General features: G+C 38.2%; 69 protein-coding genes, 1 rRNA gene and 2 other annotated features (1 of these 72 only partly in view). All 70 genes read left to right on the forward strand.

Features of this window, described 5'->3' with window-relative positions; genetic code table 11:
* The first annotated feature begins 19 nt into the window (after positions 1-19).
* Positions 20-135, forward strand: a 5S ribosomal RNA gene (gene rrf, locus C1A05_RS16705).
* Between the two features lie 243 nt (positions 136-378).
* Entirely contained in the window at positions 379-1,077 is a 699-nt protein-coding gene (locus C1A05_RS16710; RefSeq protein WP_102029378.1) for an MgtC/SapB family protein, read from the forward strand.
* Positions 1,078-1,272: 195 nt separating this feature from the next.
* Complete coding sequence (locus C1A05_RS16715) at positions 1,273-1,734, forward strand: CtsR family transcriptional regulator (protein WP_102029379.1); 462 nt, start codon at positions 1,273-1,275, stop codon at positions 1,732-1,734.
* Between the two features lie 14 nt (positions 1,735-1,748).
* Entirely contained in the window at positions 1,749-2,300 is a 552-nt protein-coding gene (locus C1A05_RS16720; protein WP_102029380.1) for a UvrB/UvrC motif-containing protein, read from the forward strand.
* On the forward strand, positions 2,300-3,367 hold the full coding sequence (locus C1A05_RS16725) for a protein arginine kinase (protein ID WP_102029381.1): 1,068 nt from the start codon (positions 2,300-2,302) through the stop codon (positions 3,365-3,367). Before C1A05_RS16720 ends, C1A05_RS16725 begins: the two co-directional genes overlap by 1 nt.
* Positions 3,368-3,381: 14 nt before the next feature.
* Positions 3,382-5,805: an ATP-dependent protease ATP-binding subunit ClpC gene (gene clpC / locus C1A05_RS16730; RefSeq protein WP_102029382.1), complete on the forward strand. Its 2,424-nt coding sequence runs from the start codon at positions 3,382-3,384 to the stop codon at positions 5,803-5,805.
* Positions 5,806-6,096: 291 nt separating this feature from the next.
* Positions 6,097-7,470 (forward strand): DNA repair protein RadA, encoded by a 1,374-nt coding sequence (gene radA / locus C1A05_RS16735; protein WP_102029383.1) that lies wholly within the window; start codon positions 6,097-6,099, stop codon positions 7,468-7,470.
* Positions 7,471-7,726: 256 nt separating this feature from the next.
* Positions 7,727-8,824 carry a PIN/TRAM domain-containing protein gene (locus C1A05_RS16740; RefSeq protein ID WP_102029384.1) on the forward strand — a complete coding sequence of 366 codons (1,098 nt, stop codon included), beginning with the start codon at positions 7,727-7,729 and terminating at the stop codon, positions 8,822-8,824.
* Between the two features lie 114 nt (positions 8,825-8,938).
* Positions 8,939-10,111, forward strand: a complete 1,173-nt coding sequence (locus tag C1A05_RS16745; protein WP_102029385.1) for a bifunctional 2-C-methyl-D-erythritol 4-phosphate cytidylyltransferase/2-C-methyl-D-erythritol 2,4-cyclodiphosphate synthase — start codon at positions 8,939-8,941, stop codon at positions 10,109-10,111.
* Positions 10,112-10,177: 66 nt separating this feature from the next.
* Positions 10,178-11,644 carry a glutamate--tRNA ligase gene (gltX, locus tag C1A05_RS16750; RefSeq protein WP_102029386.1) on the forward strand — a complete coding sequence of 489 codons (1,467 nt, stop codon included), beginning with the start codon at positions 10,178-10,180 and terminating at the stop codon, positions 11,642-11,644.
* A gap of 63 nt (positions 11,645-11,707) precedes the next feature.
* Positions 11,708-11,919, forward strand: a binding site (T-box leader).
* A gap of 68 nt (positions 11,920-11,987) precedes the next feature.
* A complete protein-coding gene (gene cysE, locus C1A05_RS16755) occupies positions 11,988-12,659 on the forward strand; it encodes a serine O-acetyltransferase (RefSeq protein ID WP_102029387.1) in 672 nt (223 codons plus the stop codon).
* Complete coding sequence (cysS, locus tag C1A05_RS16760) at positions 12,640-14,043, forward strand: cysteine--tRNA ligase (RefSeq protein ID WP_200816520.1); 1,404 nt, start codon at positions 12,640-12,642, stop codon at positions 14,041-14,043. Before cysE ends, cysS begins: the two co-directional genes overlap by 20 nt.
* On the forward strand, positions 14,043-14,447 hold the full coding sequence (locus tag C1A05_RS16765) for a Mini-ribonuclease 3 (protein ID WP_102029389.1): 405 nt from the start codon (positions 14,043-14,045) through the stop codon (positions 14,445-14,447). The genes cysS and C1A05_RS16765 overlap by 1 nt, the downstream gene beginning before the upstream one ends.
* 4 nt (positions 14,448-14,451) lie before the next feature.
* The gene (rlmB, locus tag C1A05_RS16770; protein WP_102029390.1) at positions 14,452-15,192 is read left to right on the forward strand and encodes a 23S rRNA (guanosine(2251)-2'-O)-methyltransferase RlmB; all 741 of its coding nucleotides are present in this window, start codon (positions 14,452-14,454) and stop codon (positions 15,190-15,192) included.
* 2 nt (positions 15,193-15,194) lie between these two features.
* On the forward strand, positions 15,195-15,704 hold the full coding sequence (locus C1A05_RS16775; protein ID WP_102029391.1) for an NYN domain-containing protein: 510 nt from the start codon (positions 15,195-15,197) through the stop codon (positions 15,702-15,704).
* 90 nt (positions 15,705-15,794) lie between these two features.
* A complete protein-coding gene (sigH, locus tag C1A05_RS16780) occupies positions 15,795-16,445 on the forward strand; it encodes an RNA polymerase sporulation sigma factor SigH (RefSeq protein WP_200816524.1) in 651 nt (216 codons plus the stop codon).
* A gap of 82 nt (positions 16,446-16,527) precedes the next feature.
* Complete coding sequence (gene rpmG, locus C1A05_RS16785; protein ID WP_102029393.1) at positions 16,528-16,671, forward strand: 50S ribosomal protein L33; 144 nt, start codon at positions 16,528-16,530, stop codon at positions 16,669-16,671.
* A gap of 29 nt (positions 16,672-16,700) precedes the next feature.
* Complete coding sequence (gene secE / locus C1A05_RS16790) at positions 16,701-16,865, forward strand: preprotein translocase subunit SecE (RefSeq protein WP_102029394.1); 165 nt, start codon at positions 16,701-16,703, stop codon at positions 16,863-16,865.
* 283 nt (positions 16,866-17,148) lie between these two features.
* Positions 17,149-17,682, forward strand: a complete 534-nt coding sequence (gene nusG, locus C1A05_RS16795; RefSeq protein ID WP_102029395.1) for a transcription termination/antitermination protein NusG — start codon at positions 17,149-17,151, stop codon at positions 17,680-17,682.
* Positions 17,683-17,831: 149 nt separating this feature from the next.
* Positions 17,832-18,257, forward strand: a complete 426-nt coding sequence (rplK, locus tag C1A05_RS16800) for a 50S ribosomal protein L11 (protein ID WP_145997328.1) — start codon at positions 17,832-17,834, stop codon at positions 18,255-18,257.
* Positions 18,258-18,477: 220 nt separating this feature from the next.
* On the forward strand, positions 18,478-19,173 hold the full coding sequence (gene rplA / locus C1A05_RS16805; RefSeq protein ID WP_102029397.1) for a 50S ribosomal protein L1: 696 nt from the start codon (positions 18,478-18,480) through the stop codon (positions 19,171-19,173).
* Positions 19,174-19,247: 74 nt separating this feature from the next.
* Positions 19,248-19,405 (forward strand) — a sequence feature (ribosomal protein L10 leader region).
* 65 nt (positions 19,406-19,470) lie between these two features.
* Positions 19,471-19,971, forward strand: coding sequence for a 50S ribosomal protein L10 (rplJ, locus tag C1A05_RS16810; protein ID WP_102029398.1), 501 nt, complete (start codon positions 19,471-19,473; stop codon positions 19,969-19,971).
* A 101-nt stretch (positions 19,972-20,072) separates the two neighbouring features.
* Positions 20,073-20,438 (forward strand): 50S ribosomal protein L7/L12, encoded by a 366-nt coding sequence (gene rplL, locus C1A05_RS16815; protein WP_102029399.1) that lies wholly within the window; start codon positions 20,073-20,075, stop codon positions 20,436-20,438.
* Between the two features lie 130 nt (positions 20,439-20,568).
* Positions 20,569-21,171 (forward strand): class I SAM-dependent methyltransferase, encoded by a 603-nt coding sequence (locus C1A05_RS16820; protein ID WP_102029400.1) that lies wholly within the window; start codon positions 20,569-20,571, stop codon positions 21,169-21,171.
* Between the two features lie 449 nt (positions 21,172-21,620).
* Positions 21,621-25,178, forward strand: coding sequence for a DNA-directed RNA polymerase subunit beta (rpoB, locus tag C1A05_RS16825; RefSeq protein WP_200816521.1), 3,558 nt, complete (start codon positions 21,621-21,623; stop codon positions 25,176-25,178).
* Positions 25,179-25,299: 121 nt separating this feature from the next.
* On the forward strand, positions 25,300-28,914 hold the full coding sequence (gene rpoC, locus C1A05_RS16830; RefSeq protein WP_102029402.1) for a DNA-directed RNA polymerase subunit beta': 3,615 nt from the start codon (positions 25,300-25,302) through the stop codon (positions 28,912-28,914).
* Between the two features lie 121 nt (positions 28,915-29,035).
* Complete coding sequence (locus tag C1A05_RS16835; RefSeq protein ID WP_102029403.1) at positions 29,036-29,287, forward strand: 50S ribosomal protein L7ae-like protein; 252 nt, start codon at positions 29,036-29,038, stop codon at positions 29,285-29,287.
* 102 nt (positions 29,288-29,389) lie between these two features.
* The gene (gene rpsL, locus C1A05_RS16840; RefSeq protein ID WP_102029404.1) at positions 29,390-29,803 is read left to right on the forward strand and encodes a 30S ribosomal protein S12; all 414 of its coding nucleotides are present in this window, start codon (positions 29,390-29,392) and stop codon (positions 29,801-29,803) included.
* 47 nt (positions 29,804-29,850) lie between these two features.
* The gene (rpsG, locus tag C1A05_RS16845) at positions 29,851-30,321 is read left to right on the forward strand and encodes a 30S ribosomal protein S7 (RefSeq protein WP_102029405.1); all 471 of its coding nucleotides are present in this window, start codon (positions 29,851-29,853) and stop codon (positions 30,319-30,321) included.
* 45 nt (positions 30,322-30,366) lie between these two features.
* The gene (fusA, locus tag C1A05_RS16850) at positions 30,367-32,445 is read left to right on the forward strand and encodes an elongation factor G (protein ID WP_102029406.1); all 2,079 of its coding nucleotides are present in this window, start codon (positions 30,367-30,369) and stop codon (positions 32,443-32,445) included.
* A 132-nt stretch (positions 32,446-32,577) separates the two neighbouring features.
* Positions 32,578-33,765 (forward strand): elongation factor Tu, encoded by a 1,188-nt coding sequence (gene tuf, locus C1A05_RS16855; RefSeq protein ID WP_102029407.1) that lies wholly within the window; start codon positions 32,578-32,580, stop codon positions 33,763-33,765.
* A 392-nt stretch (positions 33,766-34,157) separates the two neighbouring features.
* Complete coding sequence (rpsJ, locus tag C1A05_RS16860; RefSeq protein ID WP_003397656.1) at positions 34,158-34,466, forward strand: 30S ribosomal protein S10; 309 nt, start codon at positions 34,158-34,160, stop codon at positions 34,464-34,466.
* A 31-nt stretch (positions 34,467-34,497) separates the two neighbouring features.
* Positions 34,498-35,124, forward strand: a complete 627-nt coding sequence (gene rplC / locus C1A05_RS16865; RefSeq protein ID WP_102029408.1) for a 50S ribosomal protein L3 — start codon at positions 34,498-34,500, stop codon at positions 35,122-35,124.
* A gap of 28 nt (positions 35,125-35,152) precedes the next feature.
* Positions 35,153-35,776, forward strand: coding sequence for a 50S ribosomal protein L4 (gene rplD, locus C1A05_RS16870; RefSeq protein ID WP_102029409.1), 624 nt, complete (start codon positions 35,153-35,155; stop codon positions 35,774-35,776).
* Positions 35,776-36,066, forward strand: coding sequence for a 50S ribosomal protein L23 (rplW, locus tag C1A05_RS16875; protein ID WP_102029410.1), 291 nt, complete (start codon positions 35,776-35,778; stop codon positions 36,064-36,066). Before rplD ends, rplW begins: the two co-directional genes overlap by 1 nt.
* A 37-nt stretch (positions 36,067-36,103) precedes the next feature.
* The gene (rplB, locus tag C1A05_RS16880; RefSeq protein ID WP_102029411.1) at positions 36,104-36,934 is read left to right on the forward strand and encodes a 50S ribosomal protein L2; all 831 of its coding nucleotides are present in this window, start codon (positions 36,104-36,106) and stop codon (positions 36,932-36,934) included.
* A 51-nt stretch (positions 36,935-36,985) separates the two neighbouring features.
* Entirely contained in the window at positions 36,986-37,264 is a 279-nt protein-coding gene (gene rpsS / locus C1A05_RS16885; RefSeq protein ID WP_102029412.1) for a 30S ribosomal protein S19, read from the forward strand.
* Positions 37,265-37,283: 19 nt separating this feature from the next.
* Positions 37,284-37,625 carry a 50S ribosomal protein L22 gene (rplV, locus tag C1A05_RS16890; protein WP_102029413.1) on the forward strand — a complete coding sequence of 114 codons (342 nt, stop codon included), beginning with the start codon at positions 37,284-37,286 and terminating at the stop codon, positions 37,623-37,625.
* A gap of 3 nt (positions 37,626-37,628) precedes the next feature.
* Positions 37,629-38,270: a 30S ribosomal protein S3 gene (rpsC, locus tag C1A05_RS16895; RefSeq protein WP_102029414.1), complete on the forward strand. Its 642-nt coding sequence runs from the start codon at positions 37,629-37,631 to the stop codon at positions 38,268-38,270.
* An 18-nt stretch (positions 38,271-38,288) separates the two neighbouring features.
* Entirely contained in the window at positions 38,289-38,723 is a 435-nt protein-coding gene (gene rplP, locus C1A05_RS16900) for a 50S ribosomal protein L16 (protein WP_102029415.1), read from the forward strand.
* Positions 38,713-38,913 (forward strand): 50S ribosomal protein L29, encoded by a 201-nt coding sequence (gene rpmC, locus C1A05_RS16905; protein WP_102029416.1) that lies wholly within the window; start codon positions 38,713-38,715, stop codon positions 38,911-38,913. The genes rplP and rpmC overlap by 11 nt, the downstream gene beginning before the upstream one ends.
* A 22-nt stretch (positions 38,914-38,935) precedes the next feature.
* Complete coding sequence (gene rpsQ / locus C1A05_RS16910; RefSeq protein ID WP_102029417.1) at positions 38,936-39,199, forward strand: 30S ribosomal protein S17; 264 nt, start codon at positions 38,936-38,938, stop codon at positions 39,197-39,199.
* A gap of 43 nt (positions 39,200-39,242) precedes the next feature.
* On the forward strand, positions 39,243-39,611 hold the full coding sequence (gene rplN / locus C1A05_RS16915) for a 50S ribosomal protein L14 (protein ID WP_102029418.1): 369 nt from the start codon (positions 39,243-39,245) through the stop codon (positions 39,609-39,611).
* A gap of 40 nt (positions 39,612-39,651) precedes the next feature.
* Positions 39,652-39,963 (forward strand): 50S ribosomal protein L24, encoded by a 312-nt coding sequence (gene rplX / locus C1A05_RS16920; RefSeq protein WP_102029419.1) that lies wholly within the window; start codon positions 39,652-39,654, stop codon positions 39,961-39,963.
* Between the two features lie 26 nt (positions 39,964-39,989).
* Positions 39,990-40,529, forward strand: a complete 540-nt coding sequence (rplE, locus tag C1A05_RS16925; RefSeq protein WP_102029450.1) for a 50S ribosomal protein L5 — start codon at positions 39,990-39,992, stop codon at positions 40,527-40,529.
* Between the two features lie 26 nt (positions 40,530-40,555).
* On the forward strand, positions 40,556-40,741 hold the full coding sequence (locus C1A05_RS16930) for a type Z 30S ribosomal protein S14 (RefSeq protein WP_102029420.1): 186 nt from the start codon (positions 40,556-40,558) through the stop codon (positions 40,739-40,741).
* A 29-nt stretch (positions 40,742-40,770) separates the two neighbouring features.
* Positions 40,771-41,169 (forward strand): 30S ribosomal protein S8, encoded by a 399-nt coding sequence (gene rpsH, locus C1A05_RS16935; protein ID WP_102029421.1) that lies wholly within the window; start codon positions 40,771-40,773, stop codon positions 41,167-41,169.
* A 30-nt stretch (positions 41,170-41,199) separates the two neighbouring features.
* Positions 41,200-41,736, forward strand: coding sequence for a 50S ribosomal protein L6 (gene rplF / locus C1A05_RS16940; protein WP_102029422.1), 537 nt, complete (start codon positions 41,200-41,202; stop codon positions 41,734-41,736).
* A gap of 34 nt (positions 41,737-41,770) precedes the next feature.
* Positions 41,771-42,133 carry a 50S ribosomal protein L18 gene (gene rplR, locus C1A05_RS16945; protein ID WP_102029423.1) on the forward strand — a complete coding sequence of 121 codons (363 nt, stop codon included), beginning with the start codon at positions 41,771-41,773 and terminating at the stop codon, positions 42,131-42,133.
* 22 nt (positions 42,134-42,155) lie between these two features.
* Positions 42,156-42,659, forward strand: a complete 504-nt coding sequence (gene rpsE, locus C1A05_RS16950) for a 30S ribosomal protein S5 (protein WP_102029424.1) — start codon at positions 42,156-42,158, stop codon at positions 42,657-42,659.
* A 13-nt stretch (positions 42,660-42,672) separates the two neighbouring features.
* The gene (rpmD, locus tag C1A05_RS16955) at positions 42,673-42,855 is read left to right on the forward strand and encodes a 50S ribosomal protein L30 (RefSeq protein ID WP_102029425.1); all 183 of its coding nucleotides are present in this window, start codon (positions 42,673-42,675) and stop codon (positions 42,853-42,855) included.
* 30 nt (positions 42,856-42,885) lie between these two features.
* Positions 42,886-43,326: a 50S ribosomal protein L15 gene (gene rplO, locus C1A05_RS16960; RefSeq protein WP_102029426.1), complete on the forward strand. Its 441-nt coding sequence runs from the start codon at positions 42,886-42,888 to the stop codon at positions 43,324-43,326.
* Positions 43,326-44,621 (forward strand): preprotein translocase subunit SecY, encoded by a 1,296-nt coding sequence (secY, locus tag C1A05_RS16965; protein ID WP_102029427.1) that lies wholly within the window; start codon positions 43,326-43,328, stop codon positions 44,619-44,621. The genes rplO and secY overlap by 1 nt, the downstream gene beginning before the upstream one ends.
* A gap of 40 nt (positions 44,622-44,661) precedes the next feature.
* The gene (locus C1A05_RS16970) at positions 44,662-45,309 is read left to right on the forward strand and encodes an adenylate kinase (RefSeq protein ID WP_102029428.1); all 648 of its coding nucleotides are present in this window, start codon (positions 44,662-44,664) and stop codon (positions 45,307-45,309) included.
* A 62-nt stretch (positions 45,310-45,371) separates the two neighbouring features.
* A complete protein-coding gene (locus C1A05_RS16975) occupies positions 45,372-45,680 on the forward strand; it encodes a KOW domain-containing RNA-binding protein (protein WP_102029429.1) in 309 nt (102 codons plus the stop codon).
* Positions 45,681-45,685: 5 nt separating this feature from the next.
* Positions 45,686-45,904, forward strand: a complete 219-nt coding sequence (infA, locus tag C1A05_RS16980; RefSeq protein ID WP_102029430.1) for a translation initiation factor IF-1 — start codon at positions 45,686-45,688, stop codon at positions 45,902-45,904.
* Between the two features lie 34 nt (positions 45,905-45,938).
* Entirely contained in the window at positions 45,939-46,052 is a 114-nt protein-coding gene (gene rpmJ, locus C1A05_RS16985) for a 50S ribosomal protein L36 (protein ID WP_003156543.1), read from the forward strand.
* A gap of 16 nt (positions 46,053-46,068) precedes the next feature.
* On the forward strand, positions 46,069-46,434 hold the full coding sequence (gene rpsM / locus C1A05_RS16990; RefSeq protein ID WP_102029431.1) for a 30S ribosomal protein S13: 366 nt from the start codon (positions 46,069-46,071) through the stop codon (positions 46,432-46,434).
* A 23-nt stretch (positions 46,435-46,457) separates the two neighbouring features.
* Positions 46,458-46,850, forward strand: a complete 393-nt coding sequence (gene rpsK / locus C1A05_RS16995; RefSeq protein WP_102029432.1) for a 30S ribosomal protein S11 — start codon at positions 46,458-46,460, stop codon at positions 46,848-46,850.
* Between the two features lie 183 nt (positions 46,851-47,033).
* Positions 47,034-47,978, forward strand: a complete 945-nt coding sequence (locus C1A05_RS17000; protein WP_102029433.1) for a DNA-directed RNA polymerase subunit alpha — start codon at positions 47,034-47,036, stop codon at positions 47,976-47,978.
* Between the two features lie 72 nt (positions 47,979-48,050).
* A complete protein-coding gene (rplQ, locus tag C1A05_RS17005) occupies positions 48,051-48,413 on the forward strand; it encodes a 50S ribosomal protein L17 (RefSeq protein ID WP_102029434.1) in 363 nt (120 codons plus the stop codon).
* A gap of 466 nt (positions 48,414-48,879) precedes the next feature.
* Entirely contained in the window at positions 48,880-49,722 is an 843-nt protein-coding gene (locus C1A05_RS17010; RefSeq protein ID WP_102029435.1) for an energy-coupling factor ABC transporter ATP-binding protein, read from the forward strand.
* Positions 49,698-50,570, forward strand: coding sequence for an energy-coupling factor ABC transporter ATP-binding protein (locus C1A05_RS17015; protein ID WP_102029436.1), 873 nt, complete (start codon positions 49,698-49,700; stop codon positions 50,568-50,570). Before C1A05_RS17010 ends, C1A05_RS17015 begins: the two co-directional genes overlap by 25 nt.
* Entirely contained in the window at positions 50,563-51,360 is a 798-nt protein-coding gene (locus C1A05_RS17020) for an energy-coupling factor transporter transmembrane component T family protein (RefSeq protein WP_102029437.1), read from the forward strand. Before C1A05_RS17015 ends, C1A05_RS17020 begins: the two co-directional genes overlap by 8 nt.
* Positions 51,361-51,373: 13 nt before the next feature.
* Entirely contained in the window at positions 51,374-52,114 is a 741-nt protein-coding gene (gene truA / locus C1A05_RS17025) for a tRNA pseudouridine(38-40) synthase TruA (protein ID WP_102029438.1), read from the forward strand.
* A 400-nt stretch (positions 52,115-52,514) separates the two neighbouring features.
* Positions 52,515-53,810 carry an adenylosuccinate lyase gene (purB, locus tag C1A05_RS17030; protein WP_102029439.1) on the forward strand — a complete coding sequence of 432 codons (1,296 nt, stop codon included), beginning with the start codon at positions 52,515-52,517 and terminating at the stop codon, positions 53,808-53,810.
* Positions 53,811-53,952: 142 nt separating this feature from the next.
* The gene (gene purH / locus C1A05_RS17035) at positions 53,953-55,491 is read left to right on the forward strand and encodes a bifunctional phosphoribosylaminoimidazolecarboxamide formyltransferase/IMP cyclohydrolase (protein WP_102029440.1); all 1,539 of its coding nucleotides are present in this window, start codon (positions 53,953-53,955) and stop codon (positions 55,489-55,491) included.
* A 204-nt stretch (positions 55,492-55,695) separates the two neighbouring features.
* Positions 55,696-56,538 (forward strand): bifunctional 5,10-methylenetetrahydrofolate dehydrogenase/5,10-methenyltetrahydrofolate cyclohydrolase, encoded by an 843-nt coding sequence (locus C1A05_RS17040; protein ID WP_102029441.1) that lies wholly within the window; start codon positions 55,696-55,698, stop codon positions 56,536-56,538.
* Positions 56,539-56,766: 228 nt separating this feature from the next.
* Complete coding sequence (gene rplM / locus C1A05_RS17045; RefSeq protein WP_102029442.1) at positions 56,767-57,204, forward strand: 50S ribosomal protein L13; 438 nt, start codon at positions 56,767-56,769, stop codon at positions 57,202-57,204.
* 20 nt (positions 57,205-57,224) lie between these two features.
* Positions 57,225-57,276, forward strand: the start of a protein-coding gene (gene rpsI, locus C1A05_RS17050; RefSeq protein WP_102029443.1) for a 30S ribosomal protein S9. 341 nt of this gene lie beyond the right edge of the window; the window shows 52 of its 393 coding nt (coding positions 1-52); it begins with the start codon at positions 57,225-57,227; its stop codon lies off the right edge, out of view.

The following is a 57,276-nucleotide window of genomic DNA, read 5'->3' on the forward strand; positions in this document are numbered from 1 at the left end:
ACGACTTACATCCTGTAAGTCTAGTGGTGATGGCGAAGAGGTCACACCTGTTCCCATTCCGAACACAGAAGTTAAGCTCTTCAGCGCCGATGGTAGTTGGGGTGTTTCCCCTGCGAGAGTAGGACATTGCTAGGCAAGAAGTCAAGGAGATATTCTCCTTGGCTTTTTTTGTGTTTAAAAAAGATAAAATTTGAAAAGCAATACGAGGATATTGCTCTTAAAGAAATAAAAGGAAATAGTAATCATAAAATAGAAGTAGAACATAAACGCTATGATTATAAACATCAAAGAAAAAGTATCTAGTTTTGACAATCTTTTTAATCGAAGCATGCTATAATACGGAAATCATAAAAATTCGTCATACGAGGGGAAATAGCTATGGAGGAAATAACTAAATGGTTAGGTAATGATTTTGACACGATGACATTTCGAATTATTTTTGCAGTAATGCTATGTGGAATTATTGGTTTTGAGCGGGAATTAAAAAACCACTCCGCAGGGTTTCGTACCCATATATTAGTTGGTGTTGGCTCTTGTTTAATGATGCTGTTATCCTTATATGGTTTCGATCAGTACTTAGAAAAGTTTGATATTATTCGTTTTGATCCCGCACGAATACCTTCCTATGTAATTAGTGGAATAGGGTTTTTAGGTGCTGGAACCATCATGGTACATAGAATGACAATAAAAGGTTTAACGACAGCTGCATCTATATGGGTAGTGGCTGGTCTTGGACTCGTAATAGGAGCAGGGTTATATTCCATTGCAGTCTTAACGACTATCGTTGTGTTATTAAGTTTAATTTTTCTAAACCATATAGAAGATAAACTATTTTCAAGAGGTAAGGGAGAACGATATATTGAATTGAAATTGAAGAAAAATGCACAGCTTATTGAAATATTAAATGTATTTGAAGAAATGCAATTAAATATAAGAAGATTAGAAATAGAGAATGAGAAAGAAGACGATCGTCATCTTTTTATTGAACTAGATAGTGGACAACATATTAATCAAAAGGATTTATTGCACTATTTATCACAACTAGAGCATGTAAATTACGTTTTTGAAAAAAAATAAATATATAATGCTACCCTTTTGTCAATGATGATAAGGCAATAGGGTTTTTTTAAATAACTGTAACGGTAAAATTTTTAATAAAGTAAAAGGCAAAATGTTTGCAACAAGAGATATTGTGAGTATAATAAGTAACAAAGTCAAAGATAGTCAAAGTCAAAGACATTCACATACTTAATAAAAAGGAGGAGGGACGGTATGAAAAATATATCTGACATTATTGAAACGTATCTAAAAGAAGTGATGAAAACAAGTAACCAAAATGCTATCGAAATAAAGCGCAGTGAAATTGCTGATCGTTTTCAATGTGTCCCCTCGCAAATTAATTATGTGATCAATACACGTTTTACAGTTGAAAAAGGATATATCGTTGAAAGTAAACGTGGTGGTGGAGGTTATATACGTATTATTCAAGTAAAACCCCAAACAAAAATGGAGTTAATTGATCACATTATCACGTTAATCAAACATGAAATTTCTCAGCAGGCAAGTCTTCACATAATTGAACGTCTATTGGAAGAAGAAATTATCACGAATCGTGAAGCGAAATTAATGGTAAGTGTTATGGACCGTAACGTAATCTCGATTCCTTTACCTGCTAGAGATGAACTAAGAGCAAAGCTGATGAAGGCGATGCTAGAAGTATTAAAGTATAAATAAAGGAGGGATATTTTATGGAATGTCAAGAATGCCATAATAGACCTGCGACGGTTCATTTTACTCAAATTATTAATGGGAATAAAACCGAAGTTCATCTTTGTGAACAATGTGCGCAGGATAAAGGATATATGGACCATAATAAGCAGAGCTTTACCTTCCATAACTTGTTATCCGGTCTTTTTAACTTTGATTCTACGCACCCGTTAGGTGGGACTCAATCAACAGATTACACTTCACCTAAAGAACAATTAAAATGTGAGTCTTGTGGCATGACTTATCAGCAATTTGCCAATGTTGGTAAATTTGGTTGTGCAGAATGTTATAAAACATTTAATGATCGCCTCAATCCAATATTTCGTAAGGTTCATAGTGGGAACACAAAACACGAAGGGAAGATTCCAAAGCGGCAGGGTGGAAGTCTTCATGTGAAACGAAATATCGAAATGTTGAGATATAAATTGCAGCAAATGATAGAAAGTGAAAAATTTGAAGAGGCTGCGAAACTTCGGGATGAAATCAAGAATTTAGAGAAGCAAATAAGTGGTGACAAGGGTGGTGAAGCATAATGTCATTACAAGGCTTTATCAACGATGCAGTTAGTCCGTGGTTAAAGGAAGAAGGGCCAGATAGTGATATTGTTTTGAGTAGCCGTATTCGATTAGCTCGAAATTTTAGAGATATCCCTTTTCCAATTGTTGCGGATAAGGAATCCTTACAGAAAGTTACGAAAGTATTTAAAGATTACTTTGAGCATAACAGCTATGGTGACTTCAAAGATTTAGAGCTAGTCGCAATGTCAGGTTTAGATCATATCCAAAAAAGGGTATTAGTAGAAAAACATCTAATTAGTCCAAATCTTGCTGAAAATAAAGATAGTGGTGCGGCAATGATTTCTCAAAATGAACAAATATCGATCATGATTAATGAGGAAGATCATATACGTATCCAGCTATATTATCCAGGTTTTCAATTAGAAAAAGCCTTAGATCATGCTTTGAAGTTTGATGACTTACTAGAAGAGAACATCCATTATGCTTTTGATGAACATAGAGGATATTTAACGAGTTGTCCTACTAATGTTGGTACAGGATTAAGAGCTTCCGTTATGGTACATCTTCCAGCTTTGGTAATGACTCAACATTTAAATCGAATTATCCCTGCAATAAACCAATTAGGATTAGTGGTTAGAGGAATATATGGAGAGGGTAGTGAAGCTTTAGGAAATATATTTCAGATATCCAACCAAATTACGTTAGGTAAATCCGAACAGGATATTGTCGAGGATTTAATCAGTGTAGTATCCCAAATCGTGGAGCAGGAGAGAAATGCTAGAAGTAGGATTCAACATGAATCTGGATTATGGCTAGAAGATAAAATTTTCCGCTCTTACGGAGTACTTTTGCATAGTAGAATTATTCAATCGAAAGAAGCAGCTAAATGCCTATCTGATGTTAGGTTAGGTATTGATTTGGGGATTATTAACAACGTTTCAAAGAGCATTTTAAATGAACTCATCGTGTTAACCCAGCCAGGATTCTTACAAAACTATGCGAAGAATACTTTATCACCAGAAGAAAGAGATATAAGAAGAGCAACATTAATTCGAGAACGTTTAAACATGGATATCGATTAAGGAGGTACAAAACTATGATGTTTGGGCGATTTACAGAAAGAGCGCAAAAAGTATTAGCTTTAGCACAAGAAGAAGCAATGCGTCTTGGACATAATAATATTGGGACGGAGCATATCCTTTTAGGTCTTGTAAGAGAAGGGGAAGGGATAGCTGCAAAGGCACTAAATTCGTTGGATGTAGCTGCAGATAAAATTCAATCGGAAATAGAACAGCTTATCGGTACGGGTCAAAAAGCGACTCAAAATATTCACTATACACCTCGTACGAAAAAGGTTATTGAGCTTTCCATGGATGAAGCGAGAAAACTAGGACATTCCTATGTTGGAACAGAGCATATCCTGTTAGGTTTAATTCGTGAAGGAGAAGGTGTTGCTGCAAGAGTCCTAAATAACCTCGGTGTAAGCTTAAATAAAGCTCGTCAACAAGTATTACAGCTTTTAGGTAGCAATGAGTCTACTACAAGTCAAAGAGGCGGTAGACAGTCCTCTAATGCTAATACACCAACATTAGATTCTCTTGCACGCGATTTAACTGCTATTGCAAGAGAAGATCAAATCGATCCAGTAATTGGTCGTAGTAAAGAAATTGAACGTGTTATTCAAGTATTATGTCGACGTACGAAGAACAATCCAGTATTAATAGGGGAACCAGGTGTTGGGAAAACGGCAATTGCGGAAGGATTAGCCCAGCAAATTGTAAATAACGAAATTCCTGAAATTTTACGAGATAAACGGGTCATGACACTAGATATGGGGACTGTTGTAGCTGGAACAAAATATCGTGGTGAGTTTGAAGATCGTCTGAAAAAAGTGATGGAAGAGATTCGCCAAGCGGGAAATATTATTTTATTTATTGATGAGCTACACACTTTAATTGGTGCTGGTGGTGCAGAGGGTGCCATTGATGCATCGAATATTTTAAAACCAGCATTAGCTAGAGGCGAGTTACAATGTATTGGAGCTACCACTTTAGATGAGTATCGAAAGTATATTGAAAAAGATGCAGCGCTTGAACGTCGCTTCCAACCAATTCAGGTAGATGAACCAAATTTAGACGAATCGATTCAAATTTTGGAAGGATTACGAGATCGTTATGAGGCACACCATCGCGTTACCATAACAGATGACGCGATTGAAGCAGCAGTAAAACTTTCTGATCGTTATATCACAGATCGTTTCTTACCAGACAAAGCGATTGATTTAATAGATGAAGCGGCTTCTAAAGTGAGATTACGTTCCTACACAACACCACCAAATTTAAAAGAGCTGGAGCAAAAATTAGAAGAAGTTCGTAAAGAAAAGGATGCAGCTGTACAAAGTCAGGAATTTGAAAAAGCTGCATCACTTCGAGATAATGAGCAACGTTTACGAGAGAACCTTGAAAAAACAAAGGATGAATGGAAGGAAAAACAAGGTCAAGAAAGCTCTGAAGTAACGGTAGAGGATATTGCGAAGGTTGTATCCATTTGGACTGGTGTTCCAGTTTCTAAGCTAGCAAAGGATGAAAGTGAACGCCTACTTAATTTAGAAGAAATCTTGCACGGTCAAGTGATTGGTCAAGATGAAGCAGTGAAAGCAGTATCGAGAGCTATACGTCGTGCGCGAGCAGGATTGAAAGATCCAAAACGTCCCATTGGTTCCTTTATTTTCTTAGGTCCTACTGGGGTTGGGAAGACGGAATTAGCTCGAGCATTAGCGAATGCTATGTTTGGTGATGAAGATGCAATGATTCGAATTGATATGTCCGAATATATGGAGAGACATTCTACTTCTCGACTTGTTGGGTCACCTCCAGGGTATGTAGGATATGAGGAAGGTGGACAATTAACCGAGAAAGTTAGAAGAAAGCCTTACTCTGTTGTCTTGCTTGATGAAATTGAGAAGGCGCATCCAGAAGTGTTTAATATCCTGCTTCAAGTGTTAGAGGATGGCCGCTTAACCGATTCCAAGGGTAGAACGGTAGATTTCCGAAATACCGTATTAATTATGACATCAAACGTAGGTGCTCAAGAATTAAAACGAAATAAATATGTTGGATTTACTCTTGGGGATGAAAGCCAAGACTTTAAAGCAATGAAGTCAAAGGTTATGGATGAATTGAAAAAAGCATTCCGTCCTGAATTTTTAAACCGAATTGACGAAACAATTGTGTTCCATTCATTAGAACAAAAGCATTTAAATGAAATTGTGACACTAATGATTGAACAACTACAAAAACGACTGAAAGAACAGGATTTGGAGTTTGATGTGTCCACTAAAGCAATTGATAAAATCTCTTCAGAAGGTACAGATTTAGAATATGGTGCAAGACCTTTACGGAGATCTATTCAAAAGCACATAGAAGATCTAATGTCAGAGGAATTGTTAAAAGGTACAATTAAAAAAGGACAAAAAGTGTATATTGATGTAGATGAGGAAGGTCAAATTATAGTAAAGTAATGCGTGAAATTGAAAAATACACTATAAAGTAGGAAAAAAATCGGGAGGTGTGTACCTTCCGATTTTTCTTCTCTTCCGGTACGATAGTACTAATTAATAGAAAAGGTGCAACTAAAACTAGATTAAAATCGTATGTATATATGAGTGATTCGTATAAACCGTGATAAAATACGAGCTGGAAGGGTAATAAAATATAGATATAGAGAAAAATGGAATGTTATTTGCAGCAAGTTATTTGTAATCAAATTTTAATAGATAAACAAGAAGAGTGTAAAAAGGATGGATCGAACAATGGCGAAGGCGAAAACAAAGTTTGTATGTCAAGAATGCGGATACGAATCACCAAAATGGATGGGAAAATGTACAGCATGTCATCAATGGAATACATTAGTAGAAGAGAAAGAAATAAAAAATACACGTAGAAGCACGTTTATGACGGGGGAAAGCCATAAAGTAGGCAAACCAGAACCAATTACAGGCATTGTATCCGAAACGGAACACCGAGTTACAACTAGTAGTCAAGAATTAAATAGAGTGTTAGGTGGAGGGATTGTTCCAGGCTCCCTCGTATTAATTGGTGGAGACCCAGGTATTGGAAAGTCAACCTTATTACTTCAAGTATCCTCTCAATTAGCGGAAAAAGATTTAGATGTACTCTATATATCTGGTGAAGAATCGGTGAAACAAACGAAACTACGTGCTGACCGCTTAGCGATAAAATCAAATAATTTATACGTAATGTCAGAGACAAATATTCAAGAAATAGCGGATGCAATTATAAAAATGTCACCATCATTTGTAGTAGTGGACTCCATTCAAACCGTCTATCATAGTGAGATTACATCTGCTCCAGGGAGTGTCTCTCAAGTAAGAGAATGTACCTCTGAATTAATGCGCATAGCTAAAAGCAATAATATCCCAATATTTGTAGTTGGCCACGTAACCAAAGAAGGATCTATTGCTGGTCCAAGATTACTCGAACATATGGTGGATACGGTATTGTATTTTGAAGGAGAACGACACAATGCTTTCCGTATTGTAAGAAGTGTTAAAAATCGCTTTGGTAGTACAAATGAAATGGGCATCTTCGAAATGAAAGAGGAGGGACTAGTCGAAGTTACAAACCCTTCAGAAGTGTTTTTAGAGGAAAGATCAGCGAATGTAGCGGGCTCAACAATTGTTGCTTCCATGGAGGGAACTAGACCTGTTCTAGTAGAAATACAAGCGCTCTTATCTCCAACTAGCTTTGGTAACCCACGTAGGATGGCAACTGGATTGAATCAAAGTAGAGTGCCATTATTGATGGCTGTTTTGGAAAAACGTGCAGGACTTCTTCTACAAAATCAAGATGCGTACGTCAAAGTAGCGGGAGGGGTTAAGCTAGACGAACCCGCTATTGATCTAGCGGTAGCTATAAGTATTGCATCGAGCTTCCGTGACCAACCAACAAACCCAAACGATGTCTTAATAGGCGAAGTGGGATTAACTGGTGAAATAAGACGGGTTTCTCGTATTGAACAAAGAATAAATGAGGCCGCAAAGCTTGGATTTGGAAGAGCTATTGTCCCTGAAAAAAACGTCAATGGTATAAAGACACCATCCTCTATAGAAGTTATCGGTGTCCAATCGGTTCATGAGGCATTAAAGGTATCCTTAGGCAATTAGAAAGCGATATTATTATGGTAAAAAAATGAAAAATGCAATATTGTAATAAAATTGACATAATGTAATTTAAGTGTTACAATTAACGGTTTATTATTTTGACTACATTTATTCATGGTGTTATAATTAATAACTACAAAAGAAATGTTATGTGTAAATAAGAAAAGTATTCCTAGTAAAATGAAATGATTATTTGTAAAAATTTTGCTTATGATGATGTTGATTTTTGGAAATACTGATGATTAAGGAGGTGACTGGTATGCTGAAAAAGATCATTCAGCTGTTTATTGTAATAGCCGGCGGTACTATTGGATATCTGTATATTCCAGAATTACTTAAACTTGTTAATTTTGATTCACCGTCATGGATTGTTTCTCCATATATTGGAGCAGTATTAGGTGCTATTATATTATTTTTTTCTACATTTTGGCTTGTTGATTACCTTGTGAATTTTATTAAGTGGGTCGAGGAAACGTTAGTAAAAGCACCTGTTGCAGATTTATTGTTTGGTTGTATTGGGTTGATGATCGGTCTTATACTCTCTTACTTAATTACTCTACCGCTCAGAGAAAATCAAATTGAGCTAGTTTCACAAGTACTTCCAGCCTTCATAACTGTGGTATTAGGTTACTTAGGATTACAAGTAGGCTTTAAGCGTCGTAATGAATTTGTTAGCTTACTCATCACAAATAAGAAAGAAAAACGAAAACCGACAGATGAAGATGATGAAAAAGAGCTACCATTTCATATTAAGCCAAAAATTCTAGATACAAGTGTTATCATTGATGGTCGTGTTGCGGATATATGTCAAACTAGGTTTTTGGAAGGAATCGTGGTTATTCCACAATTTGTATTAGAAGAACTTCAACATATTGCAGATTCATCTGATGTTTTAAAACGAAACAGAGGTAGACGTGGACTTGATGTTTTAAACCGAATGCAAAAAGAAATTCCTGTAGATGTTCAAATTTATGAAGGTGATTTTGAAGATGTACAGGAAGTCGATAGTAAGTTAGTAAAGTTAGCGAAAAAACTAGACGGTATTTTAGTTACAAATGATTTCAATTTAAATAAAGTATGTGAGTTTCAAAATGTTCAAGTATTAAATATAAACGATTTAGCAAATGCAGTGAAACCTGTTGTCTTACCTGGAGAAGAACTTAATGTTCATGTGATTAAGGACGGGAAAGAAGACAAACAAGGTGTAGCCTACTTAGACGATGGTACAATGATTGTTGTGGAAGAAGGCAGAAATTACATTGGCAAAACAATCGATGTTTTAGTAACCAGTGTTCTTCAAACCTCAGCAGGAAGAATGATTTTTGCTAAACCAAAATTACTTGAAAAAGCATTGTAAAAGAGGAATAATAATATAGACAAAAGCAAAAGTGATAACAGCCTATTGTTATCGCTTTTGTTTTGTAAAGACTTTTTATAAAGGTATGCGATAAGGTGATAAAGGCGGATAAAAATGGATAATTATGAAGTCGTAGTTGTAGCGGCAGGTCTTGGGAAAAGAATGAAATTAAATCGGAACAAACAATTTCTGCATTTTGCTGGCAAACCGCTCATTATACATACGTTAAATGTTTTTGAGAATGATGAACGATGCTCGAACATTTATTTAGTTGTCAATAAGCTAGAAAAAGAAGAAATGACCTCTTTACTCAATCAACATACAATTCGAAAAGTAGCGGAAGTGGTTGTGGGTGGACAAGAAAGACAGCAAAGTGTTTTTAATGGACTAAAAGCATGTCGTGGAGATGGTGTTGTATTAATCCATGATGGAGCAAGACCGTTTGTGGAAAAAGAAAAAGTTCACGCTCTCGTTGATGAGGTGAAGAATAGTGGTGCTGCTGTATTAGCAACGCGTGTTACAGACACCATTAAGTCAACGGATGGGGAAGTTTTAAAAACACTAGATCGTAATCTATTGTGGGCTGCACAAACACCTCAAGGGTTTCAATATTCCCTTATCGTAAAGGCCCATGAGCTTGCGATGGAAGAAGAATACCTTGGGACAGATGATGCTTCCCTGGTGGAAAGAATGGGACATCCTATTAAAGTAGTAGAAGGTAGCTACAATAATTTTAAATTAACTACTCCTGAGGATATTAAAAAGGCCAATAGCTTATTTGAACAAAATGAGAATACAAAAGGGGGATTAGGCATGAGAATTGGATCAGGATATGATGTGCATCAGCTTGTTGAAGGGAGGCCTTGCATCATTGGGGGGATTGAAATACCTTATGAAAAAGGCTTGCTTGGTCATTCAGATGCAGACGTGTTGCTTCATACAGTAGCAGATGCATGCCTAGGTGCTATTGGTGAAGGTGATATCGGTAAGCATTTTCCAGACACAGACCCTGAATTTAAAAATGCAGATTCCAAAAAGCTACTTGCTCATGTATGGAATATCGTAGTAGAAAAAGGGTATAAGCTTGGAAATATTGATTGTACAATTATTGCGCAAGCCCCAAAAATGGCTCCATATATTGGACAAATGCAAAAGGTAATTGCAAAATTGTTGCAAGCAGAAGTTTCTCAAGTTAATGTGAAAGCAACAACTACTGAGAAATTAGGTTTTACCGGTAGAAAGGAAGGCATTGCAGCCCAAGCGGTTGTGCTTTTAGAAAAAATTTAGTTTTCTATTAAAGTAATGATAAAATACATGTAAAGTTTATACGTAGAAAAAAGGATGGCGATAGTTATGACGAAAAACGTACGTGTACGGTATGCACCAAGTCCAACTGGTCACTTACATATAGGGAATGCTAGAACAGCATTATTTAATTATTTATTTGCTCGTAGTACAGGTGGTAAATTTATCATTCGTATTGAAGATACAGATCAAAAGCGTAATGTTGAAGGTGGAGAACTTAGTCAGTTAAAATATTTACAATGGTTAGGAATGGATTGGGACGAAAGCATTGACGTCGGTGGTGATTTCGGACCATATCGTCAAATGGAGCGTCTGGATATTTATAAAAAGTATGCGGATGAGTTATTAGAAAAGGGTCTTGCTTACCGTTGTTATATGACGGAAGAAGAGTTAGAGGCGGAAAGAGAAGAGCAAAAGGCGAAGGGCCAACTTCCAAGGTATTCTGGTGCACATCGAAATCTAACGCCAGAACAGGAAGAGCAATTTGTTTCAGAAGGTAGAAAGCCAAGCATCCGTTTTCGTGTGCCAGCAAATGAGACGTATACTTTCCATGATATTGTAAAAGGGAAAATCACTTTTGAATCCGATGATTTTGGCGATTGGGTTATGGTGAAAAAAGACGGTACTCCTACTTACAATTTTGCTGTTGCCATTGATGATCATTTAATGGAAATTTCTCATGTTTTACGTGGGGAAGACCATATTTCCAATACACCAAAACAAATGATGATCTATAAAGCGTTTGGTTGGGAAGTGCCAACATTTTGTCATATGACATTGATTGTTAATGAAAACCGCAAAAAGTTAAGTAAGCGTGATGAAAGTATTGTACAGTTCATTGAGCAATATGCAGATTTAGGTTATTTACCAGAGGCTTTATTTAACTTTATTGGTATGTTAGGTTGGTCTCCGGTTGGGGAAGAGGAATTGTTTAGTCGAGAAGAGTTTATTAACATTTTCGACCCGGAACGATTAGCAACATCTCCTGCTGTTTTTGACCCTGCTAAATTAAAGTGGATGAACAATCAATATATTAAAGCGGCGGATTTAGACCGTGTTATTGACTTGGCTTTGCCGCATTTAATAAAAGCGGGTAAGCTATCTGAAAATATGGATGAACAGCAAAAAGAATGGGCGAAACAATTAATAGCATTGTATAAAGAACAATTAAGCTATGGTGCTGAAATTGTGGAATTAACAGAGCTATTCTTTAAAGAAGAAATTGATTATAATGAGGAATGCCAAGAAGTGTTAAAAGAAGAGCAGGTTCCAGCAGTTATGGAAGCATTCCTAGCACAATTGGATGATGTAGAAGCCTTTGAACCAGATCATATTAAGAAGGCGATTAAAGCGGTACAAAAGGAAACAGGTGCGAAGGGTAAAAAATTGTTTATGCCAATCCGTGTTGCAACTACAGGAGAAACACATGGACCAGAATTACCAAACGCAATCTTCCTTTTAGGCAAGGAAACTGTTAAAGTAAGATTACAAAGTGTATTAAACCAATTTAATTAATACACATTTTATGTAGGATATAATATATTGTAAATAAACCATAACGTCTTCGTGATGTTATATATGGGAACGTTAAAAAGGAGAAGTAAAAAGAGCCCCTTCTTATACAGAGAGAATCACACCCGCTGAAAGTGATTTTAAGATACTCTTTTGAAATGCACCTTTGAGTCCTTTGTTGAAACAAGTAGGCAAGGGCGGTTAGCAACCGTTATGAGCTATATAAGTTGAGGGAGTTTTCCCTAAACAGAGTGGGACCGCGTGAACACGTCTCTGTATTTATACAGAGGCGTGTTTTTTATTATTCCCGAAACAATCCTATGGAAGAGATTGGAGGTACTGGTATATGGGATTCTTTAAAATGATGAAGGAAGATATAGATGTTGTGTTTGACCAAGACCCGGCAGCCCGTAGTCGCTTTGAGGTTATTTTAACCTATTCAGGACTACATGCTATTTGGTCACATCGTATTGCGCATGCTTGCTTTAAAAGACGTTTGTTTTTTATAGCGAGAGTTATTTCTCAAGTAAGTCGCTTTTTTACTGGGATTGAAATTCATCCAGGTGCCAAAATAGGGCGAAGGTTTTTTATCGATCATGGCATGGGAGTTGTTATCGGAGAAACCTGTGAGATAGGAGATAATGTTACAATCTATCAAGGCGTCACACTTGGTGGAACTGGCAAAGAAAAGGGCAAGCGACATCCAACGGTAAAAGATAATGCGTTAATTGCATCGGGTGCAAAAGTGCTTGGTTCCATAACAATTGGTGAAAACTCTAAGGTTGGAGCGGGATCTGTTGTTTTACGGGACGTTCCAGATAATTCAACAGTAGTTGGAATACCTGGAAAAGTCGTTGTTCAAAATGGAGAAAAAGTTAGAAATGACCTAGATCACCACAAATTACCAGATCCAGTTTCAGATCGTATAGAGTTTATGGAAGAAGAGATTAAACGTTTAAAAGAAGAATTAGAACAAATTAAAAAAGGAGTTGGAAATGATGCCAATACAACTATTTAATACGCTCACGAGAAAAAAAGAAACATTCAAACCAATTGAAGAAGGTAAAGTGAGAATGTACGTATGCGGACCAACTGTTTATAACTACATTCACATTGGGAATGCTAGACCTGCCATTGTGTTTGATACAGTTCGTCGGTATTTGGAATATGTAGGTTATGAAGTAAAATACGTTTTAAACTTCACGGATGTGGACGATAAAATTATTAAAGTGGCGAACGAGCTAGGTGAGGAAGTTCCTCAATTGGCTGAACGATTTATTAATGCCTATAAAGAAGATATACATGCCTTTCATGTAAAAGAAGCAGATCATCATCCGAGGGTAACGGAAACGATGGATGACATTATTGCCTTTATTAAAGGGTTGATTGATAAGGGATATGCGTATGAAGCGGAAGGGGATGTATACTTTAAAACAAGAGCTTTTGAATCCTATGGAAAGCTTTCACATCAATCTGTAGATGAATTAAGAGTTGGAGCGCGCATCGACGTTGGGGAGAAAAAATCGGACCCACTAGATTTTGTCTTATGGAAGCAAGCAAAGCCGAACGAAATATCATGGGATAGTCCTTGGGGGAAAGGGCGTCCGGGATGGCATATTGAATGCTCTACGATGGCTAAAAAATATTTGGGAGATACGATTGATATTCACGCTGGTGGTCAGGACCTTACGTTTCCGCACCACGAAAATGAAATTGCGCAATCAGAAGCTTTAAACGGGAAAAGTTTTGCGAATTACTGGATGCACAACGGCTATATTAATATAAATAATGAAAAGATGTCTAAATCATTAGGTAACTTTGTGCTTGTCCACGATATTATTAAAGAACACGACCCAAACGTGCTGCGATTTTTTATGTTAAGTGTCCATTATCGTCACCCAATCAATTACAGCAACTCTTTATTGGAAAGTGCAAAAAATGGTTTGGATCGAATTAAAACGACCATTACGAATCTTGAGCATCGTCAACATTCAAGCACGGACCTCACTGAAAACAATGAAGTGTGGCTAGATAAGCTTCATGAGCATAAACAACGCTTTTTCGACGAAATGAATGATGACTTTAATACAGCAAACGCAATTAGTGTATTGTTTGATTTAGCAAGAGAAGGGAATCTATACTTACAAGAACGTCATACTTCTAGTGATGTTATCGAACAATTTTTGCAAGCGTTCCATGACCTATTAGGAATTCTTGGTGTTGTATTTGAACAAGAAAATGAACTATTGGATGAGGAAATCGAACAATTAATTGCAAAGCGAATAGAAGCTCGAAAAAATAAAGATTTTGCTTTAGCAGACCAAATAAGAGATGAGTTAAAAGAGAAGAATATTATTTTAGAAGATACACCACAAGGGACACGTTGGAAAAGAGGTTCATAATGCAACTAGATAAACAAAGTGTAAAGCAGTTAAATAGCTTAGCTTTAGCATATATGGGTGACGCCATTTACGAAGTGCATGTGAGGGATCACTTAATTCGTAATGGAGGTGTCAAGCCGCAGCAATTGCACCGTTCTGCCATTCGGTATGTTGCGGCGACTGCCCAAGCTGTTGTCATAAAGCGTTGGCTTGAGGAGGAGCTACTTACGGAAGAAGAGGTTGGAGTAGTTCGACGAGGCCGAAATGCCAAATCATATACAGTTCCCAAAAATACAGATGTTATGACCTACCGATATAGCACAGCCTTTGAAGCTCTGTTAGGGTTTCATTATTTAAGTGGTAATGTTGAACGTTTAGAAGAGCTAATTGATTTAGCGATATCAAATACAATGGATAGGAGTTAGGCTTATGTCAGAAGAATGGATCGTTGGAAAAAATCCAGTTATCGAAGCGTTGCGATCAGGAAGAACCATTAATAAAGTCCTTTTACTGGAGAATATCAAAAGTCAATCTGCTAAGCCAATTATACAACTTTGTAAGGAAAATGGAGTCATTACGCAAAGTGTTCCGAAAAGAAAGCTTGACCAAATTGGCCAAAATCACCAAGGTGTTGCAGCTTCCATTGCAGCGTATGATTATGCTTCGATAGATGACTTATTAAACAAAGCGAAATCCTTAAATGAGCAACCTTTTCTCATTATCTTAGACGAGTTAGAAGATCCGCATAATCTAGGATCCATATTAAGAACCTGTGATTCTGTTGGAGCCCATGGAGTCATTATACCGAAGCGGCGCTCTGTACAATTGACGCAGACTGTGGCGAAAGCTTCAGCTGGTGCTATTGAGTATGTTCCTGTAGCTCGTGTTACCAACATTGCTCGAACGATAGATGAGCTAAAACAGGAAAACATTTGGGTTGTTGGCACAGATGCTTCTGGTGAAGAGGATTATCGACAACTAAATGGTGATATGCCTTTAGCTTTAGTAATAGGAAGTGAAGGAAGAGGGTTGAGTAGATTAGTCCGAGACAAATGTGATTGGCTCATACGTTTACCGATGAAAGGAAGCGTCACCTCATTAAATGCTTCTGTTGCTGCAAGTTTGCTTCTTTATGAAGTATATCGTAAACGCTATCCATTAGGAGAATAAAAATGGTTGTTCTAATAGTGGATGGTTACAATGTTATAGGCGCGTGGCCAGAACTTGCTAGCCTTCGAGATAAAGATCTTTCGCAGGCAAGAGATTTATTAATTGAGAAAATGGCCGAATATCAGTCTTATACAGGTGAACGCGTGATTATTGTTTTTGATGCATATGAAGTGCGAGGTTTAGAAAATAAACAAAAGACCTATAAGGTAGAGGTAATCTATACACGGGAAAATGAAACAGCTGATGAGAGAATTGAAAAACTTGTTGGAGAAGTAAAAAACATAAAAACACAAGTTTATGTGGCGACTTCAGATTATACAGAGCAAAGAACCATCTTTGCACAAGGGGCATTGCGAAAGTCGGCAAGAGAACTATTAATTGAGGTAGAAAATATTGAAAAAGAAATTGAAGAAGAAGTAAAGCATCATATAAACCTTCAAGCGCGTGCAAAAATACCTCTTTCAAAAGAAGTACTTGAGGTTTTCGAAAAATGGCGTCGGGGTATAAAGTAACATGAGGAAATATTGACGCAATTTTGACAAATCTTGTATAATAATCTGTATACGTGGCATAACCGAAATCAGGGGGAATCCTGTGTGACTATGAAAAAAGAGGAACGGAATGATCAGAATCTAGATTTAGAAGTACATACGGATGAAAAAATTGTAGAAATGGTTCGTGAGGGTAATAGTGAAGCGCTCGATTATTTGATTAATAAATACAAAAATTTTGTGCGTGCAAAAGCTAGAACCTACTTTTTGATTGGTGCAGATCGTGAAGATATTGTTCAAGAAGGTATGATTGGTTTATACAAAGCCATTCGTGACTATCAAGAGGACAAGCTTTCATCGTTTAAAGCCTTTGCTGAATTATGTGTGACAAGACAGATCATTACCGCCATTAAGACTGCTACAAGACAAAAGCATATACCTCTTAACTCTTACGTCTCATTGGACAAGCCCATTTTTGATGAAGAGTCGGACCGTACCTTGTTAGATGTTATAGAAGGATCTAAAACTATGGACCCAATTGAATTAATAATAAGTCGCGAACAATATGGGAATATGGAATATAAGATGAAAGAGATTTTAAGTGACTTAGAGAGAGAAGTGTTGAATCTCTATTTAGACGGGCGCTCGTATCATGAAATTTCTGAGCAATTAAACCGTCATGTAAAGTCGATTGATAACGCTTTACAGAGAGTGAAAAGGAAGTTGGAACGGTATTTAGAAGTGGGTGAGCTTATCCCATAACAGGAATTGACAGTCTTCTTAATGCATGCTACATTTATATGGTATAACAGTTCTATTAACAGGAACTATAAGGATGATTATTATGAGGACCAAAATCGTACTAGCATGTGTAGATTGTCAATCTCGCAATTATACTACTTATAAAGAATCATCTTCGGCTCGATTAGAAATCAAGAAATATTGCAAAACATGCAGTAAACATACAATGCATCGCGAAACAAAATAAAGGTTGCCTATAGGTTGGGGGTCAGAATCATGAAATTCCTAAGAAAAGTCGCTAGTGAGATGAGAAAAGTTAGCTGGCCTAAAGGGAAGGAATTAGTACGTTACACAATAACAGTTGTTACAACTGTAGCGTTTGTTACAATCTTTTTTGCGTTAATTGACTTAGGTATCTCACAAATTTTGGAATTGTTCTAGAACATATTTGAATAAATGCCATCTATTTATGTTATAATGATTAATAAAGTTGTGAAAAAACCCGTTTTACGGGTTTTTTCAAATTGTAGAGCTTTTATAGTTGTATCGAGCGCCTTTCCCTGAAGCCTCCCTTGTCCTATAGTATCTTTTCATAAATCTATGAAAATGGGGTTGAATTTAGGGAATACTATATAAAAGGCTACTGATTTTGTTTGTTAGGCGTTCGCCAGTTTGCTATAGATTTTGGTAAGGGAGGGAAGGGCAAATTAATTGTCCTAAAAATATGGAAAAACTATGGTATGTCGTTCATACTTACTCCGGGTATGAAAATAAAGTAAAAGCAAATCTTGAGAAACGATTAGAATCTATGGGGATGACGGATAAGATTTTTCGTGTTATTGTTCCAGAGGAAGTTGAAACAGAAATTAAGAATGGGAAAGCAAAAACGTTAAAGAAAAAGTTTTTCCCTGGTTATGTTTTAGCTGAAATGATTATGACGGATGACTCTTGGTATGTTGTTCGTAACACGCCTGGAGTTACGGGGTTCGTTGGTTCAACTGGATCTGGTTCCAAACCAACCCCATTGTTACCAGAAGAGGTAGAAGGAATTCTGAAAAAACTTGGAATGGATGAACCTGTACTAGAATTGGACATAGATTTAAAAGAGAATGTTCGGGTTACAGATGGTCCGTTTGCGAATTTCACCGGTACGGTAGAACACATTGACTTAGATAAACAAAAATTAAAAGTTCATGTTAATATGTTCGGTCGTGAAACACCAGTAGAGTTAGATTTTTCTCAAATTGAAAAATTATAATCTGATTTTAGCACTTGCATTCATTCCATAAAGATGCTAAAATTTTTATGTTCTTTATGCCTCGAGTATGTTGAAAATTTAAGGTAGAGGAAAGAGTGGGAGGGGGAAAACCCCATTTACCACATCACGGACTTAAGGAGGTGTGTCTCGTGGCTAAAAAAGTAATTAAAGTAGTTAAATTGCAAATTCCTGCAGGTAAAGCTAACCCAGCTCCACCAGTAGGTCCTGCATTAGGTCAAGCTGGTATTAACATCATGGGTTTCTGTAAGGAATTTAATGCTCGTACAGCAGAACAAGCTGGTTTGATTATTCCTGTAGAAATTACGGTTTTTGAAGACCGTTCATTTACATTTATCACTAAAACCCCGCCTGCTGCGGTTCTTTTAAAGAAAGCGGCTGGTATTGAATCAGGATCTGGCGAACCAAACCGTAACAAGGTTGCTACACTTAAACGTGATAAAGTTCGCGAAATCGCAGAATCTAAAATGCCTGATTTAAATGCTGCTGACGTGGAAGCTGCTATGCGTATGGTTGAAGGAACTGCGCGTAGTATGGGAATTGTTATCGAAGACTAATCCTATCTAAAGCTTTCATATGGAATACGAGGTTGCGTGAGGATGTATCTACATTACCTTTCGCAACCTTTGTTCCGTAATAAGAAAGAATCGGGTTGTCTTTTAGATAAAAAGCACGCTTACAGCTATGGTATTGTCTGCACTTGAAAACAATGGAAGTAAATTGTTTTCGTTAAGTGGGAGGTAAAACCGTTAAAACCACAATGAGGAGGAAAAAGGAATGGCTAAGAAAGGTAAAAAGTATTTAGAAGCTACAAAGCTTGTTGATCGTAACACAGTATATGGTGTTGAAGAGGCAATTGAACTAGTAAAGAAAACTGCTACTGCAAAATTTGATGAATCAGTGGAAGCGGCATTCCGTTTAGGAGTAGATCCGAAGAAAGCTGACCAACAAATTCGTGGTGCGATGGTACTGCCAAATGGTACTGGTAAAACACAAAAGGTATTAGTATTCGCTAAAGGCGAAAAAGCAAAAGAAGCAGAAGCTGCTGGAGCTGATTATGTAGGAGATGCAGACTTCATCAATAAAATCAACCAAGGTTGGTTTGATTTTGACGTTGTAGTTGCAACACCTGATATGATGGCTGAAGTTGGTAAGCTTGGACGTGTTTTAGGACCTAAAGGCCTTATGCCTAACCCTAAAACAGGTACAGTTACTTTCGATGTAGAAAAAGCAATTAACGAAATCAAAGCTGGTAAAGTAGAATATCGTGTTGATAAATCAGGTAACATCCATGTTCCAATTGGTAAAGTATCTTTCGAAAACGAAAAGCTAGTTGAAAACTTTAAAGCTCTTGTTGAACAATTGCTAAAAGTTAAGCCTCAGTCTTCTAAAGGAACTTATATGCGTAATGTAGCTGTTGCATCTACTATGGGTCCTGGTATCCGTGTTGATGTATCCGAGTTCCGCGCATAACATTAATTACCAAATAAAACATCACCAATGTTGTTGACTTTATGGGAGTTCTTCCTTATAATCAATAATGTTGTAATAATAAAATATAAATACCGCAGACAGTAGGTGCAGACACTTGCTTAATTTCCTACCGAGGTGTGTTGATATTGTATAAGCCATACAATTTGTATGTTTAAAATTATACGAATACATGCCTCCGCGGTCGCTGTGGAGGCATTTTTTACGTTTAGTAAAGGTTGAAACTTGAGCTAATGAAATGCACATGGCGGTAAAAATGTTGTTTAGGAGGTGGAAGGATTGTCAAACGTACTTGAACACAAAAAACAAACTGTGGCTGAGATTGCTGGAAAATTAAAAGACAGTAAATCAACAATCCTTGTTGACTATCGTGGTTTAGACGTAGCGGAAGTTACAGAACTTCGTAGCAAACTTCGTGAAGCGAACGTTGAATTCAAAGTATACAAAAATACTTTGACTCGTCGTGCTGCTCAAGAAGCTGGTTTTGAAGGACTTAACGAAGTACTAGTTGGACCTACAGCTGTTGCATTTAGTGCTGAGGATGTAGTTGCTCCAGCAAAAGTGCTTAATAACTTTGCTAAAGATCACGAAGATCTAGAAATTAAGGGTGGAGTTATTGAAGGAAATGTTGCAACACTTGATCAAATCAAGGAACTTGCAGATCTACCTTCATACGAAGGCCTACTTTCTATGCTTCTCAGTGTACTTCAAGCACCAGTTCGCAACTTTGCTTATGCTACAAAAGCGATTGCGGATCAAAAAGAAGAAGCTGGCGCTTAATTTATCCGGCAAGGTTCTTGCTAGGAAATGTGTATAATTTCGAAAAGAAATCAACGGCTTAACGCTGTAAAACGTATAAAAACTTAAGGAGGAAATATAAAATGACTAAAGAACAAATTATCGACGCTATTAAAGAAATGACAGTTCTTGAATTAAACGATCTTGTTAAAGCAATTGAAGAAGAATTTGGTGTAACTGCTGCTGCTCCTGTAGCTGTAGCTGGTGGAGCTGCTGGTGGAGCTGCTGCTGAAGAAAAAACTGAATTTGACGTAGTACTAACTGATGCTGGTGCTTCTAAAATTAAAGTTGTTAAAGCAGTTCGCGAAATCACTGGCCTTGGCTTAAAAGACGCTAAAGATCTTGTAGATAACGCTCCTAAAGCTGTTAAAGAAGGCGTATCTAAAGAAGAAGCTGAAGAAGTTAAAGGTAAGCTTGAAGAAGCTGGTGCTTCTGTAGAAGTTAAGTAATTCAATTGAATAATAAGCTAAGCTCGCTATTTTAATGGCGGGCTTTTCCTGTTTATATTATGAAAAAAATAGGTAGTATAAAAATAAGCGTTCCTGTGAATTACTTATTGAAATAAAGTAGGTGATCTAAATGACTGATCATTATTATTCAAAAAATCCATCTTCAAAAAGTGAGCCAGTTAAATGGGAGTATGATTTACGAGGTACTCGCTTTCGTTTTACATCCGACTATGGGGTTTTTTCAAAAAGTGGTGTGGATTTTGGGTCGAAGTTATTAATAGAGCATTTTTCGGAACCAAACATCGAAGGGATGTTTTTAGATGTGGGGTGTGGGTATGGTGCTATCGGAATTACACTTGCAAAATCCTTTCCGAATCGAACCGTTCATATGATTGATGTAAATAATAGAGCGATCCAGCTTGCGAAACAAAATGCAGAAGAAAATGATGTTCAAAATGTAGAAGTGTTTGAAAGTGATGTGTTTTCGAAAGTGGAAAATCGCAATTATGCGAGTGTTGTTACGAATCCACCAATTCGAGCAGGGAAAAAGGTTGTGCACAGCATTTTTGAACAAAGCTTTCAACACTTATCTAAAAATGGAAGTTTGTGGGTTGTAATTCAAAAGAAACAAGGGGCTCCATCTGCTATAAAGAAGTTGGAAGAGGTTTTTGGAGAAGTATCTGTAGTAAAAAAAGAAAAAGGTTACTATATCATAAGAGCAGACAAAGTTTAAGAGGATTTATAGTTTGACGAAATATTTCCAACTATGCTAATATTGATAAATGCCAACTAATATCTTTTGCTTGTCAAGAGGGTATTTTTTACATTAAAAGGGTATAATTTGTATGAATAAATGGCAATAATGATAAAATCGTTAAAAGTGAAGTTTATTTTTACATAACCTTAATTGAAGCAACAAGTTGGCTATTTAACGTTAAATAGGTTGCAGTGAAGTCAACAATCATTCGTATCTATTACGAATGTTCAATAATTGCTTTTGTTAGATCGTTAACAGATTTAATAAGAAGCAATTTCGACATGTGCTTTTGTCGAATCTTTTTCCTTTATGTCCTTTACTCTATTTTAACATTTATGGAGTGGAAAAGTATAAGGAAAATTATTATTTTACCAAAAATATTTTTTGGTGTAGTAAATGTTTTTTCAAATAAGCTTGTTTGAGGGGTGAATCAGTTGGCAGGTCAACTAGTTCAATATGGTCGACTACGTAAACGTCGAAGTTACGCGCGTATTAATGAAGTGTTGGAATTACCAAACCTGATTGAAATTCAAACTGCATCTTACCAATGGTTCTTAGATGAAGGTTTGAAGGAAATGTTTCAGGATATCTCTCCTATTGAAGATTTTACTGGCAATCTTTCTTTAGAGTTTGTTGATTATAGTTTAGGAGAGCCTAAATACCCAGTAGATGAATCAAAAGAGCGAGACGTCACCTATTCTGCGCCCCTTCGTGTAAAGGTTCGTTTGCTTAACAAAGAATCTGGTGAAGTGAAAGAACAAGAAGTGTTCATGGGTGATTTTCCGCTTATGACAGACACGGGTACCTTTGTTATTAATGGTGCAGAGCGTGTTATTGTTTCGCAATTAGTACGATCCCCGAGCGTTTATTTCAATGAGAAAATTGATAAAAACGGTAAAAAGGGATATTCGGCTACTGTTATACCTAATAGAGGTGCATGGTTAGAGTTTGAAACAGATGCGAAAGATGTTGTGCATGTACGCATAGACCGTACTCGTAAATTGCCGATAACAGTATTATTACGTGCTCTTGGATTTGGAACGGATGAAGAAATTGTTCGTTTAATTGGAGAGAATGAATACTTACGTAATACATTAGACAAAGACAACACAGAAAACAGCGAAAAGGCGTTGCTAGAAATATATGAACGTCTTCGTCCTGGAGAGCCCCCTACTGTAGAAAACGCGAAAAGCTTACTTGTTTCACGTTTCTTTGATCCAAAACGTTATGATTTGGCTCATGTTGGACGTTATAAAATGAACAAGAAGCTTCATATAAAGAACCGCTTGTTTAATCAAGTTATTGCAGAGACAATTGTTGATCCTGAAACGGGTGAAGTGATTGCGAAAAAAGGCGACAAAATCGAACGTCGACTTTTAGATAAACTTTTGCCTTATTTAGAAGGGGCAGAAGAAAATTATGGTGAACAAATTTTAGAGCCTCATAACGGAGTTCTAGATGAACCAGTTCGCATTCAGTCTATAAAAATCATGGATCCTTCTGATAAGGAAGGGGAAAAGACGATAAATGTAATTGGGAATGGTGGAGTTGAAAAGGAAATTAAGAATGTAACTCCAGCAGATATCCTTGCTTCTATTAGCTACTTCTTTAACTTATTACATGGAGTAGGGGATACGGATGATATCGATCACCTAGGTAACCGCCGATTACGTTCTGTTGGTGAGTTGCTACAAAACCAATTCCGTATTGGTTTATCTCGTATGGAGCGTGTAGTGCGGGAGCGTATGTCTATTCAAGACACCGACTCTATTACGCCGCAACAATTAATTAACATACGTCCAGTAATTGCATCTATTAAAGAGTTTTTTGGAAGTTCTCAGTTATCTCAATTTATGGACCAAACAAATCCATTGGCGGAATTAACGCATAAACGTCGTCTTTCTGCATTGGGGCCTGGTGGTTTAACTCGTGAACGTGCCGGATTTGAGGTGCGTGACGTACACTATTCTCACTATGGCCGTATGTGTCCAATTGAAACGCCAGAGGGTCCAAACATTGGTTTGATTAACTCTCTATCTTCTTATTCAAAAGTGAATAAGTTTGGCTTTATTGAGACGCCATACCGTCGTGTTGACCCTGAAACAGGACGTGTAACGGAGCACATTGATTACTTAACTGCAGATGAAGAAGATAATTATGTTGTTGCTCAAGCGAACGCATTGTTGGGTGAAGATGGTTCATTCTTAGATGAGGAAGTGTTAGCTCGTTTCCGTGGTGAGAACACTGCAGTGCCTAAAGAGCGGATTGACTACATGGATGTTTCACCTAAGCAGGTTGTATCAGCTGCGACTGCGTGTATTCCGTTCTTGGAAAACGATGACTCCAACCGTGCTTTGATGGGTGCAAACATGCAACGTCAAGCGGTGCCGTTATTGAACCCTGAAGCACCACTTGTAGGTACAGGTATGGAATATGTATCAGGTAAGGACTCTGGTGCAGCAGTTATTTGTAGATATGATGGTATTGTAGAACATGTTGAAGCAAAGGAAGTTCATGTTCGTCGTATTTCTGTCGTTGATGGAAATGAAGTGAAAGGCGATTTAGATCGCTACAAGTTACAAAAATTCATTCGTTCGAACCAAGGCACATGCTATAACCAAAAACCAATTGTAGAAATTGGCGAACGTGTTCGTAAAGGTGAAATTCTTGCTGATGGTCCTTCCATGGAGCAAGGGGAGTTGGCGTTAGGTAGAAACGTGCTTGTAGCCTTTATGACATGGGATGGTTATAACTATGAGGATGCCATCATTATGAGTGAACGTCTAGTTAAAGACGATGTTTATACATCTGTTCATATTGAAGAATATGAATCAGAAGCACGTGATACAAAGCTAGGGCCAGAAGAAATTACTCGAGATATTCCGAATGTTGGCGAAGACGCTCTTAAGAACTTGGATGAACGAGGAATTATTCGGGTTGGTGCTGAAGTATCCGATGGAGATTTATTGGTTGGTAAAGTTACGCCAAAAGGGGTAACAGAGCTAACAGCGGAAGAAAGATTATTGCATGCGATCTTCGGTGAAAAAGCGAGAGAGGTTCGTGATACATCTCTTCGTGTTCCTCATGGCGGTGGAGGTATTGTCTTAGATGTGAAAATCTTCAACCGAGAAGATGGAGATGAGCTACCTCCAGGTGTAAATGAGCTTGTACGGGTATACGTTGTTCAAAAGCGTAAAATTCACCAAGGGGATAAAATGGCTGGACGTCACGGTAACAAAGGTGTTATCTCTCGTATACTACCAGAAGAAGATATGCCATTTTTACCTGATGGCACACCTGTTGATATTATGCTTAACCCATTAGGTGTACCTTCTCGTATGAATATTGGTCAGGTTCTAGAGTTACATCTAGGAATGGCTGCACGACAACTAGGAATTCACGTAGCTACGCCTGTATTTGATGGAGCTCGTGAAGAAGATGTTTGGGAAACAATTGAAGAAGCAGGAATGGCTAAAGATGCGAAGACGATTCTTTATGATGGTCGCTCTGGTGAGCCGTTTGATAACCGCGTTTCTGTTGGGGTCATGTATATGATCAAACTTGCTCACATGGTTGATGATAAGCTACATGCTCGTTCAACTGGTCCATACTCACTTGTTACGCAGCAGCCTCTTGGAGGTAAAGCGCAATTCGGTGGACAACGTTTTGGTGAGATGGAGGTATGGGCGCTTGAAGCATATGGTGCTGCTTATACACTTCAAGAAATCCTTACCGTTAAATCAGATGATGTTGTCGGTCGTGTTAAAACATACGAAGCTATTGTTAAAGGTGAAAATGTTCCAGAACCAGGTGTTCCGGAGTCCTTCAAAGTATTAATAAAAGAGCTTCAAAGCTTAGGATTAGATGTGAAAATCCTTGCTGGTGACGAATCGGAAATTGAATTGAGAGATATGGAAGATGAAGACCAGTCGGCAGAACAATTAAATGTTAATATGGAATCGCGTGAAGAAGAAGCTAATTAATCTTTCTTGCGAATAAATTTTTAAAATAAACCACAGTGGGTAAGGAAAAGCCCGCTGTGGAGTTTGAAAGTAATCTTCTAGATCTAAAAAAATGCTAGATACTATAAGGGAGGTAGGCCCCTTGTTAGATGTAAATAACTTCGAATACATGAAAATTGGTTTAGCTTCACCCGATAAAATTCGCTCGTGGTCTTATGGTGAAGTTAAAAAGCCAGAAACAATTAACTATCGTACGTTGAAACCCGAAAAAGACGGTCTATTTTGTGAAAGAATCTTTGGACCACAAAAAGACTGGGAATGTCATTGCGGCAAATATAAACGAGTTCGTTACAAAGGAATCGTTTGTGACAGATGTGGTGTAGAAGTAACAAAATCAAAAGTACGTAGAGAACGTATGGGGCATATTGAACTAGCAGCTCCTGTCTCACATATTTGGTACTTTAAAGGAATTCCAAGCCGTATGGGACTTGTTTTAGATATGTCTCCAAGAGCGCTAGAAGAAGTAATTTACTTTGCGGCTTATATTGTAACAGACTCTGGTGATACTCCTCTTGAGAAGAAGCAATTGCTTTCTGAAAAGGAATATCGTCAGTATCGTGAAAAATATGGCCAAACATTCCAAGCTCAAATGGGTGCAGAAGCCATTCGTAAGCTATTGCAAGATATTAACTTAGAAAAAGAAGTAGATATATTGAAGGAAGAGCTTAAAACTGCTCAAGGACAACGTAGAACAAGAGCTATTAAAAGATTGGAAGTTTTAGAGTCCTTTAGAAACTCTGGAAACGAACCGTCTTGGATGATTCTTGATGTTCTACCTGTTATTCCGCCAGAATTACGTCCTATGGTTCAATTGGATGGTGGTCGTTTTGCTACTTCTGATCTAAATGATTTATATCGTCGTGTTATCAACCGCAACAATCGTTTGAAGCGTTTATTGGATCTAGGTGCACCAAGCATCATCGTACAAAACGAAAAGCGTATGTTGCAAGAAGCAGTTGATGCATTAATCGATAACGGTCGTAGAGGTCGTCCTGTTACAGGCCCAGGTAACCGTCCGTTAAAATCTCTTTCTCATATGCTGAAAGGGAAGCAAGGGCGCTTCCGTCAAAATCTACTAGGTAAGCGTGTGGACTACTCAGGTCGTTCCGTTATCGTAGTAGGACCAAACTTAAAAATGTACCAATGTGGTCTTCCGAAAGAGATGGCCATTGAATTATTTAAGCCTTTTGTTATGAAAGAGCTTGTTGAACGTAATATTGCTCATAACATTAAATCGGCTAAACGCAAAATTGAACGGTTGCATCCGGAAATTTGGGATGTTTTAGAGGATGTTATTAAGGAACACCCTGTATTATTAAACCGCGCACCAACCTTACACAGATTAGGTATTCAAGCATTTGAGCCAACATTAGTAGAAGGTCGTGCTATTCGCCTACACCCACTTGTATGTACTGCTTATAACGCAGACTTTGATGGTGACCAAATGGCGGTACACGTTCCATTGTCTGCAGAAGCTCAGGCGGAAGCGCGAATTTTAATGCTTGCCGCACAAAATATTTTGAATCCAAAAGATGGTAAGCCGGTTGTTACACCATCACAGGACATGGTGTTAGGTAACTACTACTTAACATTAGAGCGTGAGGGTGCAGTAGGGGAAGGTAAAGTATTTAAGGACCTTGATGAAGCTGTTATTGCCTACAAAAATGGATATGTACATTTACATACTCGTGTAGCTGTATATGCTGGTTCTTTAAATAACCCTACATTCACCGAAGAGCAAAATAACATGCTTATTTTGACAACTGTAGGGAAGCTCATCTTTAATAGCATTTTACCGAGCTCATTCCCATACTTAAATGAGCCTACAAAGAGTAATTTAGAGGTTAAGACTCCTGAAAAGTACTTTGTTGCAAAAGGCACAAATATTAAAGAAGAGATAGCGAGTCGTGATATCATACCTCCTTTCAAGAAAGGTATGCTGGGAGATATCATTGCGGAAGTCTTTAAACGATACAAAATTACAGAGACATCCAAAATGCTAGACCGCATGAAAGACCTTGGATTTGAATATTCCACAAGAGCAGGTATTACTGTTGGAGTGGCTGATATCGTGGTTTTACCAGAAAAACAAGAAATTTTAGATCGTGCCCAAGAAAAAGTGGATAAAGTATTGAAGCAGTTCCGTCGTGGTTTAATAACTGGTGAAGAACGCTATGATCGCGTTATCGCTATCTGGACAGAGTCAAAAGACGAAATCCAAGAAAAGCTTATGAAATCATTAGATAATTCAAACCCAATCTTCATGATGAGTGACTCAGGTGCTCGTGGTAACGCATCTAACTTTACACAGTTAGCTGGTATGCGTGGATTGATGGCGAACCCGTCTGGTAGAATTATCGAACTTCCAATCAAATCAAGCTTCCGTGAAGGTTTAACTGTATTAGAGTACTTTATCTCGACACACGGTGCCCGTAAAGGTCTTGCGGATACTGCGCTTAAAACAGCGGACTCTGGATACTTGACTCGTCGTCTTGTTGATGTAGCCCAAGATGTTATTGTTCGTGAAGATGACTGTGGTACAGATCGTGGTTTAGAAGTATCGACAATTAAAGAGGGCGACGAAATAATCGAGCCTTTAATTGATCGTCTAATTGGCCGTGTAGCATTTAAGAAGGTTACAAACCCAGAAACTGGGGAAGTCATTGTAGGACGTAACGAGCTGATTACAGAAGACCTTGCTAAGGATATTGTGAATGCGGGTATTGAAACATTGACAATCCGCTCTGTGTTCACATGTAATACGAAGCATGGTGTATGTAAGAAATGTTATGGACGTAATCTTGCGACTGGTGAGCAAGTTGATGTTGGAGAAGCGGTTGGTATCATTGCAGCTCAATCAATTGGTGAACCAGGTACGCAGCTTACAATGCGTACATTCCATACTGGTGGTGTAGCTGGAGACGATATTACCCAAGGTCTACCGCGTATCCAAGAGTTGTTTGAGGCTCGTAATCCGAAAGGGCAAGCAGTTATTTCAGAAATTTATGGTACAGTCGAAGACATTAATGAATTGAAAGATAAAATTGAAATTACCATTCAAGGTGAAGTAGAGCAACGTACTTATAACGCACCGTATAACGCGAGACTTAAGGTGACGATAGGTGATACTGTAGAAGCAGGTCAAGAATTAAGCGAAGGTTCTGTGGATCCAAAAGAGTTACTTAAGATTAAAGGTACGGAAGGTGTTCAAACTTATATTCTACGTGAAGTGCAAAAAGTTTACCGTATGCAAGGGGTAGAAATTGCTGATAAACACGTAGAGGTAATGGTACGTCAAATGCTACGTAAGGTTCGAGTAGTAGAGTCAGGTGATACAGACGTTCTACCAGGATCTTTACTAGAGGTTCATCAATTCAAAGATGCAAACCAAAAAGTACTACTTAATAGTGAGCAACCTGCAGTCGGTAGACCAGTGTTACTTGGTATTACCAAAGCATCTCTTGAAACGGATTCCTTCTTATCCGCTGCTTCGTTCCAAGAAACAACTAGAGTTCTTACAGATGCAGCAATTAAAGGAAAACGTGATGAATTACTAGGATTGAAAGAAAATGTAATTATTGGTAAGCTGGTTCCTGCTGGTACAGGTATGAATCGTTACCGTAGTATTGAAATGAAGAAGAGCGTAGAACTCCCAACGGAAGCTGATTTTGTTGGTGAAGAAATTACGACTCGATAAAGTAAAAGAAGTTAAATGAAGTGCCTTGAATTATCACCAAAATTATATTGACATTAAAACGTCAAGATGATAGTATATTCAAGGTGCTTCAATTTAACCTTGGTGCTTTGGAGGATGTACAATGTCTTATGAAAAAGTAGCACAGGCTAAGTCGCAAGTAATAATAGGCACAAAGCAAACAGTAAAAGCTATGAAAAATGGCGAAATTCAAGAGGTTGTTGTTGCAAAAGATGCAGAACGACGTGTCACTGAAAAAGTAGTTAATCTAGCGATTGAGTTGGATTTACCGATCGTTCATGTAGATTCCATGAAAGAATTGGGAAAAGCTTGCGGTATAGACGTTGGTGCAGCTACTGTCGCTATTAAGAAATAGTGCTTTATAGATAAGTGTGCTTTTGCCGTTGTTTTTTTTCGTTTATAATGAACCACCTGGGTGTGTGGTATTACAACGATACAAGAAAGGAGGAAAATTACGATGCCAACAATTAACCAATTAGTTCGCAGAGGTCGTACTTCTAAATCAAAGAAGTCTGACTCACCAGCATTAAATAAAGGTTACAACAGCTTCAAAAAATCTTTAACAAACCAATCTTCTCCTCAAAAACGTGGAGTATGTACTCGTGTAGGTACTCTAACACCTAAGAAGCCGAACTCAGCATTACGTAAATATGCGCGTGTTCGTTTAACTAACGGTATTGAGGTTACGGCGTACATCCCTGGAATTGGTCACAACCTACAAGAGCACAGTGTTGTGTTGATCCGTGGTGGACGTGTTAAAGACTTACCTGGTGTTCGCTATCACATTGTTCGTGGTGCACTTGACACTGCAGGTGTTGAAGGTCGTCAACAAGGCCGTTCTAAATACGGTACGAAGAGACCTAAAAAATAATGGAATACAAATAAAGAATTTAAGCAAAATGGAAAGGAGGGGAACGCATGCCTCGTAAAGGTCCAGTAGCTAAGCGTGATGTGTTACCTGATCCAATATATAATTCAAAACTTGTTACTCGTTTAATCAATCAAATCATGGTTGATGGTAAACGTGGAACTGCACAAAAGATTCTATATAACGCTTTTGAACTAGTGAAAGAGCGTAGTGGAAACGATCCAATGGAAGTATTCGAACAAGCAATGAAAAATGTAATGCCTGTTCTTGAAGTACGTGCGCGTCGTGTTGGGGGTTCTAACTATCAAGTACCGGTAGAAGTTCGTCCAGAACGTCGTCAAGCTTTAGGTCTTCGTCACATTGTATTATATTCACGTCAACGTGGAGAAAAAACAATGGAAGAACGTCTTGCAAACGAAATTTTAGATGCAGCTAACAATACAGGTGCTTCTGTAAAACGTCGTGAAGATATGCATAAAATGGCTGAAGCTAACAAAGCATTTGCTCATTATCGTTGGTAAAAACCAAAAATCCAATAAACTTTACTCTAGGAAGGAGAAAAATATATGGCTAGAGAGTTCTCCTTGGAAAAGACTCGTAATATTGGTATCATGGCTCACATTGATGCCGGTAAAACAACAACTACAGAGCGTATTCTTTTCTATACAGGACGTATCCATAAAATCGGGGAAACTCATGAAGGTGCTTCCCAAATGGACTGGATGGAACAAGAACAAGAACGCGGTATCACGATTACATCTGCTGCAACAACTGCACAATGGAAAGGACACCGTGTAAACATCATTGATACACCAGGACACGTAGACTTTACAGTTGAAGTTGAACGTTCCCTTCGTGTATTAGATGGTGCTGTTACAGTATTAGATGCGCAATCTGGTGTAGAGCCTCAAACAGAAACAGTTTGGCGCCAAGCAACAACATACGGAGTTCCGCGTATCGTATTCATTAATAAAATGGATAAAACAGGAGCAGATTTCTTATACTCTGTAAGTACCCTACATGATCGTCTAGGAGCTAATGCGCATCCTGTTCAGCTTCCGATTGGTGCTGAAGATCAATTTGAAGGTATCATTGATTTGATTACAATGGAGGCATACTTCTATGAAGATGATCTTGGTACTCGTACAGAATCTAAACCGATTCCAGATGAGTACAAGGATAAAGCAGAAGAGTTACGCAACCAGCTAGTTGAAGCGGTAGCAGAAGTTGATGAAGAATTAATGATGAAATATCTTGAAGGTGAAGAGATTTCCGTTGATGAATTAAATGCTGCTATTCGTAAAGCTACTCTTGCAGTAGAATTCTATCCAGTATTCTGTGGATCTGCATTTAAAAACAAAGGTGTTCAGCTAATGTTAGATGGTGTTATTGAATATTTACCATCTCCATTAGATATTCCTCCAATTGAAGGTACAGTTGGTGATACAGAAGAAAAGGTTGTTCGTCGTGCAGATGACAACGAACCATTCTCTGCCCTTGCTTTTAAAGTTATGACAGATCCATACGTAGGTAAACTTACATTCTTCCGTGTGTATTCTGGTACACTTGAATCTGGTACGTATGTTAAAAACTCCACGAAGGATAAGCGTGAACGTGTAGGGCGTATCTTACAAATGCATGCTAACAGTCGTGAAGAAATTAGCCAAGTATATTCAGGTGATATCGCTGCAGCGGTTGGATTAAAAGATACAGCTACTGGGGATACTCTTTGTGGAGAAAAAGATAATGTTATCTTAGAATCTATGGAATTCCCAGAACCAGTTATTTCTGTTGCGATCGAACCGAAATCGAAGGCAGACCAAGACAAAATGTCTGTTGCACTAGGTAAACTAGCTGAAGAAGATCCTACTTTCCGTACAGAAACAAACGTTGAAACTGGTCAAACAATTATCTCAGGTATGGGTGAACTTCACCTTGATATCATTGTTGACCGTTTGAAGCGTGAGTTTAAGGTGGAAGCTAATGTAGGTGCTCCTCAAGTAGCATACCGTGAAACATTCCGTCAAGCTGCTGAAGTTGAAGGTAAATTCGTTCGTCAGTCTGGTGGTCGTGGTCAATACGGTCACGTTTGGGTTAAATTTGAACCTAATGAAGAAGGCGCAGGATTCGAATTTACGAACGCAATCGTTGGTGGTGTTGTTCCTCGTGAATACATCCCATCAGTTGAAGCTGGTATTAAAGAAGCACTAGATAATGGAGTATTAGCTGGATACCCACTAATCGACATTAAAGCTACTTTATATGATGGTTCTTACCATGATGTTGACTCAAGTGAGATGGCATTTAAAGTTGCTGCATCTATGGCTCTTAAAGCAGCTAAAAACAAGTGTAACCCAGTTATACTTGAACCAATGATGAAAGTAGAAGTTGTAATTCCAGAAGAATACATGGGAGATATCATGGGTGATATTACTTCACGCCGTGGTCGTGTAGAAGGAATGGGTGCACGTGGTAATGCACAGGTTGTAAACGCGTTTGTTCCTCTTTCTGAAATGTTTGGTTATGCAACATCTCTACGTTCAAATACACAAGGTCGTGGAACTTACACAATGCACTTTGACCATTATGAAGAAGTTCCAAAAACAATCTCAGAAGAAATTATTAAGAAAAATAGTGGAGAGTAATTGATTTTTTTCAATACATCCATTATAAATAGGTTATAAGCTTGGAGGTATGAACGAAACTTCATACTTCCAGGTATATATAAATACAAAAAATCCATAACAAATGTATTTTATTTAAAGGAGGAAATATAAATGGCTAAAGAAAAATTCGACCGTTCTAAATCCCACTGTAACGTTGGAACAATCGGTCACGTTGACCATGGTAAAACTACTTTAACTGCTGCAATTACAAACGTACTTGCAACACGCGGTGGAGCTGAAGCTCGCGCTTATGACCAAATCGATGGTGCTCCAGAAGAAAGAGAACGTGGTATCACAATCTCTACTGCACACGTTGAATACGAAACAGAAACTCGTCACTATGCACACGTTGACTGCCCAGGACACGCTGACTATGTTAAAAACATGATCACAGGTGCAGCACAAATGGACGGAGCTATCCTAGTAGTATCTGCTGCTGATGGCCCAATGCCACAAACTCGTGAGCACATCCTACTTTCTAAAAACGTAGGTGTACCAGCTATCGTTGTATTCTTAAACAAATGTGACATGGTAGATGACGAAGAACTTCTTGAATTAGTTGAAATGGAAGTTCGTGACCTACTTTCTGAATATGACTTCCCTGGTGATGATGTACCAGTTATCAAAGGTTCAGCTCTTAAAGCTCTTGAAGGTGACGAGCAATATGTAAATGCAATCTTCGAACTTATGGATGCTGTTGATAGCTACATCCCAACTCCAGAACGTGATACTGACAAGCCTTTCATGATGCCAGTTGAGGATGTATTCTCAATCACTGGTCGTGGTACAGTTGCAACTGGTCGTGTAGAACGCGGACAAGTAAAAGTTGGTGACGAGGTTGAGATCATTGGTCTTGCTGAGGAAGCTAACAAAACAACTGTAACAGGTGTTGAAATGTTCCGTAAGCTTCTAGATTATGCTGAAGCTGGTGACAACATTGGTGCACTACTTCGTGGGGTAGCTCGTGAAGATATCCAACGTGGTCAAGTTCTTGCAAAGCCAGGAACAATCACTCCACATACAAAATTTAAAGCAGAAGTTTACGTTTTATCAAAAGAAGAAGGTGGACGTCATACTCCATTCTTCTCTAACTATCGCCCTCAGTTCTACTTCCGTACAACTGATGTAACTGGTGTTGTTAACCTTCCTGAAGGTGTAGAAATGGTAATGCCTGGCGATAACATCGAAATGAACGTAGAACTTATTTCTCCAATCGCTATTGAAGATGGTACTCGCTTCTCTATCCGTGAAGGTGGACGTACTGTTGGATCTGGTGTTGTAACAGTTATCGAAGCTTAATTTAAGTTCATATAGTGAAAACAGGTAGCAATTTGCTACCTGTTTTTTTTATATCAAGCACTAGCCATAGATAATGGAAATATTCAAAATGTTTCGCGTATCACAATACAATTTTTACTAATTGAAATTCGTGTTGTGGGTATGTATAATAGTTGAAGTGTCAATCATGGTTAATGTTGTTTTTTACCGATATTTTCTTTGTATAAATACCGTAAAAATCTCATTTAATGGTTGCATAACGCCTTTGATTTCTGTATAATTTTAAATGTTGGTCATAAAAGGCGATGATGCGGAAGGTTGCTGACACACCCGGCCCCTTTGCCATGGCGGGTGTAAGGAAATTTTCGCGGAGAATGTCTGTTTAAAAAAATGGGCGAAAAGGAGGGAAAGTAATGGCAAAAGAAAAGATTCGAATTCGTTTAAAAGCGTATGATCACAGAATTCTTGATCAATCCGCTGAGAAAATTGTAGAGACTGCGAAACGTTCTGGTGCTAGTGTTTCAGGACCAATTCCGCTTCCTACAGAAAAGACTGTTTACACAATCCTTCGTGCGGTGCACAAATACAAGGATTCTCGTGAGCAATTCGAAATGCGTACACATAAGCGCTTAATCGATATTGTGAACCCAACTCCACAAACTGTGGATTCATTAATGCGTTTGGATCTTCCATCCGGCGTAGATATTGAAATCAAACTATAAAATACATTTAATTTATTAGGAGGTGTAACGGATGGCGAAAGGAATCTTAGGTCGAAAAATCGGCATGACTCAACTTTTCAATGAAAGCGGAGAGTTAGTGCCAGTTACTGTAATTGAAGCTGAACCAAACGTTGTTCTTCAACTAAAAACAGTTGAAAGCGATGGTTACGAAGCTATTCAATTAGGTTTTGCCGATAAAAAACAAAATCGATCAAATAAACCTGAAAAGGGTCATGCTGAAAAAGCAAACACAACCCCTAAGCGCTACGTTCGCGAAATCCGTAATGCGAATCTTGACGGAGTTGAAGTTGGTCAAGAGGTGAAGGTAGACATTTTTGAACAAGGTGAAAAGGTTGATGTAACAGGAACTTCTAAAGGTAAAGGGTTCCAAGGTGCTATTAAGCGTCACAATCAATCACGTGGTCCTATGAGTCACGGTTCTCGTTATCATAGACGTCCTGGTTCAATGGGTGTTATCGATCCAATGCGTGTAATGAAAGGTAAAAACTTACCTGGGCAAATGGGTGGAGAAACAAAAACAATTCAAAACCTAGAAGTTGTTAAAGTGGATGTAGAAAACAACTTAATCCTTATTAAAGGAAATGTACCAGGTGCTAAAAAATCTTTCGTTGAAATTACAAGTGCGGTTAAGGCGTAACTACTAATATACGAAGGGAGGATATGTCATGCCTAAAGTAGCACTATATAACCAAGATGGCGCAAAAGCTGGAGACTTCGAATTAAACGATGCAGTATTTGGTATTGAGCCAAATGTACACGTTATGAACGAAGCAGTAATCGCTCAACGCGCATCTTTACGTCAAGGAACTCATAAAGTTAAAAATCGTTCTGAAGTACGCGGCGGTGGTCGTAAACCATGGCGCCAAAAAGGAACTGGTCGTGCTCGTCAAGGTTCTATTCGTTCACCTCAATGGGTGGGAGGAGGAACTGTGTTCGGTCCGACACCACGTAGCTACAGCTATAAATTACCTAAAAAGGTTCGTCGCTTAGCTCTTAAATCTGCACTTTCTAGCAAAGTTGTAGAAGAAAACATTTTCGTTTTAGACGCTCTAAACTTTGATGCACCTAAAACAAAGGAAGCAATTAAAGTATTAGAAGGTCTAAAAGTTGAAGGTAAAGCTCTTATTGTTACTGCTGACGAAAACGAAAATGTTGTACGTTCAACAAACAACCTACAAGGTGTTAAAACACTTTCTGTAGAACAAGTAAATGTACTTGATTTGTTAACGCATGACATTCTAGTTATTACGAAGGAAGCAGCTGAAAAAGCAGGGGAGGTGCTTGCGTAATGAAAGATCCACGTGATATTATTAAGCGCCCTGTCATTACTGAAGCTACAGCTGATGCTATGGCTGATAAAAAGTATACTTTCGAAGTAGACGTAAAAGCCAATAAAACAGAAATTAAACAAGCTGTTGAGGTTATCTTTGGAGTAGAAGTAGAAAAGGTTAATACTTCAAACAAAAAAGGTAAATTCAGAAGAATGGGACGTTACGGTGGTTACCGTCCAAACAGAAAAAAAGCAGTTGTTAAATTAACTGCAGACAGCAAAGAACTAGACTTTTTTGAAGGTGTTTAATTTTTAATAGAGAGATTAATAAAGGAGGGAAATTGAGATGGCGATTAAAAAGTATAAGCCAACCTCAAATGGTCGTCGTAACATGTCAGCTTCTGACTTTGCTGAAATCACGACTAATAGACCTGAGAAGTCCTTGGTTGCACCTCTTAATAAAAAAGCTGGTCGTAATAACCAAGGTAAGTTGACTGTACGTCATCAAGGTGGCGGTCATAAGCGTAAATATCGTATCATCGATTTCAAACGTAACAAAGATGGTATACCAGGACGCGTTGCTACTATTGAATATGATCCAAACCGTACAGCAAACATCGCGCTAATCAATTATGCAGATGGTGAAAAACGCTACATTCTAGCACCAAAAGGTTTAGAAGTAGGTCAAGAAATCCAATCAGGTGAAGGTGCAGATATCCGTGTAGGTAACGCTCTTCAATTAAATCAAATTCCTGTTGGTACTGTAATTCATAATATTGAATTAAAACCAGGTAAAGGCGGACAGTTAGTGCGTTCTGCAGGAACTTCTGCTCAAATTCTTGGTAGAGAAGATAAGTACGTTCTTGTACGTCTTACTTCAGGTGAAACTCGTATGATTCTTGGTACTTGCCGTGCAACAATCGGTCAAGTTGGTAACCTAGATCACGAACTAATCAATGTAGGTAAAGCAGGTCGTAGTCGTTGGAAGGGTAAACGCCCAACTGTACGTGGTTCTGTAATGAACCCAGTTGATCACCCACACGGTGGTGGTGAAGGTCGTGCACCAATTGGTCGTCCGTCTCCAATGACACCTTGGGGCAAACCTACTCTTGGATATAAAACTCGTAAGCGTAACAAGGCGTCAGATAAGTTTATCGTACGTCGTCGTAAGAAATAATAGCGGGGTTGAAAGACTGAGTGTCTCTCAATCACGAAGGGAGGTTTACAAATGGGTCGTAGTTTGAAAAAAGGACCTTTCGTTGATGATCATTTAATGAAAAAAGTTGAAGAGGCGAATGCATCTGACAAGAAAAAAGTAATTAAAACTTGGTCTCGTCGCTCAACGATCTTCCCAAACTTTGTGGGACAAACGATTGCTGTTTATGATGGACGCAAGCATGTACCTGTTTATGTTACCGAAGATATGGTGGGTCATAAACTAGGAGAATTCGCTCCTACTCGTACGTACAAAGGTCATGCTGCCGACGATAAGAAAACAAAACGCTAAAGAGAGGAGGCACACATAGATGCAAGCTAAAGCAGTTGCAAGAACCGTTCGTATCGCTCCTCGTAAGGCTCGTTTAGTGGTTGACTTAATTCGAGGAAAAGAAGTTGGTGAAGCCTTCGCTATTTTGAATCACACTCATCGCGCAGCTTCTCCAATCGTGGAAAAAGTATTGAAATCAGCTGTTGCTAACGCAGAGCATAACTATGAGATGGATATTGATAACTTAGTGGTTTCCGAAGCTTATGTTAATGAGGGTGTAACGTTGAAACGTTTCCGTCCTCGTGCACAAGGTCGTGCTTCAAAAATTAACAAGCGCACTAGCCATATTACAGTTGTTGTATCAGAAAAGAAGGAGGGTTAATTAGTGGGTCAAAAAGTAAACCCGGTAGGTCTACGAGTTGGTGTAATTCGTGACTGGGAATCAAGATGGTACGCTGGTAAAGATTATGCAGACTTACTTCACGAAGATATTAAAATTCGTGAATATCTTCAAAATCGCCTAAAAGATGCCGCTCTTTCTTCTGTTGAAATTGAGCGTGCTGCTAGCCGTGTGAATATTACGATTCATACAGGCAAACCAGGAATGGTTATCGGTAAAGGTGGTACTGAAGTAGAAGCACTACGTAATTCATTAAATAACTTAACTGGTAAAAAAGTTCACATCAATATTGTTGAGGTGAAAAAGCCAGAATTAGATGCAACACTAGTTGCTGAAAATATTGCACGTCAATTAGAAAATCGTGTTTCTTTCCGTCGTGTACAAAAGCAAGCGATCCAACGCGCAATGCGTGCAGGCGCTAAAGGTATTAAAACACAAGTATCTGGCCGCCTAGGTGGAGCAGATATCGCTCGTGCAGAACATTATAGCGAAGGAACTGTACCATTACACACGCTTCGTGCAGATATTGACTATGGTACTGCAGAAGCAGACACAACTTATGGTAAGTTGGGTATTAAAGTGTGGATTTATCGTGGTGAAGTCCTTCCAACTAAGAAAGACAAATAAGGAAGGGGGATCAGCAATATGTTAATGCCTAAACGTGTAAAATATCGTAAACAACACCGCACAAGCCTAAAAGGTAAAGCTAAAGGTGGCACTAGTGTTGCTTTTGGTGAATATGGTTTACAAGCTTTAGAAGGTGCTTGGATTACAAGTCGTCAAATCGAGGCAGCTCGTATTGCCATGACACGTTATATGAAACGTGGTGGTAAAGTTTGGATTAAAATTTTTCCAGACAAACCTAAAACTGCAAAACCTCTAGAAGTTCGTATGGGTTCCGGTAAAGGTGCTCCAGAAGGATGGGTAGCAGTTGTAAAACCAGGGAAAATCATGTTTGAAATAGCTGGTGTTTCTGAGGAAATCGCTCGTGAAGCATTACGTCTTGCTTCTCATAAACTACCTGTTAAAACAAAATTCGTAAAACGTGAAGAAATTGGTGGTGAAACAAATGAAGGCTAATGAAATAAGAGAATTAACCACTGCCGAAATTGAACAAAAAGTGAAAACGTTAAAGGAAGAACTATTCAACCTACGTTTTCAGTTAGCTACAGGTCAACTTGAGAACACTGCTCGTATTCGTGAAGTACGTAAATCAATTGCTCGTATGAAGACAGTTGTTCGCGAACGTGAAGTAAGTGCAAATAAGTAAAATAGAGAGGAGGTCTGCCTCAATGAGCGAACGCAACGATCGTAAAGTTTATACTGGACGTGTTGTTTCAGACAAAATGGATAAAACTATCACAGTTTTAGTTGAAACATATAAATTTCATCCATTATATAAAAAGCGTGTTAAGTATTCTAAAAAATACAAAGCACATGATGAAAATAACCAAGCAAAGGTTAACGATATTGTAACGATTATGGAAACTCGTCCATTATCAGCTACAAAACGTTTCCGTTTAGTAGAAGTTGTAGAAGAAGCAGTTATTATATAAAATAGCGTGTTCGGGAAAGATTCCGAAGGGAGGTAACAACGGTATGATTCAACAAGAAACTCGTTTGAAAGTTGCTGATAACTCTGGTGCTCGTGAATTACTAACAATTAAAGTGCTAGGTGGATCAGGCCGTAAAACAGCCAACATTGGTGATGTTATCGTTTGTTCTGTAAAACAAGCAACACCAGGTGGCGTTGTTAAAAAAGGTGACGTTGTGAAAGCAGTTGTTGTCCGCTCTAAAAGTGGAGTTCGTCGTAAAGATGGTTCATACATCAAATTTGACGAAAATGCTGCCGTAATTATACGTGACGATAAGAGTCCACGTGGAACTCGTATTTTTGGACCAGTTGCTCGTGAACTACGTGATAATAAATTTATGAAGATTGTATCTTTAGCTCCAGAGGTTTTATAAAACCTAATATTGACTTAGCCTTGTAAGGAGGTGCACTAGCATGCATGTAAAAAAGGGCGATAAAGTGTTGGTAATCTCAGGTAAAGATAAAGGGAAACAAGGAACAGTTCTTGAGGCATATCCTAAAAAGGATCGCGTACTTGTTGAAGGTGTTAATTTAGTGAAAAAGCATGCAAAACCTTCTCAGGATAATCCACAAGGTGGTATCTTGACTCAAGAAGCTGCAATTCACGTTTCTAACGTAATGCCACTTGATCCAAAATCAGGTGAACCAACTCGTGTTGGATATAAAGAAGTAGATGGTAAGAAAATCCGTATTGCTAAAAAATCCGGTGAACCATTAGATAAATAATCTAAAGGTGAAAGGAGGTCTAGATGGTGAACGCATTTAAAGAAAAGTATGTAAAAGAAATCGTGCCTGCATTAATGGAAAAGTTCAACTATGATTCAGTAATGCAAGTGCCAAAGATTGATAAAATTGTTATTAACATGGGTATTGGTGATGCTGTACAAAACGCAAAAGCATTAGACAGTGCTGTTGAAGAATTAGAACAATTATCTGGTCAAAAACCAGTTGTTACTCGCGCTAAAAAATCAATTGCGGGATTCCGTTTACGTGAAGGTATGCCAATTGGTGCAAAAGTTACACTACGTGGTGAACGTATGTACGAATTCCTTCAAAAACTAATCTCTGTTGCATTACCACGTGTACGTGACTTCCGTGGTATTTCGAACAAAGCATTTGATGGTCGCGGAAATTACACATTAGGTGTAAAAGAACAATTGATTTTTCCTGAAATTGATTATGATAAAGTTAGCAAAGTTCGTGGTATGGATATCGTTATTGTTTCTACTGCAAACACTGACGAAGAAGCACGTGAACTTTTAACTCAGTTCGGTATGCCATTCAAAAAGTAATTCCGAGCTAGATAAGGAGGTCAATTATGGCGAAAAAGTCAATGATCGCGAAACAAAAACGTTCTCAAAAGTTTGAAGTACGTGAATACACTCGCTGTGAAAGATGTGGCCGTCCACATTCAGTAATTCGCAAATTTAAGCTTTGTCGTATTTGTTTCCGTGAACTAGCATATAAAGGTCAAATTCCAGGCGTTAAAAAAGCAAGCTGGTAATCCCCGAACAGGGAAGGAGGTAATGAACAATGACAATGACAGATCCGATTGCAGATATGCTTACTCGTATCAGAAATGCGAACATGGTTCGTCATGAAAAACTAGAAGTACCTGCTTCTAATTTGAAAAAGGAAATTGCAGATATCCTTAAGCGTGAAGGTTTCATTCGCGACTACGAGTATGTAAGTGATGATAAACAAGGTGTTCTTCGAGTATTCCTTAAGTACGGTCCAAACAACGAACGTGTTATTACTGGCCTAAAGAAAATCAGCAAACCAGGTCTACGCGTATATGCGAAAGCTGAAGAACTTCCGAAAGTTCTTAACGGCCTAGGTATTGCGGTTGTTTCAACTTCAAAAGGTGTATTAACAGATAAAGAAGCACGTCAGCAAGCAGTTGGCGGAGAAGTACTAGCTTATATTTGGTAATTCATAACGAATACGACAGGAGGTGTAAGGATGTCTCGTATAGGACTTAAACCAGTAGAAATTCCAGAAGGTGTGGAAGTTAAACTTGATGGTACCAATGTTACAGTTAAAGGACCTAAAGGTGAACTAACTCGTTCATTCCATTCTGATATGACTATTAAAATTGAAGACAACGTTCTAACTGTTGAACGTCCAAGTGATAATAAAACACATCGTGCCTTGCACGGAACAACTCGTAGTATCATTAGCAATATGATCGAAGGTGTTTCGAAAGGTTACGAAAAAGCTCTAGAAATCATCGGTGTAGGTTACCGTGCTCAAAAGCAAGGTAATAAAGTTATCGTAAACGCAGGTTACTCTCACCCAGTAGAAGTTGAACCTGAAGAAGGCGTTGAAATCGACGTACCTGCTAACACTAAAATTATCGTTAAAGGTATTGATAAAGAAAAAGTTGGTGCGGTAGCTGCTAACATTCGTGCAATTCGTCCTCCAGAGCCTTATAAAGGTAAAGGAATTCGTTACGAAGGCGAATATGTACGTCGTAAAGAAGGTAAAACTGCGAAATAATGTCCATGTTAGGAACAGAAAGGAGTGACCTTAAATGATCACGAAGCAAGACAAAAACGTAGTGCGTAAGAAACGTCATGCACGTGTTCGCCGTAACCTATCTGGTACTGAGTCTCGTCCGCGTCTTAATGTGTATCGTTCTAACAAACACATCTATGCTCAGTTAATTGATGATGTTAATGGTGTAACAGTTGCAAGTGCTTCTACTGTAGATAAAGAATTAAACCTTGATAGCACTAGCAATCTAGAAGCTGCACAAAAGGTTGGAGAACTTGTTGCGAAACGTGCTCTAGATAAAGGCTTTAAGTCAGTTGTATTCGATCGCGGGGGTTACTTATATCACGGACGTGTGAAGGCTCTAGCGGAAGCTGCTCGAGAAGCTGGTCTTGAATTTTAATAGTTAAAAAGGAGGGAAAATCATGAACAAAGTAGTTGATCCGAACAAACTAGATCTTGAAGAACGTGTTGTTACGGTTAACCGTGTCGCTAAAGTTGTTAAAGGTGGACGTCGTTTCCGTTTCACTTCTTTAGTTGTAGTCGGAGACAAAAATGGTCATGTAGGATTCGGTACAGGTAAAGCACAAGAAGTACCTGATGCGATTCGTAAAGCGATTGAAGATGCTAAGAAAAACTTAATCGAAGTACCTATCGTTGGTACATCTATTCCGCATGAAATTACTGGTGAATTTGGTGCTGGAAGCATTCTTTTAAAGCCTGCTTCTGAAGGTACTGGAGTAATCGCTGGTGGTCCGGTTCGTGCGGTGCTAGAACTTGCTGGTGTAAGTGATATCTTATCTAAATCTTTAGGATCGAACACACCAATTAACATGGTTCGTGCTACTATGAACGGACTTAAAAACTTAAAACGTGCAGAAGATGTTGCAAAACTTCGTGGTAAATCAGTAGAAGAACTGCTAGGATAAGGAGGGAAAAAACATGGCTAACAAATTAGAAGTTACCCTCACAAGAAGTCTTATTGGAAGACCAGAAACTCAACGTAAAACAGTTGAAGCATTGGGACTTAAAAAGATTCGTCAAACTGTAGTTCATGATGATACGCCTGCTATTCGTGGTATGGTGAACAAAGTATCCCATTTAGTTACAGTTAAAGAAGCTTAATTAATCATGCGCTAAGAGGAGGTGCTATCGTTGAAACTCCATGAATTAAAATCAAATGAAGGTACACGTAAGACACGTAATCGAGTAGGACGTGGAATGTCTTCTGGTAACGGTAAAACATCTGGTCGTGGTCATAAAGGACAAAAAGCACGTTCAGGTGGTGGCGTTCGCCCAGGATTCGAAGGTGGACAAATGCCTTTATTCCAACGTCTACCAAAACGTGGTTTTACAAACATTCATCGTAAAGAATTTGCAATTGTAAACCTAGAAACGTTAAATCGTTTTGAAGACGGTACTGAAGTTACTCCAGAACTTCTAGTTGAAACTGGAGTAGTGAGCAACATGAAAGCCGGAGTTAAAGTTCTTGCTAAAGGTAATCTTGAAAAGAATCTTACCGTTAAGGCTCACAAATTCTCTGCTTCAGCGAAAGAAGCAATTGAAGCAGCGGGCGGTAAAACTGAGGTGATTTAATGTTCCGTACTCTCTCCAATTTTATGCGCGTAGCAGATATTAGAAGAAAAATATTATTTACGTTATTTGCTCTAATTATATTTCGTTTAGGTACCTTTATTCCGGTACCTTTTACGAATAAAGATGCAATAGATATGATCATGGGCGATGGCACGAATGTATTTGGTTTTCTAGATACATTTGGTGGCGGAGCACTAAGTCAGTTTTCTATTTTTGCAATGGGTATTATGCCATATATTACTGCTTCCATTATTATTCAGCTCTTGCAAATGGACGTTGTTCCAAAGTTTGCAGAGTGGAAGAAACAAGGTGAGGTTGGTCGTAAGAAACTAGCCCAATTTACACGTTACGGAACAGTAGTATTAGGTTTCATTCAAGCAATTGGTATGTCAATTGGATTTAATGCAATGACAGGTGGTCAATTGATTCAAGATCCCAATGTCGTTACGTACTTAGTAATTGCAGTAGTTCTCACTGGTGGTACTGCATTCCTAATGTGGTTAGGAGAACAAATTACAGGCAACGGGGTTGGAAATGGAATCTCAATCTTGATCTTCGCTGGTATCGTTGCGGCTCTTCCGAATGCAATTAACCAATTAGCTGAAAAATATATTGTTGGTGCCGGAGATCAACTATTCATTAACATAGTTATTCTAGTGTTAATTGCTTTAGTTGTTTTAGCAATTGTAGTTGGTGTCATTTTCATTCAACAAGCATTACGTAAAATTCCTGTTCAATACGCAAAACGTATGGTGAATCGTTCCCCAGTAGGTGGACAGTCCACTCATTTACCTTTAAAAGTAAATGCGGCAGGAGTTATTCCAGTAATCTTTGCTATTTCCTTTATCATTGCACCTCGTACAATCGCAGGGTTCTTTGAGGGGAATGTAGCAAGAACAATTGAACGAATTTTTGATTACCAACAACCAATCGGTATGTTAATATATGTAGCTTTAATTATTGCCTTTACGTATTTCTATACATTTGTTCAAGTTAATCCAGAGCAAATGGCAGAAAACTTAAAGAAACAAGGCGGTTACGTTCCGGGAATTCGTCCTGGTAAAAACACAGAAATCTATTTGACACGTGTTATGTATCGCTTAACATTTGTTGGAGCTATATTCCTTGCTATTGTTTCAGTCTTACCTATATTATTAGGTTCATTAGCAGACTTGCCTGCTTCGGTCCAAATCGGTGGAACTAGTTTGCTAATCGTTGTAGGTGTTGCGCTTGAAACGATGAAACAACTAGAAAGTCAGTTGGTAAAACGCCATTATAAAGGATTTATTAAATAATAGTTCTTTATCGATGGTATGAGAGCGAGGGGGAAAGAACTTGAATTTAATATTGATGGGTCTGCCTGGTGCTGGTAAAGGTACTCAAGCGGAAAAAATCGTAGAAAAGTATGAGATCCCTCATATCTCAACAGGAGATATGTTCCGTTCTGCGATGAAAGAAGGAACAGAATTAGGAAAACAAGCAAAATCCTTCATGGATAAAGGTGAACTTGTACCAGATGAAGTAACAATTGGTATCGTTCGAGAACGTTTAGGAAAAGATGATTGTAAGAATGGTTTTTTACTAGACGGTTTTCCTAGAACAATAGCACAAGCAGAAGCATTAGAAGCTTTGCTAAATGAGTTAAACACAAAAATTGATTATGTCCTTCATATCCAGGTACCAAAGGAAAAGCTAATTGATCGTTTAACTGGACGTAGAATTTGCCCTACTTGTGGAGCAACATATCATGTTGTATTTAATCCACCAAAAGTTGAAGGTAAATGTGATGTGGATGGGTCTGAACTAATTCAACGTGATGATGACAAACCTGAAACAGTAAAAAATCGTCTGGAAGTTAACATGAATCAAGCACAGCCTTTGTTGGATTTCTATAATGAAAAAGGTTACTTAGTTACTTTTGATGGTGATCGTGAAATCAATACCGTTTTCAATGACATCCACAAAAAGTTAGAAGAATTATAAGAAAATCGTTCGTTTTGGATATGTTGTTATATTTAAGAGTCTTCAAGTGAAGGTGATTATATTTGAGTGAATCTGAGTCGAGTCCGCGAATAGGTCAAATCGTTCGTATCGTTCAGGGACGTGAGGTTGGACAATTTGCTGTAATCATCGAGGTAGTTAATGAACGCTTCGTTCTTTTAGCTGATGGTGAAAAGCGAAAGTTTGATACACCGAAAAAGAAAAACATCCAGCATGTTGAGCTTTTCGATTATATTTCACCTGAAGTAAGAAATAGTTTGTTAGAAACTGGTCGAGTTACAAACGGTAAATTGCGTTTTGCCTTATCAAAATTTGTCAATGAAAACTTGATTGATTTGAAGAAGGGAGATTAACTCGGGTGGCGAAAGACAATGTGATTGAAATGGAAGGCACAGTTCTTGAAACTTTGCCAAACGCGATGTTCAAGGTTGAATTAGAGAATGGTCATACTGTATTGGCTCATGTATCAGGTAAAATTCGTATGCACTTCATTCGAATTTTAGCTGGTGACAAAGTTACAGTAGAACTATCTCCGTACGATTTAACGAAGGGTCGTATTGTTTATCGATATAAGTAAGTGAATGCTTCCAGAGAAAAAGGAGGTAAGAAAAATGAAAGTAAGACCGTCTGTAAAACCAATATGTGAAAAGTGCAAAGTCATTCGCCGTAAAGGGAAAGTAATGGTTATTTGCGAAAATCCAAAACACAAACAGAAACAAGGATAAGGAGGTGCATCTCTAAATGGCACGTATTGCAGGTGTTGACGTTCCTCGCGACAAACGCATTGTTATCTCATTAACTTATGTTTATGGGATTGGTAACTCTACAGCTAAGAAAATTCTTGCTGATGCTGGAGTTTCTGAAAACACACGCGTTCGCGATCTTACAGAAGATGAATTAGCACGAATCCGTACGGAAGTAAACAAATATACTGTTGAAGGTGACCTTCGCCGTGAAGTTTCTCTAAACATTAAACGTTTAATTGAAATTGGCTCTTACCGTGGTATCCGCCATCGTCGTGGATTACCTGTTAGAGGTCAAAACACAAAGAACAACTCACGCACACGTAAAGGTCCAAAACGTACTGTTGCAGGTAAGAAAAAGTAATCTAGGAAGGAGGACTACAAACTATGGCTCGTAATACAGCAACTCGTAGAAGAAAAAAGGTTAAAAAGAATGTTGAATCAGGTGTTGCTCATATCCGTTCAACTTTTAACAACACAATTGTAACAATCACAGACATGCATGGTAACTCGATTGGTTGGAGTAGTGCTGGAGCGTTAGGCTTTAAAGGATCTCGTAAGTCCACTCCATTCGCAGCTCAAATGGCTGCTGAAGCAGCGGCAAAAGCTTCTATGGAACATGGCTTGAAAACAATTGAAGTTGCAGTAAAAGGACCTGGTGCTGGTCGTGAAGCTGCAATCCGTGCTCTTCAAGCTGCAGGATTAGAAGTAACAGCAATTAGAGATGTTACACCAGTTCCACATAACGGTTGCCGCCCACCAAAACGTCGTCGTGTATAATAATTGTTTAGTATAGATATTTGTAACCATGTCTATAATGGGTTAGTGAATAGCATAAACACCATTGCACGGACATCAGGACAATTTGGGTTTCCTACACAAAAGGAATCTACCTACCTGAGGGATTTCGGTTAGACAAAAAGTCTAGCCGGGGTTTCGACGTTTAAAGGAGGGGTTTATCTAATGATAGAAATTGAAAAGCCGAAGATTGAAACAGTATCACTAAGTGAAGATGCGAAGTTTGGGAAATTTGTTGTTGAGCCTCTAGAACGTGGATATGGTACAACAATGGGTAACTCCTTGCGTCGTATTTTACTGTCTTCACTTCCTGGTGCGGCGGTAACATCTATTCAAATTGATGGAGTTCTACATGAGTTCTCAACTATTGAGGGTGTAGTAGAAGATGTTACTACTATTATTTTGAATTTGAAAAAGTTAGCGCTAAAAATTTATTCTGATGAAGCAAAAACATTAGAGATAGATGTACAGGGTGAGGGTAAGGTAACTGCTGCAGACATTACCCACGATAGTGATGTTGAAATATTAAACCCGGATCTTCATATTGCAACTTTAGCTAGCAACGCACATTTTCATATGCGTATTTTCGCTGAACGTGGTCGTGGATATCGCCCAGCTGAAGAAAACAAAAGTGATGATCAGCCAATTGGAGTAATTCCAGTTGACTCCATCTTTACACCAGTTTCACGAGTTACTTTCCAAGTAGAAAATACTCGTGTTGGTCAAGTGGCAAATTATGATAAGTTAACATTGGACGTATGGACAGACGGAAGTATTCGACCAGAAGAAGCAGTTTCATTAGGTGCAAAAATCTTTACAGAACATCTAAACATTTTTGTCGGCCTAACAGATGAAGCACAAAATGCCGAAATCATGGTAGAAAAAGAAGAAGACCAAAAAGAAAAAGTACTTGAAATGACAATTGAAGAACTTGACTTATCTGTTCGTTCTTACAATTGTTTGAAACGTGCTGGAATTAACTCCGTTCAAGAACTCACTCAAAAGTCTGAAGAGGATATGATGAAAGTTCGTAACCTTGGACGCAAATCACTTGATGAAGTGAAACATAAGCTTCATGAATTAGGATTAGGACTAAGAAACGACGATTGATATAAATGCTTAGAGCGCTTTGGTTAGCGCTGGGGTAAGACATCATTGTATGTAAAAAGGAGGGGAATCGAAATGGCTAGATCAAAGCTTGGTCGTACAACAGATCAACGCACGGCTTTACTTCGTAACCTTGCAACAGATTTAATTGTACACGAAAGAATTGAAACGACTGAGGCGAAAGCGAAAGAGCTACGTTCTGTTGTTGAAAAAATGATCACACTTGGTAAACGCGGTGACCTACACGCTCGTCGTCAAGCAGAGTCTTTCTTACGTAAAGTAACAGCTAACGAGGAAGAAACTCAAACTGCATTGCAGAAGTTATTCTCTGACGTAGCACCACGTTATGAAGACCGCCAAGGTGGTTACACTCGTATTCTAAAATTAGGTGAACGCCGTGGAGACGGTGCAAACATGGTGATCATCGAGTTAGTTTAATGAAACGAATAGGAAAGGGCAGAACAGCATCTATACGACGTTGATTCTGACCCTTTTTTGTTATATAAAAAAAGTATATTTGTAAGGTTTATTTGTAGAATAGATTTGATTTATATAGTTTAGTAATAGTGCGTTTTCAACGCTTTTTTTTGCGATAAAAAAGCACATGCATATCAACTTCGTACAAACCGAACGAAATATTGTTAGGTTCTCACAATATAGAATTCAGGTCTAATGAAGGGGAGTATCTTTTTGCAGCGTATTTTAGTACTTATTCAGAAAATAAGGAGCGAGCGGACTCGAATTTTTAATTAAATCACAATAATCCTTACAACCACACACAATAAAACTTCCTTTGTTTCTTCCCAATATATCCACATGGACGCATGAATTATGGTAAAATTTTAAGACGGGAAATAAATTCTTATTACCGGGGAAATAGATGAGATTAGCGGAGGTAGAATAGATGGAGCAGAGTCCTTTTATAAAATTTGAACATGTATCCTTCCAATATGACCAGGGGGATGAATGGGCGCTAAACGATGTGTCCTTTCATATCGATCGTAACGAATGGGTAGCTATAATTGGTCATAATGGTTCGGGAAAATCAACAATTGCAAAATTAATGAATGGTTTACTTTCCCCTCAAAAAGGAGAAATCTATGTAGATCATATTCTTGTAAATGAACAAACCGTTTGGGATGTCCGTAAGAAAGTTGGATTAGTATTTCAAAACCCAGATAATCAGTTTGTTGGTACAACAGTTGTAGATGATGTTGCCTTTGGACTTGAAAATCATGGAGTTCCAAGGGAAGAAATGATAAAACGTATTGATACTAGTTTAAAAGCAGTAAATATGACGGATTACTACAATCATGAGCCTCATCGATTATCTGGAGGGCAAAAACAACGGGTAGCAATCGCAAGTGTATTAGCTGTACAGCCTGATTTACTGGTATTTGATGAGGCTACAGCTATGTTAGATCCAAAAGGTCGTAAGTCAATCATGAACACGATTAAATCGCTACGAGATACTAGAGATGTCTCGATTGTTACCATTACACATGATTTAAATGAAGTGCTCTTTGCCGATAGAGTAATCGTCATGAATCATGGAAAGGTGTTAGAAGAAGGCAAGCCTAGAGAGATATTCAAAAAACAGGAAGAACTTGTAGAAATTGGTTTGGATGCACCGTTTGTAACGCAATTCAGTAAGCACTTAAAAGTAGAGGGAATAACGTTTGAAAAAGAACCACTAACACATAAGGAAATGATGGATGAGCTATGGAAATTTCATTTGAACATGTAAGTCATATATATCAAGCAGGTTCACCTTTTGAATTTCGTGCACTGGATGACGTAACCTTCCGTATTCCAAGTGGTTCCTTTGTAGCTGTCATTGGTCATACAGGATCTGGAAAATCAACCTTAATTCAACACTTAAATGGTTTGCTTAAGCCTACCGATGGTGTTATTAAAATAGGCGATTATGAAATTTCTGCTGATAAAAAGTTGAAAGATATTATGAGATTAAGAGAAAAAGTAGGAATGGTGTTTCAATACCCAGAGCATCAATTATTCGAAGAAACAGTGGAAAAGGACATCCTATTTGGACCTCAAAACTTCAATATATCTGATGCAATAACGAAGAAAAGACTACCAGAAATTTTAAAGGCAGTACATCTTCCGGAAACAATCTTATCTAGATCACCTTTTGATTTAAGTGGTGGTCAAATGAGACGTGTCGCAATTGCTGGTGTCCTTTTAATGGATCCTAAGGTGCTGGTTTTAGACGAGCCAACTGCCGGGTTAGATCCAAGAGGTCAAAAAGATATTATGGATATGTTTTACCATATTCATAAACAAGAAGAGCGTACGACATTTCTCGTTACACATAGCATGGAAGATGCACTCAAATATGCTGATTATTGTTTAATTATGGATCATGGGAAGCTTGTAATGGAAGGTAGGCCATTGGATGTCTTTAAAGAGGTAGATGCCTTAAATCAAGTGGGCTTAGATGTACCAGAAATTATCGAGTTTTTAAATGCGTTTAAAGAGAAATTTGGATTTGCCCCTTCCTATAAAGGTCAAAGCATGGAACAACTAGCAAAGGAAATGGCTGCAGCTTTGAAAGGGGGCGCGAATCATGAGTAGTTCGGTTATCATAGGACAATATGTACCGGGGAATTCTCTTGTTCATCGTTTAGATCCTAGAACTAAAATAACAATAATTGTATTTTATATTATCATAATATTCTTAGCTAACTCCTTTTTAAGCTATGCTATTTTAACAGCATTCGCACTATTAAGTGTGCTTTTATCAAGAGTAGCACCGTCGTTTATTATGAAAGGTTTAAAACCGGTTTGGTTTTTAATTATTTTTACGTTCTTACTGCATTTATTCTTAACGAAGGAAGGAGAGGTAGTCTTTCGTATCTTCTCCTTACCGATCTATTCCGAAGCATTAATAAAAGGTACGGAAATATCTTTACGCTTCCTATTATTAATTTTAATGACAAGCTTACTAACTTTAACAACGACACCTATTGCAATTACAGATGCGGTGGAAAGTATGTTAAATAAATTGAAAAAAATACGATTCCCTGTCCATGAAATTGCCTTGATGATGTCCATTTCATTGCGTTTTATTCCAACGTTAATGCAGGAAACTGAAAAAATTTCAAAGGCACAAGCTTCGCGCGGTGTGGATTTTCGTACAGGACCTCTTAAAGAAAGAATTAAGGCAGTGGTCCCCCTTTTAGTACCATTGTTTGTTAGTGCTTTTAAGCGCGCTGAGGAACTAGCAATGGCAATGGAGGCAAGAGGTTACAGAGGTGGAGAGGGAAGAACGAAATATCGTGAGCTAAAACTAAAGAGATTGGATGTACTGGTATTTATTTTTTCTCTTATCGTACTTGTCGTATTTTGGATATCACGAAGCTAAAGGATGAAGGCATATGAATCGCTATAAATGTATTATTCAATATGATGGAACTCATTTTTCTGGTTTTCAAGTACAACCAAACAGACGCACTGTCCAATCGGAAATAGAATCAGCTTTAAAAAGGATGCATAAACAAAGTGAAATTCGTATTATCCCTTCTGGTAGAACAGATGCAGGAGTTCATGCAATGGGACAAGTGATTCACTTTGATTCACCGCTAAAGATCGAAGAAAGTGCTTGGAAAAAAGCACTTTCTTCTTTATTGCCAAATGATATCCATATTGTTGAACTAGAACGGATATCGAATGAATTTCACGCCCGATACAATGTAAAGCGAAAAGAATATCGATATCGGATATGGAATCATCCCGAACCGAATATATTCAAACGTAATTACACGTATTTTGTAAAAGAAAGCCTAAATTTAGATGCCATGAAAAAGGCATGTGTCGAACTATTGGGCACGCATGATTTCACCTCTTTAAGTTCGGCAAAATCTGAGGTCAAAGGCGATAAAGTTCGAACCTTGTATGAAGTCGACTGTTTTTATGAAAATGAAGAGATTGTGGTGAAAGTTGTCGGAAGTGGATTTCTATATAACATGGTACGGATTATTGTAGGTACGTTAGTGGAAGTTGGTAAAGGGGCGAGGCAACCAGAAGACCTTACAGAGGTCATCGCAGCAAGAGACCGTGCAGCTGCGGGCAAAACGGCTCCTCCACAAGGATTGTACTTATGGGAAGTGACATATTAAGTAAAAACAACGAATGATTATTAAACATTTGTGTGAATTGTTCGTATAAAATCACGCTACATCGTGGTTATTTTTAAATTTCGTGTTATAATGTTCCTATAATAGAATGAATATTCATATGAGGAAGACCTCTCATCAAATGTAGGGTTAACACTACTTACTTTCCATAATTGGTAGTGTGAGGGGAGTATTTGGCTTCGATTTTTCAATATGCAGACTGCATTCTCACCTATATGGAGGAACAGGACTGCATTTTTTAATTTTGTAGCATGGATTGTTGTAAAGTACATATCTACGGATAAGATAATGGAAAGACGAAGCGGTGAATAGGGCAATCGAAGCGATTTGGCTATGAAATACAAGAATCGTTTTGGAAAGGTATATATTAGGAGGAATGGCAATGATAGAGCGTTACACAAGACCTGAAATGGGTGCAATCTGGACAGATCAAAATAAATACGAAGCATGGCTTGAAGTGGAAATTTTAGCTTGTGAGGCATGGGCGGAATTAGGAGATATCCCGAAAGAAGATGTTGAAAAAATACGTGAAAAAGCAACCTTTGATATCAATCGTATATTGGAAATCGAACAGGAAACTCGTCATGACGTAGTTGCATTTACGAGAGCGGTATCGGAAACGTTAGGGGAAGAAAGAAAATGGGTGCATTATGGTTTAACCTCAACAGACGTAGTCGATACAGCACTATCATACATAGTTAAACAAGCAAATGATATTATTCGTGGAGATCTGGAACGCTTTATTTCCATTTTGGCAGACAAAGCGAAGGAGCATAAATATACGGTTCAAATGGGTCGTACACACGGGGTACATGCAGAGCCAACTACATTTGGATTAAAACTTGCGCTTTGGTATGAAGAAATGAAGCGGAACTTGGAACGGTTTAACCGAGCAGCGGATGAAGTCGCTTATGGAAAAATTTCTGGCGCGGTTGGAACGTATGCCAATATTGACCCGTATGTAGAAGCGTATGTTTGTGAAAAGCTTGGTTTAAAACCAGCACCAATTTCAACTCAAACACTACAACGAGATCGCCATGCACACTATATGAGTGTTCTTTCTTTAATTGCTACATCAATAGAAAAAATGGCTGTTGAAATTAGAGGACTACAAAAAAGTGAAACTCGTGAAGTAGAGGAGTTTTTTGCGAAAGGACAAAAAGGGTCTTCTGCTATGCCTCATAAACGTAATCCAATAGGATCTGAAAATATGACCGGTTTATCCCGTGTATTAAGAGGATATATGGTGACAGCGTATGAGAATGTGCCATTATGGCATGAGCGTGATATCTCTCATTCGTCTACAGAAAGAATCATACTTCCAGATTCAACAATTCTTTTAAACTATATGTTGAACCGATTTGGTAATATCGTAAAAAATTTGACGGTCTTTGAAGACAATATGAAACGTAATATGGAGCGCACTTTCGGGTTGATTTACTCACAACGTGTATTATTAAGTTTAATTGATAAGGGCATGGTTCGAGAGGAAGCGTATGATATTGTTCAGCCCCTAGCGATGGAAGCTTGGGAAACACAAGTACCATTTAAAAGTCTAGTGGAAAAGCAAGCGAGTATAACGAGTCTATTATCACCTGATGAAATCGAAGACTGTTTTGACTATAACTACCATTTAAAAAATGTGGACATTATATTTGAACGTTTAGGGTTAAATTAATTCGGATTTGAAAGTAGTCCTTGGTATGGAAAGGAAGAGATCTATCCTCTTCCGGCTAAAGCCTGAAGTAGTGAGGGTCCGAATTATCCACAAACCATCCACAATTGTGTGAAACATAACAAAGAAGGAAAGGGAGAGAACGATGGGGAATAAACGTGCATTGATCAGTGTGTCGAATAAAGAAGGTATTGTTGCATTTGCAAAGGGCCTATTGGATCAAGGGGTAGAGATTATATCCACTGGTGGAACAAAAAAGCTACTCGAAGAAAACGGTATGCATGTAACAGGTATATCAGCAATAACTGATTTTCCTGAAATTTTAGATGGTCGAGTTAAAACCCTTCACCCATCTGTTCATGCTGGCATATTAGCAATACGTGATAATAAAGAACACCGGCAACAATTAAAAGAACGAAGCATTCAACCAATCGATATCGTGGTTGTAAATTTATATCCTTTTAAAGAAACAATCTCGAAATCAGATGTTGTGTTTGCTGATGCTATCGAAAATATTGACATTGGTGGTCCAACCATGCTTCGTTCTGCAGCAAAAAACCATCAAGATGTAACCGTTGTGGTTGACCCAGACGACTATGATGCAGTATTGAACCAATTAGCGGATAAGGGTGAGACAACTGTAGAGTTACGAAAACAGCTCGCTGCCAAAGTATTTCGTCACACTGCACAATACGATGCGCTTATTGCCCAGTATCTCACGGAACAAGTAGGAGTGGAATTTCCAGAAAGCTATACCGTTACATATGAAAAGAAACAAGCGTTGCGTTATGGAGAAAATCCGCATCAGCAAGCAGCTTTCTATAAAGAGGTGTTGCCTCATTCTGGCTCAGTGACATTGGCAAAGCAGTTGCATGGTAAAGAGCTCTCCTACAACAATATTAACGATACTGATGCAGCCCTTTCGATTGTAAAAGAATTACAAAGGCCAGCAGCCGTTGCAGTGAAACATATGAACCCGTGTGGAGTTGGAGTAGCGGATTCTCTCGAGGATGCATTTTCTAGAGCATTTGAAGCAGATCCAGTTTCTATTTTTGGCGGCATCCTAGCATTTAACAGAGAAGTAGATCGTGGAACTGCTTTAAAATTAAAGGAGATATTCCTTGAAATTGTTATTGCTCCTGGCTTTACAAAAGAAGCGTTAACAATTCTAACAGCAAAGAAAAACATAAGATTATTAGCTGTTGACATGAATGCTCCATCTAAGATAGCAAAGAAGTTAACTTCTATTCCTGGCGGTTTACTTGTCCAAGAAGAAGACCACTATACGTTGGAGGAAGCGAGCATTACCATTCCAACTCAAAAAGAACCGACCAAAGAAGAATGGGAAGATTTAAAATTAGCTTGGCAAGTAGTAAAACATGTAAAATCAAATGCTATATTACTTGTTAAAGAGGATAGGACTATTGGGGTTGGCGCTGGTCAAATGAATCGTGTCGGGGCCGCTGAAATTGCGATAAAACAAGCGGGAGATAAGGCGAAAGGTGCAGTTATGGCAAGTGATGCATTTTTCCCAATGGATGATACTGTAGAAGCGGCAGCAAAAGCAGGGATTACTGCTATCATTCAACCAGGTGGCTCTATTCGGGATGAAGATTCGATTAAAAAGTGTGATGAATACGGAATTGCAATGGTATTTACCGGAGTACGTCATTTTAAGCATTAAAGGAATAATGGTAAGGACTCCGATGGGTTGCATAATACATAACAAAAGCGTACAGTTAACATGGTCTAAGGAGTTATTTTTAAGCTAACGAAATGTATACGAGCAAGTACGCAAATGAAACGTTAAATATCTATTCGATATAAGAATTTATACGTTACAGCATGTCTTAATGGCATAATTTTGGAAGGTAATAGGAGGGTTAACATGGGAAATCCAATCATATTAGATGGGAAACATGTTTCGAATGAAGTGCGCCAATCATTAAAGCCTAGAGTGGATGCATTAATCAATAAAGGGATTACACCGAAACTAGCTACGATATTAGTAGGTAATGATTCATCTAGCGAAACATATGTAAAAATGAAAGGGAATGCCTGTGCGAAATTAGGGATGTTATCTGAACGAATTCATTTACCTGAGGAAACAACTACAGATGAACTTCTTCAAGAAATAAGACGATTAAATGAAGATGAAAATGTCCACGGCATCTTATTACAGCATCCTGTTCCTTCCCAAATTGATGAACGACGTGCTTTTGATGAAATTGCCATCGAAAAAGATGTTGATGGTGTAACGACACAGGGCTTCGGACAGATTGCCTTTGATTTTGCCAGGTTTCCAAGCTGTACACCCGCAGGCATTCTAGAAATTATCGATTATTACAATATACCAATTGAAGGTAAACATGCGGTTGTAATCGGGAGAAGCCCAATTTTAGGAAAACCTGTAGCTATGATGCTGTTAAATCGTAATGCCACCGTTACAATATGCCACTCTAAGACAGAAGACATTGCAGATGTTGTACGAAAAGCAGATATAGTAGTCGCTGCAGTGGGAAAACCGAAATTTGTTCAAGGTGATTGGATTAAAGAAGGTGCGATCATTTTGGACGCTGGTTATAACAAGGGGAATATAGGTGATGTGGATTACGATGCTTGTTTAGAAAAGTGTGGAGCCATTACACCAGTACCTGGAGGCGTTGGTCCGTTAACGATTGCCATGCTTCTTAAGCATACTGTAATTGCAGCGGAGAATAAAATAAAGTAAATTAGAAAATACTTCCTTAATAGGAAAGGGAATAAGCTGACAAAAAGCTGTCCAAAGCGTAGGAAATTATGAAAACAACCTTGACATAAGGTGGCAATTTATTATAATATAACCTATGGCATTTTATTTTCAGAACCACGACTAGCCCCGGAAGGTAATCGTGTCTAATAAATAAAATTCGAAAACAAAAATTAAATGAATGAATGATAAAATAGGAGGGAATTCCACATGCGTCAAACTTATATCGCAAAAGATAGTGAAGTGACACGCAAATGGTATGTTGTAGACGCTGAAGGCAAAACTCTTGGTCGTATGGCTAGTGAAGTTGCTGCTATTCTTCGTGGTAAGCATAAACCAACATACACACCGCATGTAGACACTGGTGATCACGTAATCATCGTTAATGCTAATAAAGTACACTTATCTGGTAACAAACTATCTGACAAAATGTATTACCGCCATTCAAACTATCCTGGTGGTTTAAAGTCTCGTACTGCGGATGAAATGCGTACGAACTATCCAGAAAGAATGATTGAGCTTACTATTAAAGGCATGCTACCAAAAAATAGCTTAGGTCGTAAAATGATCAAAAAGCTTCATGTATATGCAGGTCCTGAACATAAGCATCAAGCACAAAATCCAGAAGTTTACGAGCTTCGTGGATAATTAGAAGGAGGTTGACTAGAGTGGCTCAAGTACAATATTACGGTACTGGACGTCGTAAAAGCTCAGTAGCTC

This window comes from Salirhabdus sp. Marseille-P4669 (genome assembly GCF_900240405.1).
Classification (GTDB): Bacteria; Bacillota; Bacilli; order Bacillales; family Alkalibacillaceae; genus OEQK01.

Coding starts and splice junctions, on each gene's coding strand:
- C1A05_RS16710 (WP_102029378.1), top strand. CDS start 379: ATGGAGGAAATAACTAAATGGTTAGGTAATGATTTTGACACGATGACA.
- C1A05_RS16715 (WP_102029379.1), top strand. CDS start 1,273: ATGAAAAATATATCTGACATTATTGAAACGTATCTAAAAGAAGTGATG.
- C1A05_RS16720 (WP_102029380.1), top strand. CDS start 1,749: ATGGAATGTCAAGAATGCCATAATAGACCTGCGACGGTTCATTTTACT.
- C1A05_RS16725 (WP_102029381.1), top strand. CDS start 2,300: ATGTCATTACAAGGCTTTATCAACGATGCAGTTAGTCCGTGGTTAAAG.
- clpC (WP_102029382.1), top strand. CDS start 3,382: ATGATGTTTGGGCGATTTACAGAAAGAGCGCAAAAAGTATTAGCTTTA.
- radA (WP_102029383.1), top strand. CDS start 6,097: ATGGCGAAGGCGAAAACAAAGTTTGTATGTCAAGAATGCGGATACGAA.
- C1A05_RS16740 (WP_102029384.1), top strand. CDS start 7,727: ATGCTGAAAAAGATCATTCAGCTGTTTATTGTAATAGCCGGCGGTACT.
- C1A05_RS16745 (WP_102029385.1), top strand. CDS start 8,939: ATGGATAATTATGAAGTCGTAGTTGTAGCGGCAGGTCTTGGGAAAAGA.
- gltX (WP_102029386.1), top strand. CDS start 10,178: ATGACGAAAAACGTACGTGTACGGTATGCACCAAGTCCAACTGGTCAC.
- cysE (WP_102029387.1), top strand. CDS start 11,988: ATGGGATTCTTTAAAATGATGAAGGAAGATATAGATGTTGTGTTTGAC.
- cysS (WP_200816520.1), top strand. CDS start 12,640: ATGCCAATACAACTATTTAATACGCTCACGAGAAAAAAAGAAACATTC.
- C1A05_RS16765 (WP_102029389.1), top strand. CDS start 14,043: ATGCAACTAGATAAACAAAGTGTAAAGCAGTTAAATAGCTTAGCTTTA.
- rlmB (WP_102029390.1), top strand. CDS start 14,452: ATGTCAGAAGAATGGATCGTTGGAAAAAATCCAGTTATCGAAGCGTTG.
- C1A05_RS16775 (WP_102029391.1), top strand. CDS start 15,195: ATGGTTGTTCTAATAGTGGATGGTTACAATGTTATAGGCGCGTGGCCA.
- sigH (WP_200816524.1), top strand. CDS start 15,795: ATGAAAAAAGAGGAACGGAATGATCAGAATCTAGATTTAGAAGTACAT.
- rpmG (WP_102029393.1), top strand. CDS start 16,528: ATGAGGACCAAAATCGTACTAGCATGTGTAGATTGTCAATCTCGCAAT.
- secE (WP_102029394.1), top strand. CDS start 16,701: ATGAAATTCCTAAGAAAAGTCGCTAGTGAGATGAGAAAAGTTAGCTGG.
- nusG (WP_102029395.1), top strand. CDS start 17,149: ATGGAAAAACTATGGTATGTCGTTCATACTTACTCCGGGTATGAAAAT.
- rplA (WP_102029397.1), top strand. CDS start 18,478: ATGGCTAAGAAAGGTAAAAAGTATTTAGAAGCTACAAAGCTTGTTGAT.
- rplL (WP_102029399.1), top strand. CDS start 20,073: ATGACTAAAGAACAAATTATCGACGCTATTAAAGAAATGACAGTTCTT.
- C1A05_RS16820 (WP_102029400.1), top strand. CDS start 20,569: ATGACTGATCATTATTATTCAAAAAATCCATCTTCAAAAAGTGAGCCA.
- C1A05_RS16835 (WP_102029403.1), top strand. CDS start 29,036: ATGTCTTATGAAAAAGTAGCACAGGCTAAGTCGCAAGTAATAATAGGC.
- rpsL (WP_102029404.1), top strand. CDS start 29,390: ATGCCAACAATTAACCAATTAGTTCGCAGAGGTCGTACTTCTAAATCA.
- rpsG (WP_102029405.1), top strand. CDS start 29,851: ATGCCTCGTAAAGGTCCAGTAGCTAAGCGTGATGTGTTACCTGATCCA.
- fusA (WP_102029406.1), top strand. CDS start 30,367: ATGGCTAGAGAGTTCTCCTTGGAAAAGACTCGTAATATTGGTATCATG.
- tuf (WP_102029407.1), top strand. CDS start 32,578: ATGGCTAAAGAAAAATTCGACCGTTCTAAATCCCACTGTAACGTTGGA.
- rpsJ (WP_003397656.1), top strand. CDS start 34,158: ATGGCAAAAGAAAAGATTCGAATTCGTTTAAAAGCGTATGATCACAGA.
- rplC (WP_102029408.1), top strand. CDS start 34,498: ATGGCGAAAGGAATCTTAGGTCGAAAAATCGGCATGACTCAACTTTTC.
- rplD (WP_102029409.1), top strand. CDS start 35,153: ATGCCTAAAGTAGCACTATATAACCAAGATGGCGCAAAAGCTGGAGAC.
- rplW (WP_102029410.1), top strand. CDS start 35,776: ATGAAAGATCCACGTGATATTATTAAGCGCCCTGTCATTACTGAAGCT.
- rplB (WP_102029411.1), top strand. CDS start 36,104: ATGGCGATTAAAAAGTATAAGCCAACCTCAAATGGTCGTCGTAACATG.
- rpsS (WP_102029412.1), top strand. CDS start 36,986: ATGGGTCGTAGTTTGAAAAAAGGACCTTTCGTTGATGATCATTTAATG.
- rplV (WP_102029413.1), top strand. CDS start 37,284: ATGCAAGCTAAAGCAGTTGCAAGAACCGTTCGTATCGCTCCTCGTAAG.
- rplP (WP_102029415.1), top strand. CDS start 38,289: ATGTTAATGCCTAAACGTGTAAAATATCGTAAACAACACCGCACAAGC.
- rpmC (WP_102029416.1), top strand. CDS start 38,713: ATGAAGGCTAATGAAATAAGAGAATTAACCACTGCCGAAATTGAACAA.
- rpsQ (WP_102029417.1), top strand. CDS start 38,936: ATGAGCGAACGCAACGATCGTAAAGTTTATACTGGACGTGTTGTTTCA.
- rplN (WP_102029418.1), top strand. CDS start 39,243: ATGATTCAACAAGAAACTCGTTTGAAAGTTGCTGATAACTCTGGTGCT.
- rplX (WP_102029419.1), top strand. CDS start 39,652: ATGCATGTAAAAAAGGGCGATAAAGTGTTGGTAATCTCAGGTAAAGAT.
- C1A05_RS16930 (WP_102029420.1), top strand. CDS start 40,556: ATGGCGAAAAAGTCAATGATCGCGAAACAAAAACGTTCTCAAAAGTTT.
- rpsH (WP_102029421.1), top strand. CDS start 40,771: ATGACAATGACAGATCCGATTGCAGATATGCTTACTCGTATCAGAAAT.
- rplF (WP_102029422.1), top strand. CDS start 41,200: ATGTCTCGTATAGGACTTAAACCAGTAGAAATTCCAGAAGGTGTGGAA.
- rplR (WP_102029423.1), top strand. CDS start 41,771: ATGATCACGAAGCAAGACAAAAACGTAGTGCGTAAGAAACGTCATGCA.
- rpsE (WP_102029424.1), top strand. CDS start 42,156: ATGAACAAAGTAGTTGATCCGAACAAACTAGATCTTGAAGAACGTGTT.
- rpmD (WP_102029425.1), top strand. CDS start 42,673: ATGGCTAACAAATTAGAAGTTACCCTCACAAGAAGTCTTATTGGAAGA.
- secY (WP_102029427.1), top strand. CDS start 43,326: ATGTTCCGTACTCTCTCCAATTTTATGCGCGTAGCAGATATTAGAAGA.
- rpmJ (WP_003156543.1), top strand. CDS start 45,939: ATGAAAGTAAGACCGTCTGTAAAACCAATATGTGAAAAGTGCAAAGTC.
- rpsM (WP_102029431.1), top strand. CDS start 46,069: ATGGCACGTATTGCAGGTGTTGACGTTCCTCGCGACAAACGCATTGTT.
- rpsK (WP_102029432.1), top strand. CDS start 46,458: ATGGCTCGTAATACAGCAACTCGTAGAAGAAAAAAGGTTAAAAAGAAT.
- C1A05_RS17000 (WP_102029433.1), top strand. CDS start 47,034: ATGATAGAAATTGAAAAGCCGAAGATTGAAACAGTATCACTAAGTGAA.
- rplQ (WP_102029434.1), top strand. CDS start 48,051: ATGGCTAGATCAAAGCTTGGTCGTACAACAGATCAACGCACGGCTTTA.
- C1A05_RS17010 (WP_102029435.1), top strand. CDS start 48,880: ATGGAGCAGAGTCCTTTTATAAAATTTGAACATGTATCCTTCCAATAT.
- C1A05_RS17015 (WP_102029436.1), top strand. CDS start 49,698: ATGGAAATTTCATTTGAACATGTAAGTCATATATATCAAGCAGGTTCA.
- C1A05_RS17020 (WP_102029437.1), top strand. CDS start 50,563: ATGAGTAGTTCGGTTATCATAGGACAATATGTACCGGGGAATTCTCTT.
- truA (WP_102029438.1), top strand. CDS start 51,374: ATGAATCGCTATAAATGTATTATTCAATATGATGGAACTCATTTTTCT.
- purB (WP_102029439.1), top strand. CDS start 52,515: ATGATAGAGCGTTACACAAGACCTGAAATGGGTGCAATCTGGACAGAT.
- purH (WP_102029440.1), top strand. CDS start 53,953: ATGGGGAATAAACGTGCATTGATCAGTGTGTCGAATAAAGAAGGTATT.
- C1A05_RS17040 (WP_102029441.1), top strand. CDS start 55,696: ATGGGAAATCCAATCATATTAGATGGGAAACATGTTTCGAATGAAGTG.
- rplM (WP_102029442.1), top strand. CDS start 56,767: ATGCGTCAAACTTATATCGCAAAAGATAGTGAAGTGACACGCAAATGG.